Source organism: Flavobacterium sp. YO12, from assembly GCF_004119495.1.
GTDB lineage: Bacteria > Bacteroidota > Bacteroidia > Flavobacteriales > Flavobacteriaceae > Flavobacterium.
Window position 1 is genome coordinate 57,672 of record NZ_NRQU01000008.1, and the last position, 57,671, is coordinate 115,342.

General features: G+C 33.9%; 45 protein-coding genes and 2 riboswitches (2 of these 47 cut by a window edge). Of the genes, 37 read left to right on the forward strand and 8 right to left on the reverse strand.

All coding sequences use genetic code 11. The annotated features are described in order from the left end of the window. The 12 genes from BOW55_RS04130 to BOW55_RS04185 form a co-directional block, all read left to right on the forward strand. Positions 1–150, forward strand: partial view of a hypothetical protein gene (locus tag BOW55_RS04130; RefSeq protein ID WP_089057458.1) — the 3' portion only. The gene continues 33 nt to the left of window position 1, outside the view; only the last 150 of its 183 coding nucleotides appear in the window; the start codon falls outside the window, past its left edge; its stop codon occupies positions 148–150. Positions 151–216: 66 nt separating this feature from the next. Further along, positions 217–1,521 carry an O-acetylhomoserine aminocarboxypropyltransferase/cysteine synthase family protein gene (locus BOW55_RS04135; RefSeq protein WP_089052577.1) on the forward strand — a complete coding sequence of 435 codons (1,305 nt, stop codon included), beginning with the start codon at positions 217–219 and terminating at the stop codon, positions 1,519–1,521. Positions 1,522–1,625: 104 nt separating this feature from the next. Continuing rightward, on the forward strand, positions 1,626–2,714 hold the full coding sequence (locus BOW55_RS04140) for an aspartate kinase (protein WP_129023091.1): 1,089 nt from the start codon (positions 1,626–1,628) through the stop codon (positions 2,712–2,714). A gap of 589 nt (positions 2,715–3,303) precedes the next feature. Beyond that, positions 3,304–3,498, forward strand: a complete 195-nt coding sequence (locus tag BOW55_RS04145) for a hypothetical protein (RefSeq protein WP_129023092.1) — start codon at positions 3,304–3,306, stop codon at positions 3,496–3,498. A 187-nt stretch (positions 3,499–3,685) separates the two neighbouring features. Then, positions 3,686–3,794: riboswitch (SAM riboswitch) on the forward strand. A 77-nt stretch (positions 3,795–3,871) separates the two neighbouring features. Then, positions 3,872–4,855, forward strand: coding sequence for an alpha/beta fold hydrolase (locus BOW55_RS04150; protein ID WP_241686468.1), 984 nt, complete (start codon positions 3,872–3,874; stop codon positions 4,853–4,855). Between the two features lies 1 nt (position 4,856). Next, a complete protein-coding gene (gene thrA, locus BOW55_RS04155; protein ID WP_129023094.1) occupies positions 4,857–7,271 on the forward strand; it encodes a bifunctional aspartate kinase/homoserine dehydrogenase I in 2,415 nt (804 codons plus the stop codon). Positions 7,272–7,329: 58 nt separating this feature from the next. Continuing rightward, the gene (locus BOW55_RS04160) at positions 7,330–7,887 is read left to right on the forward strand and encodes a hypothetical protein (protein WP_129023095.1); all 558 of its coding nucleotides are present in this window, start codon (positions 7,330–7,332) and stop codon (positions 7,885–7,887) included. A 48-nt stretch (positions 7,888–7,935) separates the two neighbouring features. Beyond that, the gene (locus tag BOW55_RS04165) at positions 7,936–8,577 is read left to right on the forward strand and encodes a DUF3592 domain-containing protein (protein WP_256371688.1); all 642 of its coding nucleotides are present in this window, start codon (positions 7,936–7,938) and stop codon (positions 8,575–8,577) included. A gap of 15 nt (positions 8,578–8,592) precedes the next feature. Continuing rightward, the gene (locus tag BOW55_RS04170) at positions 8,593–9,018 is read left to right on the forward strand and encodes an OsmC family protein (RefSeq protein ID WP_129023097.1); all 426 of its coding nucleotides are present in this window, start codon (positions 8,593–8,595) and stop codon (positions 9,016–9,018) included. Positions 9,019–9,131: 113 nt separating this feature from the next. Further along, positions 9,132–10,304, forward strand: a complete 1,173-nt coding sequence (locus tag BOW55_RS04175) for a PLP-dependent aspartate aminotransferase family protein (protein WP_129023098.1) — start codon at positions 9,132–9,134, stop codon at positions 10,302–10,304. A gap of 160 nt (positions 10,305–10,464) precedes the next feature. Next, a complete protein-coding gene (locus BOW55_RS04180) occupies positions 10,465–10,971 on the forward strand; it encodes an RDD family protein (protein ID WP_129023099.1) in 507 nt (168 codons plus the stop codon). A gap of 144 nt (positions 10,972–11,115) precedes the next feature. Continuing rightward, positions 11,116–11,526 carry an Rrf2 family transcriptional regulator gene (locus tag BOW55_RS04185; protein ID WP_089052586.1) on the forward strand — a complete coding sequence of 137 codons (411 nt, stop codon included), beginning with the start codon at positions 11,116–11,118 and terminating at the stop codon, positions 11,524–11,526. A 75-nt stretch (positions 11,527–11,601) separates the two neighbouring features. Here BOW55_RS04185 and BOW55_RS04190 read toward each other — a convergent pair whose 3' ends face one another. After that, positions 11,602–12,384 carry a sulfite exporter TauE/SafE family protein gene (locus tag BOW55_RS04190; RefSeq protein ID WP_129023100.1) on the reverse strand — a complete coding sequence of 261 codons (783 nt, stop codon included), beginning with the start codon at positions 12,382–12,384 and terminating at the stop codon, positions 11,602–11,604. A 304-nt stretch (positions 12,385–12,688) separates the two neighbouring features. Here BOW55_RS04190 and BOW55_RS04195 point away from each other — a divergent pair, with 304 nt between their 5' ends. The 18 genes from BOW55_RS04195 to BOW55_RS04280 all read left to right on the forward strand — a co-directional run bounded on the left by BOW55_RS04195 (position 12,689) and on the right by BOW55_RS04280 (position 36,572). Next, a complete protein-coding gene (locus BOW55_RS04195; protein ID WP_129023101.1) occupies positions 12,689–13,591 on the forward strand; it encodes a sulfite exporter TauE/SafE family protein in 903 nt (300 codons plus the stop codon). A gap of 26 nt (positions 13,592–13,617) precedes the next feature. Continuing rightward, a complete protein-coding gene (locus BOW55_RS04200) occupies positions 13,618–14,328 on the forward strand; it encodes a phosphoadenylyl-sulfate reductase (protein ID WP_129023102.1) in 711 nt (236 codons plus the stop codon). A gap of 109 nt (positions 14,329–14,437) precedes the next feature. Further along, complete coding sequence (cysD, locus tag BOW55_RS04205) at positions 14,438–15,337, forward strand: sulfate adenylyltransferase subunit CysD (RefSeq protein ID WP_017497285.1); 900 nt, start codon at positions 14,438–14,440, stop codon at positions 15,335–15,337. Positions 15,338–15,486: 149 nt separating this feature from the next. Then, positions 15,487–16,731: a sulfate adenylyltransferase subunit 1 gene (locus tag BOW55_RS04210; RefSeq protein ID WP_129023103.1), complete on the forward strand. Its 1,245-nt coding sequence runs from the start codon at positions 15,487–15,489 to the stop codon at positions 16,729–16,731. An 84-nt stretch (positions 16,732–16,815) separates the two neighbouring features. Continuing rightward, the gene (locus BOW55_RS04215; protein WP_129023104.1) at positions 16,816–18,906 is read left to right on the forward strand and encodes a HEPN domain-containing protein; all 2,091 of its coding nucleotides are present in this window, start codon (positions 16,816–16,818) and stop codon (positions 18,904–18,906) included. Continuing rightward, a complete protein-coding gene (gene cobA, locus BOW55_RS04220; protein ID WP_129023105.1) occupies positions 18,899–19,672 on the forward strand; it encodes a uroporphyrinogen-III C-methyltransferase in 774 nt (257 codons plus the stop codon). The genes BOW55_RS04215 and cobA overlap by 8 nt, the downstream gene beginning before the upstream one ends. A 100-nt stretch (positions 19,673–19,772) precedes the next feature. Beyond that, positions 19,773–20,354 carry a bifunctional precorrin-2 dehydrogenase/sirohydrochlorin ferrochelatase gene (locus tag BOW55_RS04225; RefSeq protein WP_129023106.1) on the forward strand — a complete coding sequence of 194 codons (582 nt, stop codon included), beginning with the start codon at positions 19,773–19,775 and terminating at the stop codon, positions 20,352–20,354. Between the two features lie 98 nt (positions 20,355–20,452). Further along, positions 20,453–21,505, forward strand: a complete 1,053-nt coding sequence (locus BOW55_RS04230; protein ID WP_068845756.1) for an NAD(P)/FAD-dependent oxidoreductase — start codon at positions 20,453–20,455, stop codon at positions 21,503–21,505. Positions 21,506–21,704: 199 nt separating this feature from the next. Continuing rightward, positions 21,705–21,818, forward strand: a riboswitch (SAM riboswitch). Between the two features lie 331 nt (positions 21,819–22,149). Then, a complete protein-coding gene (locus BOW55_RS04235) occupies positions 22,150–23,154 on the forward strand; it encodes a homocysteine S-methyltransferase family protein (protein ID WP_129023107.1) in 1,005 nt (334 codons plus the stop codon). Positions 23,155–23,243: 89 nt separating this feature from the next. Further along, positions 23,244–23,804: a hypothetical protein gene (locus tag BOW55_RS04240; protein ID WP_129023108.1), complete on the forward strand. Its 561-nt coding sequence runs from the start codon at positions 23,244–23,246 to the stop codon at positions 23,802–23,804. 92 nt (positions 23,805–23,896) lie between these two features. Next, on the forward strand, positions 23,897–26,572 hold the full coding sequence (gene metH / locus BOW55_RS04245; RefSeq protein WP_129023109.1) for a methionine synthase: 2,676 nt from the start codon (positions 23,897–23,899) through the stop codon (positions 26,570–26,572). Between the two features lie 157 nt (positions 26,573–26,729). Then, positions 26,730–27,686 (forward strand): methylenetetrahydrofolate reductase [NAD(P)H], encoded by a 957-nt coding sequence (metF, locus tag BOW55_RS04250; RefSeq protein ID WP_129023110.1) that lies wholly within the window; start codon positions 26,730–26,732, stop codon positions 27,684–27,686. Positions 27,687–27,885: 199 nt separating this feature from the next. Continuing rightward, on the forward strand, positions 27,886–28,539 hold the full coding sequence (locus BOW55_RS04255) for a class I SAM-dependent methyltransferase (RefSeq protein WP_129023111.1): 654 nt from the start codon (positions 27,886–27,888) through the stop codon (positions 28,537–28,539). A gap of 151 nt (positions 28,540–28,690) precedes the next feature. Beyond that, positions 28,691–29,914: a dicarboxylate/amino acid:cation symporter gene (locus BOW55_RS04260; protein ID WP_129023112.1), complete on the forward strand. Its 1,224-nt coding sequence runs from the start codon at positions 28,691–28,693 to the stop codon at positions 29,912–29,914. Between the two features lie 89 nt (positions 29,915–30,003). Further along, on the forward strand, positions 30,004–31,413 hold the full coding sequence (locus BOW55_RS04265) for a pyridoxal-dependent decarboxylase (RefSeq protein ID WP_129023113.1): 1,410 nt from the start codon (positions 30,004–30,006) through the stop codon (positions 31,411–31,413). 292 nt (positions 31,414–31,705) lie between these two features. Then, positions 31,706–34,051: a TonB-dependent receptor gene (locus BOW55_RS04270; protein WP_129023114.1), complete on the forward strand. Its 2,346-nt coding sequence runs from the start codon at positions 31,706–31,708 to the stop codon at positions 34,049–34,051. Between the two features lie 35 nt (positions 34,052–34,086). After that, positions 34,087–35,331: a DUF4374 domain-containing protein gene (locus tag BOW55_RS04275; protein WP_129023115.1), complete on the forward strand. Its 1,245-nt coding sequence runs from the start codon at positions 34,087–34,089 to the stop codon at positions 35,329–35,331. A gap of 80 nt (positions 35,332–35,411) precedes the next feature. Then, positions 35,412–36,572: a PepSY domain-containing protein gene (locus BOW55_RS04280; protein WP_129023116.1), complete on the forward strand. Its 1,161-nt coding sequence runs from the start codon at positions 35,412–35,414 to the stop codon at positions 36,570–36,572. A gap of 331 nt (positions 36,573–36,903) precedes the next feature. On the opposite strand, the gene BOW55_RS04285 is transcribed toward BOW55_RS04280, so the two are convergent. Then, positions 36,904–39,027, reverse strand: a complete 2,124-nt coding sequence (locus tag BOW55_RS04285; protein WP_129023117.1) for a TonB-dependent receptor domain-containing protein — start codon at positions 39,025–39,027, stop codon at positions 36,904–36,906. 426 nt (positions 39,028–39,453) lie between these two features. Beyond that, positions 39,454–40,350, reverse strand: coding sequence for a gliding motility-associated ABC transporter ATP-binding subunit GldA (gene gldA, locus BOW55_RS04290; RefSeq protein WP_129023118.1), 897 nt, complete (start codon positions 40,348–40,350; stop codon positions 39,454–39,456). 146 nt (positions 40,351–40,496) lie between these two features. Here gldA and BOW55_RS04295 point away from each other — a divergent pair, with 146 nt between their 5' ends. Both BOW55_RS04295 and BOW55_RS04300 read left to right on the forward strand, forming a co-directional pair. Next, complete coding sequence (locus BOW55_RS04295) at positions 40,497–41,090, forward strand: outer membrane beta-barrel protein (protein WP_129023119.1); 594 nt, start codon at positions 40,497–40,499, stop codon at positions 41,088–41,090. Between the two features lie 195 nt (positions 41,091–41,285). Beyond that, on the forward strand, positions 41,286–41,873 hold the full coding sequence (locus tag BOW55_RS04300; RefSeq protein ID WP_129023120.1) for a porin family protein: 588 nt from the start codon (positions 41,286–41,288) through the stop codon (positions 41,871–41,873). Between the two features lie 54 nt (positions 41,874–41,927). Here the strand turns inward: BOW55_RS04300 and BOW55_RS04305 are convergent, their stop codons facing one another. Both BOW55_RS04305 and metE read right to left on the reverse strand, forming a co-directional pair. After that, positions 41,928–42,221, reverse strand: a complete 294-nt coding sequence (locus BOW55_RS04305) for a helix-turn-helix domain-containing protein (protein ID WP_129023121.1) — start codon at positions 42,219–42,221, stop codon at positions 41,928–41,930. A gap of 298 nt (positions 42,222–42,519) precedes the next feature. After that, positions 42,520–44,841, reverse strand: coding sequence for a 5-methyltetrahydropteroyltriglutamate--homocysteine S-methyltransferase (gene metE / locus BOW55_RS04310; RefSeq protein WP_129023122.1), 2,322 nt, complete (start codon positions 44,839–44,841; stop codon positions 42,520–42,522). Between the two features lie 157 nt (positions 44,842–44,998). Between metE and BOW55_RS04315 the strand changes: the two genes are divergently transcribed. Together BOW55_RS04315 and BOW55_RS04320 are read left to right on the forward strand one after the other, a co-directional pair. Further along, positions 44,999–45,460, forward strand: coding sequence for an Lrp/AsnC family transcriptional regulator (locus BOW55_RS04315; RefSeq protein WP_029271860.1), 462 nt, complete (start codon positions 44,999–45,001; stop codon positions 45,458–45,460). A gap of 221 nt (positions 45,461–45,681) precedes the next feature. Next, on the forward strand, positions 45,682–47,028 hold the full coding sequence (locus tag BOW55_RS04320) for a deoxyguanosinetriphosphate triphosphohydrolase (protein ID WP_129023123.1): 1,347 nt from the start codon (positions 45,682–45,684) through the stop codon (positions 47,026–47,028). Between the two features lie 96 nt (positions 47,029–47,124). Here the strand turns inward: BOW55_RS04320 and BOW55_RS04325 are convergent, their stop codons facing one another. Both BOW55_RS04325 and BOW55_RS04330 read right to left on the reverse strand, forming a co-directional pair. Continuing rightward, positions 47,125–48,126 (reverse strand): DUF3078 domain-containing protein, encoded by a 1,002-nt coding sequence (locus BOW55_RS04325; protein ID WP_129023124.1) that lies wholly within the window; start codon positions 48,124–48,126, stop codon positions 47,125–47,127. A 35-nt stretch (positions 48,127–48,161) separates the two neighbouring features. Next, on the reverse strand, positions 48,162–49,949 hold the full coding sequence (locus BOW55_RS04330; protein ID WP_129023125.1) for a 1-deoxy-D-xylulose-5-phosphate synthase: 1,788 nt from the start codon (positions 49,947–49,949) through the stop codon (positions 48,162–48,164). Positions 49,950–50,052: 103 nt separating this feature from the next. Between BOW55_RS04330 and BOW55_RS04335 the strand changes: the two genes are divergently transcribed. Continuing rightward, complete coding sequence (locus BOW55_RS04335; protein WP_129023126.1) at positions 50,053–50,496, forward strand: nucleoside deaminase; 444 nt, start codon at positions 50,053–50,055, stop codon at positions 50,494–50,496. On the opposite strand, the gene BOW55_RS04340 is transcribed toward BOW55_RS04335, so the two are convergent. Further along, positions 50,497–51,030 (reverse strand): hypothetical protein, encoded by a 534-nt coding sequence (locus BOW55_RS04340; RefSeq protein ID WP_129023127.1) that lies wholly within the window; start codon positions 51,028–51,030, stop codon positions 50,497–50,499. A 215-nt stretch (positions 51,031–51,245) separates the two neighbouring features. Here BOW55_RS04340 and BOW55_RS04345 point away from each other — a divergent pair, with 215 nt between their 5' ends. Together BOW55_RS04345 and pbpC are read left to right on the forward strand one after the other, a co-directional pair. Beyond that, on the forward strand, positions 51,246–56,933 hold the full coding sequence (locus BOW55_RS04345) for an alpha-2-macroglobulin (protein ID WP_129023128.1): 5,688 nt from the start codon (positions 51,246–51,248) through the stop codon (positions 56,931–56,933). Between the two features lie 220 nt (positions 56,934–57,153). Next, positions 57,154–57,671, forward strand: the start of a protein-coding gene (pbpC, locus tag BOW55_RS04350; protein ID WP_129023129.1) for a penicillin-binding protein 1C. 1,858 nt of this gene lie beyond the right edge of the window; only the first 518 of its 2,376 coding nucleotides appear in the window; its start codon is at positions 57,154–57,156; the stop codon falls past the right edge of the window.

Sequence of the window (57,671 nt, forward strand, 5' to 3'; positions counted from 1 at the left end):
TTGTTGAGAAACGATTCTCAAAATAACAATAGCATATCAGAAGAGATAACAAAAGAAGTTGTAAGAATAAATACAGAGCAGAATATAAAAAGTCAAAAATCACTGCTGTTTCAAATGTATGATCTAGAAGATGAAGATCTTTTTATTTAAATTACAATTTCAAAATCAAATAACAATATATAATAGTATTAACAATACCTAAAAAACTAAGAAATCATGAGTACACAAAAATTTGCAACAAACGCATTACACGCAGGACACGATGTTACTAAAAACGCAGGAACAAGAGCAGTGCCAATTTATCAAACATCATCATATGTATTTAATAATTCAGATCATGCCGCCAATTTATTTGGTCTTGCCGAAGCAGGATTTATCTATACAAGATTAAACAACCCAACAAACGATGTTTTAGAGCAGCGTTTAGCGACACTTGAAGGCGGAATTGGAGCTGTTGTAACAGCTTCGGGAGCATCGGCAATTTCTACAGCCTTGCTGACATTGCTAAAAGCCGGCGATCACATTGTAGCTTCAAATAGTTTGTATGGCGGAACTTATAATTTATTAAGTGTAACATTACCGCGTTTAGGAATTACAACAACTTTTGTAGATCCTTCAAAACCAGAAAACTTTACAAAAGCAGCTAAAGAAAATACCAGAGCATTTTTTGTAGAATCTCTTGGAAATCCAAAATTGGATGTTTTAGATTTAAAAGGAATTTCGGTCGAAGCCAAAAACTTCAAAGTTCCTTTTATTGTAGACAATACAGTTGCTACACCTTATTTGTTGAATCCAATTGCGCATGGAGCAAACATTGTGATTCATTCCCTGACAAAATATATTGCCGGAAACGGAACTTCATTAGGCGGTGCTATTATTGATGCCGGAACTTTTGATTGGTCTAACGGAAAATTCCCCGAATTTACAGAGCCTTCTGCTGGATACCACGGATTAGTGTACCACGAAGCCTTAGGAAATGCAGCTTTTATAGCAAAAGCAAGAATCGAAGGATTGCGTGATTTTGGAGCAGCATTGAGTCCGTTCAATGCCTTTCAAATTATTCAAGGATTAGAAACGCTGCCAATTCGAATAAAAAAACACAGCGAAAATGCTTTGGCTTTAGCCGAATGGTTAGAGAAACAAGATGAGGTTGTGTGGGTAAATTATCCAGGTTTAAAATCAAGTAAATATTATGATTTATCACAGCAGTATTTGCCGCAAGGACAAAGCGGTGTTGTTACTTTTGGATTAAAAGGAGGTTTTGAAGCGGCAAAAAAAGTAGTTGACGAAACGAAACTGTTCTCGCTTCTGGCAAATATTGGAGATACAAAATCATTGATTATTCATCCAGCAAGTACAACGCACCAGCAATTGTCTGAAGAAGATCAATTATCGACGGGAGTTTCAAAAGATTTAATCCGACTTTCTGTTGGAATAGAAGATATTGAGGATTTGATTGCCGATTTAAAATCGGTGTTTGAAAACGTAGCTAAAACGCAGTACAATATCAGTAAAAATTAGGTTTTTTTGTTTTTTGTTTGAAAAATTGCCTTTAGCAGCGTGAGTTCTGCTAGAGGTGATTTTTTATAATAAAATCTCTTTATAGTTTTAAAACACTAAAAATTATGTCAAAGCTTAAAATAAATATTATTCTATTTGGAATAGGAAATATAGGAAGCACTTTAATCAATCAGATTATAGAAAGTCAGGAATTTTTCCTTAAGAGTAAAAATATCGACTTTCATTTTCCAATTATTACCAATTCTACAGTTGCCTTTTTCGAGAAAGAAGGCGTTGGATATGCTTGGGAAACCAATTTTAGAGAATTGGCAGTTCCTTTTAGAGTTGAAGATATTGTCGAATTTGCAAAAGAAAATGAATTTGAGAATTTAATTGCCGTAGATGCTACAGCAAGCGATGAACTTATTGGTCATTATAATACATTGATCGAAAACGGATTTAATATTGTTGCCGTAAATAAAAAAGCAAATACGCTCTCAATAGATCTTTACAAACAAATTAGAGAAAATCTTAAAAAGTATGATAAAGAGTTTTTATACGAAACCTCAGTTGATACTGGTTTTCCGGTTTTACAGACATTAAGAGATCTTTATTATTCAGGAGAAAAAATCACGAAAATTCGAGGCGTATTTTCAGATAACCTTAGTTATGTGTTTAATAGATTTTCGACAGAAGATAATTCATTCTCTTCCATTTTAAAAGATGCAGGTTTGTTAGGATTAATGCGTTCTACCTTTAAAGAAAATTTGTCAGGAAATGATACGGCAGGAAAACTGTTGATTTTAACTAGGGAAATAGGAAAAGAATTTGAACTCTCAGATATAAAGATTGACCCGCTTATAAAAGAAGAACATCTAGAGAAAAATGGAGTTCTTAATAGAGAAGCAATCGACAAATCCTTTAGAATAGAAAAAATTGCTCAGGCAGAAAATCATGTTTTACGATATGTTGGTGAATATGATGTTGAAAAAAACATATTAGAAGTAAAATTAATTTCAGAACCCATAACATCTGCAATAGGACAGTTAAAAGGTTCTGATACCATTTTTGAAATTTATACAGAATCCTATTCAAATACCCCAATTGTAATACAAAGTGCAGCCCCATGCAGACAAGCAATTTCCAGAGGTATAATTACAGATATTTTGAAAGTATCAGAGAAAATTAAAAACAAAGAAGCCGTTTGGCTGTAGGTGAAGTTAATGTTAGGAGCTAGTTCTTTGATAGATTGAAACAGAAAAGTTAGTTAATTTTTTGTAAGATTAAACCTGTAAATAATGAAAACACAATTTTGTAGGGTGTTTTTTAACGATAAAAGGTTGTTTTTTAACGTTTTTTAAGATTTTTTTCTTTTGAAATACTTGCGATATTGAAAAAATATTCGCACATTTGTATGACCCTAAATACTATCAAATACAATAAGTTAGCAATCTAAATAATAGTTATGCACGTCGGTTAAAGCCGCTGAATAAATTTTAAAATCAATAGAAGTATTTTCAGCAGTTTCGAGAAGCTTATAAAAACAAACAAATGCAAGAATTTTTTAAAATAACAGTCAAATCGCAAATGAATAAGTCACTACAGATGAACAAGATGTTCAATGTCGCACGTATTTGTGTATGCGTCTGTTGATACTAAAAGTATATATAAGTTCTAATAAAACTTAAACCCTTTTGGTATTAAAAACCCAAAAGGGTTTTTTTATTCCATTTGGTTACCATAACAAAGAATTAAAGAAAAAGTAAAGATTATAAAACGCAAACTAACTTAAACTTAAATATCATGAGCACATTAAACTACTTAACAAGAACATTGAAAAGCATAAGAACAAAAAGAAACAATTTGCCGCCGCCGACAAATGAATTGGTACACCCAAGATTCGGTATAAACGAGGCAGATAAAAAAACGGAGAAAAAAGATCCGAACTCATTATTGTTTTTGATGTATTCAAAAGAAAATGAAACGCTTTTTATCTAAATCAAAAAGTGTTATAAAATAGGGTAAAACCTGCATAAACTTACTGGGCAGTTTGTTCGGTAATTTTTTGCGTACAATAGTTTTGTTGAATTATGTTTAAGAAATTGCAGAATCAATTTCGATAAAATTTGCTTGTTTAAGAAATTAGTAGTTAATTTGCACCTTTAAGTTCAAAAACGTATTGAAAATGTTATAAAGAAAGGACGAGGGATTAGACCCGATGAATCCTTAGCAACCCTTCGTTAAATCGAAGAAGGTGCTGCATTCTACCACGCCCAAACGTGGAAAGATAACAACAAGAATTTTTCTAGTTTCACTCTAGACTTTCTTTCTAATATTTCCACATACAAATCAAAAATAAAAAGATTTGAAATTGGAAAATAGACCCAATCCCATTATAATTCAAGATTTCATCACAGAAAGTGGTGCACTTTATTCATCCTTACCATTAAGCTTTACGCTTTCTGGCAGACCTTTGCATACCGCGCCTATAGTTTTGGTAAATCATGCCTTAACCGGAAATGCGCAGGTTACAGGAAAAAATGGATGGTGGAATGATTTAGTGGGTGAAGAAAAAACAATCGACACCAACAAGTACACCGTTTTGGCATTTAATGTTCCAGGAAACGGAAACGATTCGTTTATAATCGAAAACTATCAAGACTTTACCACTAGAGACATTGCACGAATTTTTATAAAAGGACTTGAAGCTTTAAATATTGAGCAGGTATTTACAATAATAGGCGGTTCTGTTGGAGGAGGAATTGCTTGGGAAATTTTGGCTCTGGAACCAAATATCACCGAACATTTAATTCCGATAGCAACTGATTGGAAATCGACAGACTGGATGATCGCAAATTGCTATCTGCAAGAGCAAATCCTGAACAATTCTTCAAAACCCATAGAAGATGCCAGAATCCATGCAATGTTGTGTTACCGCTCTCCAGAATCATTCAAAGAAAAATTTCAACGCACCATCAATCAAGATCTCTTGATTTTTAATATAGAAAGCTGGCTGGCGCATCATGGTAAAAAACTGCAGCAGAGATACCAATTGTCATCATATAAACTGATGAATCAGCTGCTTAAAACCATCGATATTGCAAGAAACAGGGAAGATTTTGAAACTTTAATGTCTAAAACAAAAGCAGCGATTCATATCGTGGCCATCAACTCAGATTTGTTTTTTACACCAAAAGAAAATCTGGAAACCTATAATGAATTAAAAAAGTTTAAAGAAAATGTCACCTACAGCGAAATAGATTCTGTTCACGGACATGACGCTTTTTTAATAGAGTACAAACAATTAGATCATTTACTTGCCGATATTTTTAAGGCAGAAACAATAGCAAAATAAAATGAAAGTATTAAAATTTGGAGGTAAATCATTATCAAACGGAGAAGGACTTAATAAAGTTGTTTCAATCATTTCTGATAAAGTAAGTCAAGGCGAAAATATTGCTGTAGTGGTATCAGCTCGTGGAAACGCAACAGACGAGTTAGAATTTATTTTAAGCATCGCTGCCAAAAACGGAAGCTATAAAGAACTATTAGAGAATTTTAAGAAATATCAAATATCAGATTATCCGCAAGTAGATTTATCTGAAGAATTTAATGTTTTGGATAAGCTTTTTGAAGGTGTAAGCTTAATTGGAGATTACAGCAAAAAAATTAAAGATCAAATTTTGTCTAAAGGAGAATTGCTTTCGGCTAAATTATTGACGGCTATTTTGCTTGAAAAAGGAATTCCTGCCAACTTCGTTGATACAAGAGATTTGCTTAAAACCGATTCGAAATTTGGAGATGCTCAGCCTTTAGAGCAGCTTTCAAAGAAAAATGTGATTAATTATTTCAAAGAACATAATGGTTCAACTGTTAATATTGTAACAGGTTTCATAGGTTCAAACAACAATAACGACACAACAACTCTAGGAAGAAACGGAAGCAATTACACCGCTTCGTTAATTGCAAACTATCTAAATGCCGAGGAACTTCAAAATTTCACGCACGTAGACGGTATTTACACTGCAAATCCAGATTTAGTTGCCGATGCTAAGAAAATAGAATATTTATCGTTTAACGAAGCAAATGAGCTGGCAAATTTTGGAGCCACTATTCTGCATGCCAAAACAATTATTCCATTATTAGAAAAAAATATTCCGCTTCGTATTTTAAATACATTCAACCACGAAAATCGCGGTACATTAATTACTTCGGATTCTGCCAAAGAAGGAATTAAAACACTTTCTGTTTTAGAAAACGTTTCGTTAGTAAATCTTGAAGGACGAGGATTGCTTGGAAAATCTGGAGTTGATGCCAGAATTTTTAAAGTAATGGGCGATCATAATATAAGCGTCAGTATTATTTCGCAAGGTTCTTCAGAAAGAGGAATTGGACTTGTTGTTGCTACTGATAAAGCGACAACAGCTGTAGTTGAATTAGAAAAAGAATTCGAAAACGACTTTTATTCAAAAGATGTAAATCAGATTACAGTAACAGATAATGTTTCGGTAATTTCGATTATTGGGCAGGACTTAAGTACTTTTCACAAACCTTACACTGCTTTAATAAAAAACAAAATAGTTCCAATATTATTCAACAATACCGTTACAGGTAAAAACGTAAGTTTGGTTGTCAAAAAATCAGAACTTAATAAAGCGTTGAACGTAATTCATGGTGAGATTTTTGGAGTTTCCAAAAAAATCAATATTGCTATTATCGGTCACGGTTTAGTAGGAGGAACTTTAATTAATCAGATTTTAGAATCAGCATCAGCAATCGAAAAACGCAAAGATGTTAAATTGAATGTTTTTGCAATTGCAAATTCTAAAAAAGTACTTTTAAATAAAAATGGCGTAAATTCAGACTGGAAAAATGAAATTCAGACAAAAGGAGAAAACTACACCATAAACGATATTATCACTTATGCAAATGAGCATCATTTGGAGAATCTAATTGCAATTGATAATACTGCAAGTGCAAGTTTTGTCGAAAACTATATTCCGCTTGTCGAAAACAGTTTCGATTTGATTTCGTCTAATAAAGTAGCTAATACATTGAGTTATGGTTTCTATAAAGAATTAAGAAAAGCTTTAGCCGAAAATCAAAAGAATTATTTGTATGAAACCAATGTTGGTGCAGGATTACCATTAATTGACACAATTAAATTATTGCACCTTTCTGGAGAAAACATCACAAAAATAAAAGGAGTTTTCTCAGGAACATTAAGTTATTTGTTTAATAATTTCTCTGCAAAAGATGTTCCGTTCAGCGAAATTCTGAAAGAAGCAATTGATAACGGATATACAGAGCCAGATCCGCGTGAAGATTTATGCGGAAATGACGTAGGAAGAAAATTATTGATCTTGGCAAGAGAATTAGATTTACAAAATGAGTTCGAAGAAATCGCAATTCAAAATTTAATTCCAGAACATTTACGCGAAGGAAATGTTGCTGATTTCTTAACGAAACTAAAAGAATTCGATCCGATTTACGACAAAATAAAAGCCGATCAGAAACCAAATCATGTATTAAGATACATTGGTGAATTGTCTGGAGATTTGCAAAACGATAAAGGAAATCTAGAAGTAAAATTAGTTTCAGTTCCTTCAGATACAGCTTTGGGCGGATTGAAAGGTTCAGATTCTTTCTTCGAAATTTATACAGAATCATACGGAGATCGTCCAATCGTTATTCAAGGAGCCGGTGCAGGTTCTGCTGTAACAGCAAGAGGAGTTTTTGGAGATATTTTGAGATTGTCTGATAAAGGATAATTTGATTTTAGAGTGCAGATTTAGATTTATTAAAAGCCAATTAATGTATATTTATTGAATGAAAAAATTACTGATTTTACTGCTTTTCTCAAATATTTTGACCGCTCAGATTTCTAATGTTATCAGAAATAAAGACAGTTATACACAAGAAATTTTTCCTTACAAAGGAGTTCGAGCAATTCAAATAGATGAAGTTAGTGTTGTAGGAAAGGAAGACAATGTCTTTATTTTTTCGAAAATTGAAAAAAATGCCAATCCTGACAAAATGTATTTTCAAAGATTTACAAAAGTCAATGATAAATGGATTGTAAAAGCTGTTCTTGAAGTTAACCACAACGGAATCATTTCAGCTTGGGGAAGCCGAAAAGCTTTTGGTGATTATAATAAAGATAAAAGTGTTGACGCTCTTTTTATTTATGGATTGTATGATGCCGCTTTCAAACAGCAGTCAGTTCATTTGATTTTTTCACAAAAAGATCAGTTCTATACCATTGAGTCAAGTATTTCTGATGATTTTAAGACAAATAAATTCTCGGATAATTTTAAATCATTAGAGGCAGATTCTAAAAAACAGGTATTAGAATATTGGAGTAAATTAGATAAAAGAGACAAGTGATTTAAGATCCGTATTTATTTTTAGACGTAAATATTAAATTTAACAAATATTAAAAAGTTTTTAAAAAATTGGGGTTGTGGATTAGTATTCATTATTCCCTTTTTATTGGTAGGATTGGGAACTTTATTGTTTAGTTCGTATAATATTTTTAAAGCTGTACAAGCTAAAGGATGGACTCCAGTTTCTGCTAATATTGAAAAAACAGATATTACTTCCCATTCAAATAAAGGTACAATATCGCATGAAGTTATTGTTAGGTATCTTTATGTTATTGAAGGGAAAAAGTATTCAGGAAAAAGAATTGCATTTGGTTATGGTATGAACAATATTGATGATCATGACGGATTGTATTCTAAATTAGAAAACAGTAAAAAAGTCTTGGTTTACGTGAATCCTTCAAATAACGAAGAAAGCGTGATCGTTCCAGGAATGAATGATTCAATTACTGGTTTATTAATTTTTACAATATTATGGAATTCATTTATTGTAGTTTTTGGCATACTTCCTTTTGTGATAAAAGGGGTTGACGAAAATAATGAACCTAGATTTACAGCAAAAGAAGCTACTTGGATTATTTTTATAATATGGATAGTAGGTTTTGCGATTTTATTTAGCAATTGTTTTCATATAGATATAGAAAGTAAAATCAATGTTTTAGAAGCAAGAAATATTGATTTTGATATAGAATAAAAAAAGAAAAATACCATGAAAGTAACGTTAAACAGAGTAAATGACGCGTTTCATTTTAAATTAAAAAATGAAAGAGGTCACATAGTTGATGTTGACAGCAGAGCCGAATTTGGCGGAAGCGATTTAGGAGCTAGTCCAATGGAATTAGTTTTAATGGGCGTCGCTGGATGCAGTGCGATTGATATGATTTCGATTTTAAAGAAACAACGTCAGGAAATTACATCTTTTAATGCTGAGGTTGAAGGTGAGCGTGTGCAAATTGGCGAAGCAAAACCTTTTAAAGAAATTGATGTCGTTTTTTATTTAGAAGGCGATATCAATCCCGAAAAAGCTAAAAAAGCAGCACAGCTTTCTTTTGAGAAATACTGTTCTGTAGCCAAAACGGTAGAACCAACAGCAACAATTAAGTATAAAGTTGTCTTGAACAACGAAGCTTTATAGAATTAGATAATTAGTCAATTGGAGAATTTGATAATTTCTCTAAACAGTTTGAATTTTGAGTTCAGTAATAACCTGAAACTTTAAACAAAACAACAAAACAACAAAACAACACAATGAATACAGAAGAATTTGGTTTTGAAACACAAGCCATAAGAACACAATTAGAAAGATCTCAGTATCTAGAGCATTCGGTGCCATTATACTTATCGTCAAGCTTTGTATTTGAAGATGCCGAAGATATGAGAGCTTCTTTTACAGAAGAAAAAGAAAGAAATATTTACAGCCGTTTCAGCAATCCGAATACTACAGAATTTGTAGAGAAAGTTTGTAAAATGGAAGGTGCTGAATCTGGTTATGCATTCGCAACCGGAATGGCAGCGGTATATTCTACATTTGCTGCATTATTAAATTCAGGCGATCATATCGTTTCTGCAAGCAGTGTTTTTGGATCTACTCACGCTTTGTTTATGACTTATTTTCCAAAATGGAATATCGAAACTTCTTATTTCGAAATCAATAAGCCGGAAACAATTGAAAGTTTCATTAAACCAAATACAAAAATATTATATGCTGAGTCACCAACAAATCCTGGAGTTGATGTAATCGATTTGCAATTGTTGGGTGATATTGCCAAAAAACACAATCTGATTTTAATTATCGACAACTGTTTTGCAACACCATATTTACAGCAGCCAATTAAATTTGGAGCACATTTGGTAATACATTCTGCTACAAAATTAATTGACGGACAAGGACGTGTTTTAGGTGGAATTACGGTTGGAAATGAAGATTTAATCAGGCAGATTTATTTGTTTTCAAGAAATACAGGACCGGCCTTATCACCGTTTAATGCGTGGGTTCTTTCAAAAAGTTTAGAAACATTGGCAGTTCGTGTAGACAGACACTGTGAAAATGCATTGAAAGTAGCTGAGTTTTTAGAAAGTCATCCAAATGTGAATAGCGTAAAATATCCGTTCTTGAAATCGCATCCGCAATACGAAATTGCCAAAAAGCAAATGAAAGCGGGCGGAAATATTATTGCTTTTGAAATTAAAGGTGGAATTGAAGCGGGAAGAAAATTCCTGAATTCAATAAAACTTTGTTCATTATCTGCTAATATTGGAGATACTAGATCAATTGTAACTCATCCAGCATCAACAACACACAGCAAATTATCTGAAGCAGATCAATTAGCAGTTGGAATTACGCAGGGTTTAGTGCGTGTTTCAGTTGGTTTAGAAACGGTAGAAGATGTAATTGCCGATTTAAAGCAAGCGCTTGACTAAAATCTTGATTTTAGAATACAAAAAGAAAGACGATTTTTAACTGTAAAATAATTACTGTTAAAAATCGTCTTTCTTTTTTTTGTGATGTCAGTAAAAAGTATACTTTTGTTAATTACAAAATCAAAAGTTATTAATAATCAACTACTAAACCACATTACACATGAGCAATTCTACTTACGTTTTAGATGATAAATTATTAGTGTCAGCTGGAGCACGTTTTTTACATTATGTTATTGATCTTTTAGCTTTTTTTGTCATTTTAATCCTTATTGGAGCAGTAATTGGTGTTCTTTCGGCCTTACTTGATGTTACTGCATTGTCAGACTGGATGAACGGTTTAGGTGATTTAGGATGGAATCTTATTGCTATTATTGTCTCTTTAATTTATTATATCGCTATGGAAGGATTATTAGGCAGAACAATAGGAAAATACATTACAGGAAGTATTGTCGTAGATGAAAATGGTCAGAAACCTGATTTTGGAACTATTGTAAAAAGAAGTTTTTGCCGTTTAATTCCTTTTGATGCACTTACTTTTTTAGGAGGCTCTAGAGGATGGCATGATTCAATTTCAGGAACCTATGTGGTAAGTAAAAAAGCACTAGATGAAGAGGTGAAATCATTTCATGAATTCAATTTAATAGGAGTTCAAGAAGTAAATCAATAAAACTATACTATTTTGGTAGAATATAGTTTTCTATTCTGTTAGTATTCTCGTTCAAAAAGTCTATTTTTGTTGCAGAAAAACTATTAAGATTGTTTATTTTAGTGAGAATCTAAAAAGGAGCGGTCTATAATCTAAAATATAAAAATGCTTTCAAAGAAAACAAAATACGGAATTAAAGCTTTAACTTATTTGGCCAGACGCGAGAACAACGAACCTGTACAAATCGCTGAAATTGCGAAAAGCGAACATATTTCGATTAAATTTCTAGAAAGTATTTTATTGCTTCTTAGAAATTCAGGTTTCTTGGGTGCTAAAAAAGGAAAGGGCGGAGGTTATTATTTAATCAAAGATCCAAAAGATATTAGTATGGCAAAAGTGTACCGTATTCTTGAAGGTCCAATTGCATTGCTGCCATGTGCGAGTCATAATTTTTATGAAAAATGCGACGATTGCGACGATGAAGATTCCTGTGCTGCACGTCGTTTAATGACAGAAGTGAGAGATAATACACTTAAAATATTAGAAAGTAATTCATTAGCCGATATTGCATTTTAATGATTTATTATAAAAATAAAAATGACCATTTCAGAAATATGAAATGGTCATTTTTTATTGTAACCCTTTGATCTACTAAAAAATAAGTTTATATCCTGCAAGGAAAAGCATTACTGCGATCGAATTTCTAAGAAATGCATCAGGAACTTTTCCACTTAGACTGCTTCCTATATATATTCCAGGAAGTGATCCCAATAATAACTGACCTAATAAAGCTAAATCTAAATTTCCCATCGAAGCATGACCAAGACCTGCAACAAGTGTTAAAGGTACAGCATGCGCAATTTCGGTTCCTACTAAACGAGGTGTAGGCAAGAGCGGATAAAGAAAAAACAAAGTTACAGTTCCTAATGCACCAGCTCCAATAGAAGTTAAAGTTACAGTAGCTCCTAATAATATTCCGATGCCGATTGTAAGCATGTTTTGAGTGGTGCTTTCGCTGTGAAACTTATCTCCCGCATGTTTTTGAGAGAAATTTAAAAGTTTCTTTTTGAATATAATAGCTATCGAGGTAAATAATAATGCCCAGCCTAAACTATACTTAATTACGCGATTGATAGTTTCAATATCTGTTTTAATGCTGTTTAATATCCATAAAGTGACTAAAGCAGCGGGAACACTTCCTAAAGTAAGCCAGCCAGTAATTTTCCAGTTGATATTGCCTTTTTTGTTGTGAACAAATATACCACCGGCTTTAGTAAAAGCAGCGTAGAGCAAATCGGTTCCAACAGCCTTAGTTGGCGGAATGCCAAAGTATAATAAAATTGGAGTCATTAAAGAGCCGCCTCCAACGCCAGTTAGTCCTACAATAAAGCCAACGACTAAACCTGCAATTACAAGGCCTATTTGAAAATCCATAACTAAAAAAAATTTGGCGCTAAAGTAACAACAATTTTATAATTATCCTATAGATATTGTAGAGATTAAAAAATGTATTTAAAAAACAAATGATTTTAAGAGAGATGTTGTTTAAATACGATGCGTTTTGATTTCATTTGTTAAATTAATTTATTGAAAGGGTACAGCAGTAATTCATAGGTAATTAGAGCTTTAAAAAAAATAAAATATTGTTTTGATTTTTAGAAATAAGTAGTACTTTTGCAAAGTAATCTATTAACCCGATAGGGTAATAGGTTTTGAAAACAAATCAAATAGTATTAATATGGAGAAAGAACTGAAAATAAATAGTATTGATGTGAAGTCTGAAGCTTCATTAAAAGAAAAGCTTTGGATTGTAATACCAGTAGTTTTATTAGTAGGTCTATTATCAACATTGATTTATAATCATTATGCTGATTTTTCTGTAGATGCTTTTATAGCAGGATTCAATCAAGAATTTTTAGTGTTTTTTGCTATTGGAGTTTTCGCTCAATTGGTTGATGGTACTTTAGGAATGGGATACGGAGCAACTTCAACGTCATTTTTATTGGCCTATGGAGTGCCGCCAGTTGTGAGCAGTACTGCAGTTCACGTATCTGAAATGTTTACAACGGGAGCTTCTGCCCTTTCACATCACAGATTTGGAAACATCAATAAAAAGTTAGTTAAACATTTATTGATTCCAGGGGTTTTAGGTTCAATAACAGGAGCTTATTTATTGTCAGATGTTATTAATGGGGATATTATTAAGCCATTTATTGCAGTATACATGATTGTTTTGGCAGTCATTATTATTAAAAAAGCCCTGAAGAAAAGTATTGTAAAAAAGAAAACCAAAAAACTTGGTTATTTAGCTGTTTTTGGAGGTTTTATGGATTCAGTTGGCGGCGGAGGCTGGGGGCCAATCGTGACTTCTACCTTATTAGGAAGAGGAAGAAATCCAAGATATACAATTGGTTCAGTAAATGCAGCTGAGTTTGCGATTTCATTTGCAAGTGGTATTACGTTCATGCTTTTTGGAGGAATCCACGGCTGGCAGGTAATTATCGGATTGATTTTAGGAGGAGTTATTTCAGCGCCATTAGCAGCATATTTGGTAAATAAAATCAAAAGAAAACCAATGATGGTTGCGGTTGGAGTTCTAATTATAGTTTTGAGTTTAAAAACATTATCTAAATTATTATAAAAATAATTTTAGAAAGGAAAGAGATTATGAGTGCGATTATTGTACAAGAATTATTAGATAAAACAAAAGATTTTTCGCTTGACGGAACCTTAGTTTTTTTAGCAAAAGAGTTTCCGGGAAAAGTAATTTTTTCGACTTCTTTTGGACAGGAAGATCAGGTAATTACAGATTTTATTGCAAAAAACAATACTGATATTACCGTTTTCACTTTAGACACTGGAAGATTGTTTCAGGAAACTTACGACGTTTTTCATAAAACATTAAAAAAGTATAAAAGACCTATTGAAGTTTATTTTCCAGAAGCAGCAGCGGTAGAAAATTTACTAAAAGAAAAAGGGCCAAACAGCTTTTACGATTCAGTTGAAAACAGAAAAGAATGTTGTTTTATTCGAAAAGTGGTTCCGTTAAGAAAAGCTTTGGCAGGAAACTCAGTTTGGATTACGGGATTAAGAGCCGAACAATCAGAAAACAGACAAGATCTGCATTTGTTTGAATACGACGGAAACTTCGAAATCATAAAATTCAATCCGTTGCTAAAATGGACTTTAGAAGAAGTTGAAACATATTTGTCAGATAATAATGTTCCTCAAAATGCTTTACACAAACAAGGTTTCGTAAGCATTGGTTGCGCGCCTTGTACAAGAGCAATTTTTCCAGGTGAAGATATTAGAGCCGGAAGATGGTATTGGGAATCGAGCCATAAAGAGTGTGGTTTGCATAGTGCTAAGAAAGAATAAAGAAGCAAGAGCAAAGAGAATAGAAAATAGAATAAATAGTGTAAAGTTTTAGAGTAACTCACAACTTAAAATCTAAAACTTGAAACTAAAAAATATCAAACAAAAAACAATGAGTTCAGTATTAAAAACAAACGCTTTAGAGAGTGAAGCGATATACATTTTCAGAGAAGTAATTTCACAGTTTGACAAACCGGTTTTACTTTTCTCAGGAGGAAAAGATTCTATCACATTAGTGCGTTTAGCGCAGAAAGCATTTTTCCCTGCTAAGATTCCGTTTCCTCTATTGCATGTTGATACAGGACACAATTTCCCTGAAACAATTGCTTTTAGAGATAAATTGGTAGAAGAATTAGGTTTAGAGTTGATCGTTCGTAATGTTCAGGATGCTATTGATGAAGGAAAAGTGGTGGAAGAAACAGGAAAATATTCTAGTAGAAACAGCCTGCAAACCACAACGCTTTTAGATGCAATTGAGGAGTTCAAATTTGATGCTTGTATTGGTGGTGCGCGTCGTGATGAAGAAAAAGCAAGAGCGAAAGAACGTATTTTCTCAGTTCGTGATGATTTCGGACAATGGGACGAAAAGAATCAGAGACCTGAGTTGTTTGATATTTTGAATGGAAAAATTGAAAATGGGCAAAACGTTCGTGTTTTTCCAATTTCAAACTGGACAGAATTAGATGTTTGGAGTTATATCGAAAAAGAACATATCGAGATTCCATCGATCTATTTTTCACATAAAAGAAAAGTTTTTTTGAGAGACGGTTTAATCTGGTCGCATTCTCCTTTTGTGTACCAAGAAGAAGACGAACAAATCGAAGAAAGAATTGTTCGCTTCAGAACCGTTGGAGATATGAGTTGTACAGCAGCAGTTGAATCTTACGCAGCAACAATCGAAGAAGTAGTTGGAGAAATTAGATCATCAACTATTTCAGAAAGAGGAGCCAGAATTGATGACAAACGTTCTGAAGCTGCAATGGAAAAGAGAAAACAACAAGGATACTTTTAATAATTATGAATTGTTAATTGTAAATGCAATTCGGAACGAAATTTAAAAGTAGAATCAAGAAAACAAAAACATACAGATTTAAATTTTAGACAAAGTTTTTCAACTTGAAACTTGAAACAAAAATTAAACCTGAAACAAAATATTACAGAATGGACGTTTTAAAAATAGCAACAGCAGGAAGTGTAGATGACGGAAAAAGTACTTTGATCGGGAGATTATTGTACGATACAAAATCATTGACGACTGACAAAATAGAAGCAATCGAAAAAAGCAGTAAACAAAAAGGATACGATTATCTTGATTTTTCTTTGGCAACAGATGGTTTAGTAGCAGAAAGAGAGCAAGGAATCACGATTGACGTTGCGCATATTTATTTTTCGACTGCAAAGAAAAGTTACATTATCGCCGATACTCCGGGGCACGTAGAATATACAAGAAACATGGTTACAGGAGCTTCGACTTCTCAGGTTTCTATTATTTTAATTGATGCCAGAAAAGGAGTAATCGAGCAAACATACCGTCACTTTTTTATCAATAATTTATTGAGAGTAAAAGAAGTAATCGTTGCGATTAATAAAATGGATTTAGTTGATTATTCAGAAGAAGTTTTCAATAAAATCAAAGCTGATTTTGAGGCTTTAAACGCAAAAAGTACTTTCAAAGAACAAAACGTAAGTTACATTCCGTTAAGTGCAATCAATGGTGGAAACGTTGTGGACAAATCGGAGAACATGCCTTGGTACAACGGACAAACTGTTTTAGAACATTTAGAAGGATTGCATTCTCATGATGTTTACGAAGCAGGAAAAGCACGTTTTCCAGTTCAGACAGTTATTCGTCCAAAAACTGAAGAATACCACGATTTTAGAGGTTACGCAGGAAAATTATACGGAAACTCTATTAAAGTTGGAGATGCCGTAACGGTTCTTCCTTCTTTAACCGAATCAAAAGTATCTAAAATTCACTTTTTCGATAAAACATTTGACGAAGCCGTTGCAGGTTCTTCAATTACAATCGAATTAGAAAATGACATCAATGTAACAAGAGGTGATATGATTGTAAAATCATCAGAACTTCCAAAAATTGAAAAAGATATTACCACAACAGTTTGCTGGATGGACAGTAAAAAACTGGTTGCAGGAACTAAATATTTGGTACAGCACAATACAAACAGAGTTTTAGCAAAAGTAGAAAGCATTAAAAATACAATTGCTACAGATTACTCTGGAACGACAGAAGCTTCACAATTAGCCATTAACGAAATTGGAGAAGTAACGATCAAATTAAGCAAACCGTTATATTTTGATTCATACAACGAAAACAAATCAAACGGAGCTTTTATCCTAATTGATACAGCAACAAACACAACAGCAGGAGTAGGTTTCATCAGATAGTTGATGGTTTTTGGTTGATAGTTGATGGTTTTTACAGCCAACAACCAACAACCAGCAACCGACAACCAAAAACTCAAAAGAGAAATGGAAAGTTTTAGAACAGAAATAGAAAATCCGGTAGTTCAGAAGGAGATTATCGAATTAGAAAAAAAGATTCACTTATTCCGTGGAGGAAAAATTGATGATGAACGTTTTCGTAGTCTTCGTTTAGCGCGTGGAATCTACGGTCAGCGTCAGGAAGGCGTTCAGATGATTCGTATCAAATTGCCATATGGAAAAGTTACCAGTGAGCAATTAGTGCGTATCACACAAGTTTCTGATGAATATTCTACAGGACGTTTGCACATTACAACGCGTCAGGATATCCAGATTCACTATGTGAGTTTAGACAGAACGCCAGAACTTTGGGCAGATTTGGCTAAAGACGATATCACACTTCGTGAAGCTTGTGGAAACACGGTTAGAAATATTACAGGAAGCGAATTGGCTGGAGTTGATGTAAACGAACCATTTGATGTTTCGCCTTATGCACACGGACTTTTCCAATATTTGTTGAGAAATCCAATTTGTCAGGAAATGGGACGTAAATTTAAAATTTCGTTCTCTTCTTCAGATGAAGATACTGCTTTGAGTTATTTGCACGATTTAGGATTTATTCCGAAAATTAAAGACGGACAAAAAGGTTTCAAAATCATGTTTGGAGGAGGTTTAGGATCTCAGCCAGCGCATGCGGAATTGCTTTCAGAATTCGTTCCAGTAAACGAAATCATTCCAACAGCAGAAGGAATCATCCGTATTTTCGACAGATACGGAGAACGTGCCAAAAGAATGAAAGCACGTATGAAATTCTTAATCAAAGAAATGGGAAGAGATGTATTCCTTGATTTGGTTGAAAAAGAGAAAAAAGCCATTGCTTTTGAAACATACGAAATCGACACAACCGCTTTTGACGGCCCAATTACTGAGCCAGTTTTAGAAGTTCCACAAGTTACAATCGAAGATACAGAAGCGTATGAAGCGTGGAAAAATTCGAATGTGATTGCACAAAAGCAAGCAGGATATTATGCTATTGGAATCAAAGTTTTATTAGGAGATTTTTACACTGATAAAGCACGATTGTTAGCCAATTTAATTAAGAATTACGGAGCAAATGAATTACGTTTTTCATTGCGTCAAAATATTGTAATACGTCACATAAAAGAAGAGAATTTACCATTCTTTTATCAAGAATTAGCGAAGTTGGATTTTGTTCAGCTAGGATATAATTCAGTTGGAGATATTACGGCATGTCCGGGTACTGATACTTGTAATTTGGGGATTGCAAGTAGTACCGGTATTGCAGAAGAATTAGAAAGAGTTTTAAGTGCCGAATATCCTCAGTATTTAAACAACCGCGAAATCGAAATTAAAATTTCAGGCTGTATGAACGCTTGTGGACAACATAATATGTCTGCAATTGGATTCCAAGGAATGTCTATCAACTCAGGAAAACTAGTGGCTCCGGCTTTACAAGTTTTATTGGGCGGAGGAAGATTAGGAAATGGAGCAGGACGTTTTGCTGATAAAGTAATTAAAGTACCTAGCCGTAGAGGCCCAGATGCATTGCGTACCATTTTAAATGATTTTGATGCTAACGGAAGCGGACAAAAATTCCTTGATTATTATGATACAAAAGGAGAAAAATATTTCTACGAAATCTTAAAACCTTATGCAGATGTTACCAATTTAACAGAAGCAGATTTTGTGGATTGGGGCAACGCAGACAATTACGTAAAAGCAGTTGGAGTTGGGGAATGTGCCGGAGTTGTGATCGATTTAGTAGCGACATTATTGTTTGAAGCTAAAGAGAAATTGATTTTGGCTCAGGAATCATTCGACGAGAAAAAATGGTCAGATGCAATTTACCATGCTTACGCTGGATTTGTAAATGGAGCAAAAGCATTGTTATTGTCAGAAAACCAAAAAACAAACCATCACGCAGGAATTGTAGACTTGTTTGATACTGTTTTCATTGACACAAATAAAATCGAATTAAACTCAACTTTTAAAGACTTGGTTTACCAAATCAATAAAAATGAACCATCTGAAGCTTTCGCTAAAGGTTACATTGCACAAGCAACTGTTTTCTTTGATAAAATCGAAACTTTCAGAGCTCAGGAATTAGAAAATGCTTAATATAAAACCCAAAATAACTTTAGTCGGTGCAGGTCCGGGCGATCCCGATTTACTTACGTTAAAAGCTGTAAAAGCATTGGCTGAAGCAAATGTGGTTTTATACGACGCTTTGGCCAACGAAGAAATTCTGGATTACGCACCAAAAAATGCCATTAGAATTTTTGTTGGAAAAAGAATTGGAAATCATGCTTACACGCAGGATCAAATCAATCAATTGATTGTGGATAATGCTTTGACTTACGGAAACGTAGTTCGATTAAAAGGCGGAGATCCATTTATTTTTGGAAGAGGAAGTGAAGAAGTGGAATTTGCAGAAAGTTTCGGAATTGAAACCATCGTAGTTCCCGGAATTTCATCAGTAGTTGCTGTTCCCGCAAGTCAGGGAATTTCAATTACAAAAAGGGGTGTTTCAGAAAGCTTTTGGGCCATTACAGGAACAACATCTGATAGAAAATTATCTTCAGATGTAGCTTTGGCAGCGCAATCATCTGCAACCGTTGTAATCTTGATGGGGATGCACAAACTGCCTCAAATCATTGATTTATTTCAAAAAGAGGATAAAGGAAATTTACCCGTTGCAATCATTCAAAATGGAACAACAGCAGAAGAAAAAGTAGGCGTAGGAACAGTCGATTCGATTTTGGAAGTTGTAAAACAAAAAGAATTAGGTTCTCCCGCGATTATTGTTCTAGGAGAAGTTGTGAGAGAAAGCAATAAATTAAAAGGATTCTACGAAGAATTTTTTACGAAAGAAATCGCAAGATAATAAAACATAACCCGAGGTTTCAACCTCGGGAACGCACGGATATTTAATTCAATACGGATCAAAAAATCATCTAATTTTGTTTAGATGAAATTAAATTAAAATGGAACAAAACGAATTATATCCCATATTCTTAAAACTTCATAATCTGAATGTTTTAATTGTGGGCGGAGGAAATGTAGGGTTGGAAAAGCTTTCTTTCTTATTAAAGTCAAGTCCAAATGCGAATGTTGAGATTGTAGCGCCAGATTTTCATTTAGAAATTAAAGTTTTAGCCGAAAATCATCCATCAATTAAATTGACGGAAGCGAAGTTCAAAAAGAAAATGCTCAAAAAGCGTCACATGGTAATTGCCTGTACAGACAATTTAAAAGTGAATAAAAGAGTATATGATTTAGCGAGAAAACGTTGTTTGATTTGCAATATCGCCGATACACCCGATTTATGCGATTATTATCTAGGCGGAATTGTAACAAAAGGGAATGTCAAAATTGCCATTTCAACAAATGGAAAATCGCCAACAACAGCAAAAAGGCTTCGGGAGTTTTTTGAAGAAGTAATTCCAGAGGATATTAATCAAATGGTTGAAAACCTCAATGAATACAGAAAAACGCTTAAAGGTAATTTTGAAGATAAAGTAAAGAAGATGAATGAAATAACGGCTTCTTTGAAAAATAGAGAATAAAAATTTCCAGAGAAATGAATAATGATAAAAATCATTGTCAGTAGAATAAATTATTCGTTTCTTTGTATTATTAAGAATGATTATAAACAACAACCATAATGATTAAAACAGATATACTTATAATTGGAGCAGGACCAACAGGTTTATTTGCCGTGTTCGAGGCAGGATTGTTAAAATTAAAATGCCACATTTTAGATGCACTACCACAAGCAGGAGGGCAGCTGTCAGAGTTATATCCAAAGAAACCAATTTATGATATTCCTGGATTTCCAGAAGTATTAGCAGGAGATTTAATTGATGGTTTGCAAGAGCAAATCAAACAATTTGAGCCGGGCTTTACTTTAGGTGAGCGTGCAGAAACTATCGAAAAACAAGAAGACGGAAGTTTTATTGTAACATCAAATAAAGGAACTAAATTTCACGCGCCTGTTATTGCAATCGCTGGAGGTTTAGGAAGTTTTGAGCCACGTAAACCGCTTATCGAAGATATCGAGTTTTATGAAGATAAAGGAGTAAAATACTTCATCAAAAATCCGGAGAAATTCAGAGACAAAAGAGTTGTAATTGCAGGAGGAGGAGATTCAGCATTAGACTGGAGTATCTTCTTAGCAAATGTAGCTTCAGAAGTAACTTTGATTCATAGAAGAAACGAATTTAGAGGTGCTTTAGACTCAGTAGAAAAAGTGCAAGAATTAAAAACTGCAGGAAAAATTAAATTAATTACACCAGCAGAAGTTATCGGAATCAATGGAGCAGAGCATGTTGAATCATTAGATATCGAAGAAAACGGAGCGCACCGTAAAATCGAATGTGACTATTTCATTCCACTTTTCGGATTAACACCAAAATTAGGTCCAATAGGAGACTGGGGATTAGAAATCGAGAAAAATGCCATCAAAGTAAACAATGCATTAGATTACCAAACGAATATTCCGGGAATCTTTGCCATTGGAGACGTAAACACATATCCAGGAAAGTTAAAGTTAATCCTTTGTGGTTTCCACGAAGCAACTTTAATGTGCCAAGCTGCTTACCAAATCATCAATCCAGGTAAAAAATATGTATTGAAATATACAACAGTTTCTGGTGTAGACGGTTTCGATGGAACTCGTAAAGAAGCTCCAAAAGCGGTTGTGAAAGCGATTGTTTAATTGAAGGTACTGAGGTTCTAAGGTACTAAGGTTTTTATATACAAAGCTCAAACTTTTAGTTTGGGCTTTTTTTGTGAGGCAAAACTTTAAACATATAGACTTAGAATCTTAGTGACTTAGAACCTCAGAACCTTAGAAAAAAAACATTTGCAAATCGAAACCCTATTTCATACCTTTGCACTGTTCTTAAAATTATTGTCAGTTATCACGAAAGGCGGAGGGATAGACCCGATGAAACCTTAGCAACCCTTTATCATAAAGAAGGTGCTAAATTCTACTTTATACTAATCATAGTATTTAAGATAGATAACACAAATACATACTCGTATTTCTCAAAACTTTTCTCGATAACATATAATATTTACTGAAACAGATTCTGTATCAGGAGCGAATCATTGGCGCATTTTTGCAGTCAGTAGTTCCCGCTTTACGTTGCAATCATTTTGCTTTTTAAAGAAAAAAGCAAAATAATTTCCACTTCAATCGGGGCTAAAAAGCCGGCAATAGTGAACTTTTGGAATTAATGTGAAAAATATCGAAGGCTAAACCCGACAGTTTTTTAAAACCTGTCGGGTTTAAATAGAGCCTTCAAAATTAAAAATAAAAAAAAGCTTGGCGCCTTAGCGTCTTAGTGGCAAAAAAATATGGCAATTACGATACAAGAAGCAATAAAAAAAAATATCCTAATCCTCGACGGAGCAATGGGAACAATGTTGCAACGCTATAATTTCTCCGAAGAAGATTTTAGAGGAGAGCGTTTCAAAGATTTTCCGCATCCGTTAAAAGGAAACAACGATTTACTATCCCTAACACAACCACAAGCGATCCGCGATGTGCACGCCGCTTATTATGAAGCTGGTGCTGATATTGTAGAAACGAATACCTTTTCAGGAACGACAATCGGTATGGCCGATTATCATATGGAAGATTTGGTTTACGAGTTAAACTACGAATCGGCAAAAATCGCCAGACAAGTAGCCGATGAGTTTACTGCAAAAAATCCGGATAAACCACGTTTCGTAGCCGGTTCAATTGGACCAACAAACAGAACCGCAAGTATGTCTCCAGACGTAAACGATCCAGGTTACAGAGCCGTAACGTTCGACGATTTACGAATCGCATACAAACAACAAGCAGAAGCTTTAATGGACGGTGGCTGTGATTTACTTTTAGTAGAAACAATTTTCGATACATTAAACGCAAAAGCTGCGCTTTTTGCAATCGAAGAAGTAAAAGAAGAACGCAATCTTGATATTCCAATCATGGTTTCAGGAACCATTACAGATGCTTCAGGAAGAACGCTTTCAGGACAAACTGTTGAAGCATTTTTGATTTCAGTTTCACATATTCCGTTATTAAGCGTAGGATTCAATTGCGCTCTTGGAGCCGATTTATTGAAACCATATTTAAAAACATTAGCTCACAATACAAGTTTTAATGTTTCGGCACATCCAAACGCAGGATTGCCAAATGCTTTCGGACAATACGATGAAACACCAGAACAAACTCAAGCCTTCATCGAAGAATATTTAGACGATAATTTAATCAATATCATTGGAGGTTGTTGCGGAACAACTCCAGATCATATTCGATTAATGGCTGAGGTTGCGAAAGATTATAAGCCGAGAGTAGCGCCAGTTATTTCGTAAGCATTTCCGTTTTCTATAAGGTTTTTAAAATCTTGCAGAAAAGAAAATAAAAAATACTTGTAAAATTTTGCAAATAGTCGTTAAAAGAGATGAAAAACAATAGAATTCATTACATCATAATACCTGTTTTGATGGTACTTTTTGCTGTATACTCTTTTAAGAGAATACATAAAGGTAAAGAAATATCGTCTAAAATGGATACTGAGATGTCTTATCCTTTAGTTCAAATTGGCAACTGTTATTCATACAGAGAAGAGGATAATTATTATGGAGTAATTATTGTTGAAGTTGCAAAAGATCACATAATATCAGTTGGAATTTTAGAAGAAGTTAAAAAACAAATATTTGCTATTAGAGATTTTGAAAGAGGTAAGCTAATATATGCTAAGAGTGAAATACTGAAAGGTTATCCAGTTATTGGATTGTGGAAAGGATTTTTTTCGGACGAGGATTTGAAAATTTTTAATGAAAATTTCCAATTTGTTGGAAAACTTGAATTGGATAAATCTAAACTTGAGGAAAATGGAGGTGGAACTTTAATTAGTGGTTCACAAATAAATTTAAGAAAATTACAGAATCCTAATTTTTTAAAAAGTTTCGTAATATATAGGGAACCTGTAGAAAATGTATTAAAAAATAATGTTGAATAATATCTAAGCAATTTACAAAGATTGACAGCTTAGATTCAAAATAAAAAAACTTAGAACCTTAGTATCTCAGGATCTTAGTAACTTAGAAAGAAATGACAGAAAAAAGAAGAGACCTTGTATTATCAGGATTAGAACCGTTGATTATTACGCCGGAAAGTGTTTTCGTGAATGTTGGCGAGCGTACGAATGTGACAGGTTCAAGAAAATTCCTAAGATTGATCAAGGAAGAGAAATATGACGAGGCGCTTGATATTGCAAGACAACAAGTAGAGGGTGGAGCACAAATCATCGATATTAATATGGATGAAGGAATGCTTGACGGAGTTACTGCGATGACTAAATTTCTAAACTTAATTGCTGCAGAACCAGACATTTCGAGAGTGCCAATTATGATCGACAGCTCGAAATGGGAAATCATTGAAGCGGGTCTTAAAGTAGTGCAAGGAAAAAGCGTTGTAAACTCGATTTCATTAAAAGAAGGAGAAGAAGCTTTTATTCATCATGCGCGACTAATAAAACGTTACGGAGCGGCGGCAATTATTATGGCATTTGACGAAGTTGGTCAGGCAGATAATTACGATCGTCGAGTGGAGATTTGTCAGCGTTCGTATGATATTTTGGTGAACAAAGTAGGGTTTCCTCCGCAGGATATTATTTTCGATTTAAATATTTTCCCGGTTGCAACGGGAATGGAAGAACATCGCTTAAACGCTTTGGACTTTTTTAGAGGTACAAAATGGGTTCGTGAGAATTTACCTCACGCACATATCAGTGGTGGAGTGAGTAACGTTTCGTTTTCTTTTAGAGGAAATGATACGGTTCGTGAAGCGATGCACTCGGTGTTTTTATACCACGCCATTAAAAACGGAATGACAATGGGAATCGTAAATCCAGAAATGCTTACGATTTATGATGATATTCCGAAAGATTTATTAGAACACGTTGAGGACGTAATTTTAGATAGACGCGACGATGCTACAGAACGACTTTTAGATTTTGCTGAAAACGTAAAAGGCGAAGTAAAAAGTGATGAAAAAGCGGTTCAGGAATGGCGTTTTGGAACGGTTCAGGAGCGTATTACGCATTCATTGGTAAAAGGAATTGACGCTTTTATTGAAGAAGATGTTGAAGAAGCACGTTTGGCAGCAACAAAACCAATCGAAGTTATCGAAATCAATTTGATGACGGGAATGAATGTGGTTGGAGATTTATTTGGAAGTGGAAAAATGTTCCTGCCTCAGGTGGTAAAATCGGCTCGTGTAATGAAAAAGGCTGTTGCCTATTTATTGCCATTTATTGAAGCAAGTAAACAAGCGGGAGACAAACAAGGAAATGGAAAAATCCTGATGGCAACTGTAAAAGGTGACGTTCACGATATTGGTAAAAACATCGTTTCGGTGGTTTTGGCTTGTAATAATTACGAGATTGTAGATCTTGGTGTTATGGTGCCTCCAGAAAAAATCATTGCGGCCGCTATCGAACATGAAGTTGACATTATTGGTTTAAGCGGATTGATCACGCCTTCGCTTGACGAAATGGTGTATTTGGCCAAAGAATTAGACAAACAAAATATTAAAATCCCGATTATGATTGGTGGGGCAACAACTTCGCGTGCGCATACCGCCGTGAAAATTGCACCACAATACAGAGAAACTGTAATTCACGTAAATGATGCTTCGAGAGCCGTTACTGTAGCTGGAAACTTGTTGGATCATAACCGAAAAATATATGCAAGCGATATTCGTGCAGAATACGATTCTTTTAGAGAAACATTCTTGAATCGTTCAAGAGATAAAAATTTCCTAACGATTGAAGATGCCCGTAAAAACAAATTACCATTGGATTGGTCGGAATACACGCCGACTAAACCAAAAGTAATTGGAGCACAGACCATCGAAATAGAACTGGATGTTTTGGTTCCGTATATCGACTGGACGCCATTTTTTCAAACTTGGGAATTGTACGGAAAATATCCGGCAATTTTAACAGATGAGGTTGTGGGCGAACAAGCAACATCTGTTTTTGCTGATGCTCAGGCAATGTTGAAAGTAATCTTGGAAGAGAAAAAACTAAAAGCAAAAGGTATTTACGGAATTTTTCCTGCGAATCAGGTTGATGACGACGATATCGAATTGCGTGACGAGAACGGAAAAGTTTTGGAGAAATTCTTAACACTTCGTCAGCAGTCACAAAAAACAAAAGGCGCTCCAAACATCGCTTTGGCCGATTTTATTTTGCCAAAAGAAAGCGGAATAGAAGATTATATGGGAGCTTTCTGCGTAACAACCGGTTTTGGTGTAGACGAATGGGCAGCCGAATATGAAAAGAATCTAGACGATTATAATTCGATCATGGTAAAAGCACTTGCGGATCGTTTTGCTGAGGCTTTCGCCGAATATCTTCACGAGAGAGTACGTAAAGATTTTTGGGGTTATGATTCAGAGGAATCTTTAACCAACGAAGAATTGATTAAGGAAAATTATAAAGGAATTCGTCCGGCACCAGGTTATCCGGCTTGTCCAGATCACTTGGAAAAACCAACGATTTGGAAACTTTTAAATGTGGCTGAAGAAATTGGAGTGACCTTGACAGAAAGTATGGCGATGTGGCCAGCTTCATCGGTTTCTGGATATTATTTCGGAAATCCGAAAAGCCGATATTTCGGACTCGGAAAAATAAAAGAAGATCAGGTAGTAGATTACGCCAAACGACGCAATGTCCCAACGGATTACGCAATGAAATGGTTAAATCCTAATATAGCAGATTAAAATATAGTCATAAAGTCAAAAGTCATAAAGTCTCAAAGAATGTGACTTTCGACTTTCGACATTCAGACTTTAAACTAAAAGATTGATTTACGTTTTTTGATTTCAGATTTTTTACACGAACGATTCAAAAACATAATCATAACTCATAACTTAAGAAATGAAAGTAACAGAGCATATAGAAAACGCCAAAGGAAAAACATTATTCTCATTTGAACTTATTCCGCCTCAAAAAGGAAAAAGTATTCAGGAATTATACGATAATATCGATCCGTTGATGGAGTTTCAACCGCCGTTTATTGATGTAACAACTTCTCGCGAAGAGTATATTTATATTGATAAAGGTAACGGGCTTTTAGATAAAAAATTGACTCGTATGCGTCCGGGAACGCTAGGAATTTGCGCTTCTATAAAACATAAATACAACGTAGACACCGTTCCACATTTACTTTGCGGCGGATTTACACAGGAAGAAACCGAATATATGCTGGTTGATTGTCAGTATTTGGGAATCAACAACGTAATGGCGCTTCGTGGTGACGCTATGAAAGACGAACAATCTTTTGTGCCAAAAGCCGGCGGAAATCATTTTGCAATTGATTTGGTTAAACAAATTAATGATTTGAATTGTGGAAAATATTTGCACGAATTGATGGATACAGATAACAAAGCTGATTTTTGTATTGGCGTTGCGGGTTATCCTGAGAAACATTTAGAATCACCATCATTACAATCTGATTTAAAAAGATTAAAAGAAAAAGTAGATGCCGGGGCAGATTATGTGGTAACACAAATGTTTTTTGATAATTCGAAATATTTTGCTTTCGTAGAAAAAGCGAGAGAAATAGGTATTACAATCCCAATTATTCCAGGAATTAAACCAATTGCAGTACAAAGGCATTTGCAAATTCTGCCTCAAATTTTCAGAATTGATTTACCTGAAGATTTAATCGATGCAGTTTATAAATGCAAAAACAACGCTGAAATCAAGCAAGTCGGAATCGAATGGGCGATTCAGCAGTCACTTGAATTAAAAGCTGCCGGAGTTCCTGTTTTACATTATTATTCAATGGGTAAATCCGAGAATATTCGTCAGATCGCGAGTCAGGTTTTTTAAAAGTTTTCGACTCAAACTTGTCATTTCGACGAAGGAGAAATCTCCGCAAGTAACTCCACAAAGAGAATCCAATCTTTATAGAGCTTCTAGTGCGATTCCTCGTTCCTCGGAATGACAAAAATGGCATAAAATTGGAATTCAGACGATAACGAATTCTCGAAGGATTTTGTTTAATTTAGAAGTTTAAAATTTTCGTGCAATGAAACAAGAAGAACTACAAGCCATAGCCTCTCAGTTAAAACTTCCAACAGGAGAAAAAGGAATCGAAATGGGAAATATGATGAACGAAACGAACATCAATATGACACGCCATTCGATTCAAAATCTGAATATATCAAACGAAAATAAAATTCTAGAACTGGGTCACGGAAATGCGGGACACGTAGAGTTTTTATTCGAGCAAGCTGAAAATCTGAAATATTACGGACTGGAAATGTCGGAATTGATGTTTCAGGAAGCGCGCCAAACTAATCGAAATTTTGTTTCTCAAAAACAAGCTTTCTTTTCGCTTTATGACGGAAATAAAATTCCGTTTGAAAATGATTTTTTTGATAAAATATTTACGGTAAATACGATTTATTTTTGGCAAAAGCCGGAAGAATTATTAGCAGAGATTTACAGAGTACTAAAGCCGAATGGGAATTTCTGTTTAACATTTGCGGAAGAAGATTTTATGAAGCAACTTCCATTTACACAATTTGAGTTTGAGCTTTACAGCACAGAAAAAGCGCAGGAATTGATTAAGAAAACGCCTTTTAAAATCGTCTATACAGAAACCCAAACCGAAAAAGTAAAAAGCAAAACAGGAGAATTAGTCGACAGAGCTTTTACTACGATTGTTCTGGAGAAATAGATTTTTTTGCCACAGATTAAAAAGATTAGAAAGGATTTTTTAATCTGTGTTAATCCTTTAATCTGTGGCAAAAAAAAAAATCTTCGCAGTTTTTTGAGTACTTTCATTACGTTATTATTTAATCTTTCTGAATTATAATCCTTAAAATTTTATGGAAGTTAAGAAAATCAATTTTTTACAGAGTTACAGCAGCATACTTTTGCTTCTTGGCGGTATTATTATAGGAAGTATTTTAGGATTGGTATTTGGAGAAAAAGTTTTGATCATAAAACCGATTGGCGATATATTTCTAAATTTACTTTTTACGGCAATTATCCCGCTTATCTTTTTTACGATTGGTTCTTCAATTGCCAATTTAGAAAAAACAGAGAAACTTGGAAAGCTGTTTATTATAATGATATTGGTTTTTCTCGCGACAATTCTTATTTCTGGCATTGTAATGATCTGTGCCGTTTATCTTTTTCCAATTCATCAAGATATTGCTATTACCAAAGTTCCGTTTGAAAACGTTCAATCCGGATCAGCTGGAGATCAAATCGCAAAGCTGCTTACGGCAAATGATTTCTTCGAATTATTGTCACGAAAAAGCATGCTGGCATTGATTATATTCTCATTTTTAATTGGCTTTGCCACATTACAATCTGGTGAAAAAGGAAATGCTTTCAAAAGTTTTCTGGATTCAGGAAACGAGGTAATGAAACAGCTTTTGAATATTATAATGAAATTTGCCCCAATTGGTTTAGGAGCTTATTTTGCTTATCAAGTTGGTATTTTTGGACCGCAGTTGTTTGGAGTTTATGCAAAACCTATGGCTGTTTATTATGCTGCCTGCATCTTTTATTTCTTTGTATTTTTTAGTTTGTATGCACTGGTTGCCGGTGGAAAAAGAGCTTTCAAAGTTTTTTGGAGCAATAATGTAACCGCTTCATTAACTGCCGTTGGAACTTGCAGCAGTATTGCAACAATTCCGGCAAATCTCGATGCTGCACAAAAAATGGGAATTCCTGCGCATGTTCGTAATTTGGTGATTCCGCTTGGAGCACCTTTGCATAAAGATGGATCGAGTATGTCATCTATTTTAAAAATAACTTTTTTGTTTGCCATGTTTGGAAAAGATTTTACAGATCCTATGACAATTCTTTTGGCTTTAGGAATTACAGTTGTAGTTTCAATTGTGGAAGGTGGAATTCCAAACGGAGGTTATATAGGAGAAGTTTTAGCCATCACCGTTTATGGATTTCCGATGGAACAGGCATTGCCAGTTGCCATGATTCTGGGAACTCTGGTTGATCCAATTGCTACTTTACTAAATGCAAACGGCGACGTAATTTGTTCTATGATGGTTTCCAGATTTTCAGAAAAGACCAAATGGTAGCTTTTTAAGTACGTTTTACATTTTCACATTAAATATTAATTAACCTGTTTTCTACTGAAAAATCAGTATGAAAATCAATACTATATAATATGAATTCAATACTGCAGCATGATCTAAAAAATTTCGAAGTTATCTTAGAAAAAGCAAAACAACAAGGAATTGATTTCTTGAATAATCTTGAGAATATTCCAACTTCAAGCAAAAATAAAGTAGATACAAACCGTGCTTTAAACGAATTAGGTTTGGGCTCTGAAGAAGCTTTAATAGAATTTAATGAAAGATTAGTCCCTTTATTAGTCTCTTCGCCAGGCCCGCGTTATTGGGGTTTTGTAACTGGAGGATCAACTCCCGCTTCAATTGTAGGCGATTGGCTGTCGTCGATTTACGATCAGAATACGCAGGCAGTTGTGGCACAGGGCGGAAATTCGGCATTAATAGAATTCGAAACCATTCATTTATTACTTCAATTACTAGAACTTCCAGATACATTCATGGGCGGATTTGTTACTGGAGCAACCATGTCAAATTTTACTTGTTTAGGAGTGGCGAGACAATGGTTTGGAAAACAATTGGGGAAAGATTTTGCTAAGAATGGAATTTCAGAAACGATCAATATATTGACAGCAATGCCGCATTCGTCTTCTTTAAAAACATTATCAATGTTAGGAATTGGAAGTCAGAATTATACAGTTGTAAAAACAATTGAAGGTAACCGTGAAGCAATTGATATTGTTGATTTAGAAACAAAAATAAAAGAATTAAATGGAAAACCTTTTATTTTAATTTCTAGTGCAGGAACCGTAAATACAGCAGATTTTGATGATTTTAAGGAGATTTCAGCTCTTAAATCGAAATATAATTTTTGGTGGCATATTGATGCAGCTTTTGGTGGTTTCGCTGCAGTTTCAGAGAAACATAAGCATTATGTAGAAGGCTGGCAAGGCGCAGACAGTATTGCTGTTGATTGCCATAAATGGCTAAATGTTCCTTATGAAAGTGCATTTTATTTGGTAAAAAAGGAACATATTAATCTGCAAATCGAAACGTTTCAAAATTCGAATGCTCCTTATTTAGGAAACCCGCTTGAAAATTTTAATTATTTAAACGTTCTTCCAGAAAACTCACGTCGTTTAAGAGCCTTGCCAGTTTGGTTTTCTTTAGTAGCTTACGGAAAAGAAGGATTTTGTGATATTATTGAAAAAAGTGCTTTACTTGCGCTGCATTTTGGAAATGAGCTTATTGAAGACAGCCGCTTTGAACTTCTTGCTCCAATTCGTTTAAATAATGTTTGTTTTACTTTAAAAGGAGATGAAAATCAAGATAAAGTTGCTCAATTCTTAACGCAGCTAAATGATACAGGAAAAGTATTTATGACGCCAACTGTTTATCAAAATAAAAAAGGCATTAGAGCTTCATTTGTAAATTGGAGAACTGCCGAAGAAGATATTAAAATTGTAATAGAAGAAATGAAAAATATAATTTCAGATTTGGATTTATAAAACCTAAAATAGAATTTTTGAAGCCCGTTTATGTATTAAGCGGGCTTTTTTTATGCGCTAAATTCTGTTTTTCCTTAAAAAAGTGTTCGGTAATTTAACTTTTATGATCGGTAATCTTAATTAAATATTAAGCTAAAGTTAATTATTGATTAAGAAAAGCTGTTTTTTTTATTGATTGTTGAGTTTAAAAGTTAATTATTATTCTTATTTAGAATAATTAAAAATAGTTTGGAAAAGCTGTTGAAAGAGGCTAAGTTTGTTGTCAATTTAATTTTCAAACCATATTTATCTGATGCAAATAAGTAGATTATTACTCTTGATCACGATTATTTTTACCTCACTTCAAGGGTACTCACAAAAAAACAAAGTAAACTTAACCGGAGTTGTTTTAACAAATCAAGGCAAGCCAGCTGAAGGCGTTTCAGTAGCACTAAAAGGAACCGCTTACGCAACACTAACCAATACTAAAGGAGAATATAAAATTAATGCCGAAAGTGGAGACTATATTTTATTGATTACTCATGTTGGTTTTAAAACTACAGAAGCGGCAGTTTCGCTTAAACAAGGCGGCAAACCAACTCAGAATATAACAATGGAGGAAGATATGGCAGCTCTAAACGAAGTTGCTGTAAAAGGAAAGTCTAAAGTACAGCGCGCCAGAGAGCAGGCATACAACATTACTTCTGTCGATCTTAAAAAAACATACAATACAACTGCCGATTTAAATCAGGTTTTGAACAAAACTACAGGAGTACGTATTCGTGAGTATGGAGGATTAGGATCTGCATTCAACTTTTCATTAAACGGTTTCTCAGGAAATCAAGTTAAGTTTTTTCTTGACGGAGTGCCTATGGATAGTTATGGTTCGTCGCTTACTTTAAATAATATTCCAGTAAATATGGCCGAAAGAATCGATGTTTACAAAGGTGTTGTTCCTGTAGAATTGGGCGCAGATGCTTTGGGAGGAGCTGTAAATATTATTACCAATAAAAATGTAAACCGCTATATCGATGCTTCTTACAGTTATGGTTCTTTTAATACGCATAGAGCGGCTGTAAACACTAGATTTTCGGGTAGAGATGGGTTTATTGCTAATATTAATGCTTTTGCAAATTATTCAGACAACGATTATAAAGTAGACGTAAGTGTTGTCGATAAAAATACTTCGAAGTTTTTGCCTGAACAAAAATACAAACACTTTCATGACGGTTACAAGTCGGGAACTATAATGGCCGAAGCAGGATTTAAGAACAAAAGCTTTGCCGATTATTTGCTTGTTGGTTTTGCTATGTCTGGCAATAAAAAGGAAATTCAGCAGGGAAGATCTATGCAAAAAGTGGTTGGACAGGCATTTACAGACAGTGAAAGTTTTATCACTTCTTTAAAATATAAAAAAGACAATCTTTTTACTAAAGGATTATCGTTAAATGTAAACAGCACATACGCTTTGGTAAACAACAGATCTGTAGATACATCGTCAAGAGTATATGACTGGACAGGGAATTATGTATACCGACAATTTGCAGGAAACAGTGATAAAGGAGAGCTGGGAAACAAGAGTATTTATGTTTATGATGAAGAAAATGCCCAGTTGACGACTAATTTAAAATACCAATTGAGCGAGCAGCATTCACTGGCTTTAAATTATTCGTATTTAGGTTATAAACGTAAAGAAACAGATGAGTATTTAACAGTAATTGAGCTTGGTAAACCAACCATTAATAAGAATATTTTAGGGTTGGGGTATAACTTCAGCGGTTTAGATAATCGATTGGCAATTTCTGCTTTTGGAAAAATGTTTGATTTAGAAACCAAAATGATTTCTGGCGGAATAACACAATCCACAACATCGACTAATTATGGTTATGGAGCTACTTCGGCATACCATTTATCAGATAAATTACAAATAAAAGGATCTTATGAACATGCTTATCGTTTGCCGGCAGCAATCGAAATGCTTGGAGATGGTTTAACTGTAAACAGCAATATTGGTTTAAAACCAGAGAGCAGTGACAACGCAAATTTAGGGCTTGCTTTTATTCTTCAAAAAGAAAAAAATTACTTTAATGCCGAAACTAGTTTAATATACAGAGAAGCAAAAGATTTTATTAGAGAAAGGCAAGATGGCGATAAAACGGTATTTGAAAACTTGCAAAATGTACAAGTTTCAGGTATTGATGGAGTTCTTCGATACGGTTACACCGATTTACTTACGTTCGAGGTAAATGCAACATACCAAAAGAGCCTTAACAAAAACAAATACAAAACAGGAACAACAAGTCCTGATGCTTTGTATGATGCGCAGTTACCAAACGTTCCAATTTTTTACGGAAATGCTGATTTGACTTTTAATTTTAAAAATGTCAAATATCAAGGAGATAAACTTTCCTTGAATGTAAGCGCAAATTATATCGATGCTTTTTATTTGACTTGGCCGGTTTTAGGTGAGTTAGAAACTAAAAAAGCTATTCCTGAACAGTTTACCCAGAATGCAATGGTTGCCTATTCTTTTTTGAAAGGAAAATACAATCTCGCATTCGAATGTAGAAATATTACTGATGTTAAGGTTTACGACTACTTTAAAGTTCAAAAGCCAGGACGTGCTTTTGCCGTTAAGTTCAGGTATTTTCTTCAGTAATTAAATTTTAATAATAACCCTTAATAATTATAATCATGTTAGTAAACAAATTCGCAAAATGCTTTGCATTGGGCTTTCTGTCATTATCTATTTTTTCATGCAGCAGCGATGATTCATCTTCAAAAGAAGAGTCAGCAGTAAATGGTGCAAAATACGTTGCATCATATTGGTTAGACGATTACACACAATATATATTAGATTTTAACTCTACAGATCAATTAATGACCGGCGAAATCAGCGCCAAAGGAGTTGGAATTGAGCAAGAAGGAAGCTGTTTTCCAGTACAAAATACTTTTTTTGCATTGAGTACAGGAGATGAAGGATCAGTTTCATTTCATCTTAACAGCGCAGGAAAACTAGTTCCAGGCGGAAAACTAGCTTTCGAATCGTCGTACGCAGTAGGTTATACTGATGATAAAAAAATGATCAATATTGGTGCTACTTGGGACGGAAGTTCGTCAGATTACGAACTTATGATTTACAATCCAGCAACGGTTTCAATCGATGGTCGTAAGTTTAATGACTTTAGCGTGACTCCTGGAAATAAAAACATTTTATATTGGCCAACTGGAGCTGCAGTTTCTGGCGACAAACTTTTTGTTCCTGTTTATACTAAAGATGTAAGCGAGAAGAAAAATGTAGTATTATCTTCAGATGCAGTTGTAAGAGTTTACAAATATCCTTCTTTAGAATATGTTACAACAATAAAAGATACAAGAACAACTGCAATTGGAATGTACTATACTAATACAGGAATTGTACAAACTGAATCTGGAGATATTTATACTTTTTCATCTAATGCACGTGCAGGAGGTTATCCAGTTACAGCTGCAGCTTCTGGAGTTTTACGTATTAAAAAAGGAGATGCTAAATTTGATCCAGGATATTTCTTTGATCTTGAAGCAAGTACTATTAAAGGAAAAGTTTTAGCAGCATATCCATTAGGCGGAGAGAAAGTTTTTATCTCTTATATTCCTGCTTCTGTTGATCCAGGAAAATCAGTTTATAGTTTCTTAAGCACACAAACCATATTCAAGTCAGCAATTCTTGACTTATCAGCAAAAACTGTTTTAGCGGTTACAGGATTACCTGATCATGGTGGTGATGAGTTTTTTGGAGTTGGAAGTTTGTTTGTTGAAAACGGAAAAGCTTACAAAAGTTTCGTAACTGGCGATGAAGCTCGTGTTTATCAAATTGATATTGCAACAGGTAATGCAAAAGCTGGAGCTCTTATTAAAGAAGGTCTTTACTTACCAACAATTGGTAAACTTACTTTCTAAATTCTAATCTATTATAGATGGCTTGAAGTATCTTAAAAGATGCTCAAGCCATTTTTTTCTTTTATTAAATTATAATTTCAATGACTGTTATTAAAAGCCGCACGGGTAAACCGCCAAATAAAGGAAAATCACGTTTTAGTAAAATTAATGCCTGGCTGCATTTATGGCTGGGTCTTGCTTCAGGAATAATTGTGTTCATAATGGCAATTACAGGTTGCATTTTAGTTTTTGAACAAGAAATAAAAGAGTTGACTTCACCATACTTAAATGTTGAAGCACAAAGCCCGGAAAAACTGCTGCCGCCTTCAAAAATTTACGCTGCCGTTCAAAAAGTACTGCCAAATAAAGAAATTCATGGAGTATGGTATAATGGTTTAGATAAATCGGTTAAAGTTGATATTGAATCAGATTCATTGATTTATGTAAATCCGTATAACGGCAAAATTACTGGAATGGTCGATCATGAAGATTTCTTTCATATTATCGATGAAGGACATCGAAATCTTTGGCTGGAGCGTGAAATAGGAGCGCAGATAACAGCTTGGGCAACTTTCATTTTTTTCTTTTTATTGATAAGCGGACTTATACTTTGGTTTCCAAAAAAATGGAATAAAACAACGGTTAACAACAGTTTTAAAATAAAATGGAGCGCCAAACTCAAACGTTTAAATTATGACTTGCATAACGTTATGGGATTTTATGTCATCATTTTGGCTTTGCTGATTTCTTTTACAGGATTATTAATGAGCTTTCATTGGCTTCGCGAAAGTACTTATTGGATAAGCGGCGGCTGGGCTGATGAAAAGGACAAAAAAGAACAGATTGTTTCGGTTAAAAATGATACAATTTCTAAACAGCAAATAGATAAGCTGGCCGGAGCTGATTTTATCTGGAAAAAGGTACGAACGGAAATTGCTAAGGAAAATAAAGAAGCGGTTATCATTCATTTTCCTGATGAACCCAAAGACGATTATTATGCTTGTACAGATATGTATAAAGGAATTTGGAGAGATTTATATTTTGATTCAAAAACATTAGAACTGCTTCCAAAATCTGAAAAATACATTAGTGATGAACGTTTCTCAGATTGGTTAATGAGATCAAATTACAGTCTTCATATTGGCGCAATAGGCGGATTGACTACAAAGATTATCTATTTTACAGCAAGTTTAATATGTGCAAGTCTTCCTATTACTGGTTTTTACATCTGGTGGGGAAGAAAGAAAAAGCAAAAAAAATAACATTGAATACTTTTTAAGTTTCTATTTGTTTGGTTAGTTGGTTGAAAGTCTTTTGCAAGAAATAATATTCTGCAAGAGACTTTTTTTTGTTTTAAAATAAAGAAAACAAACAATCATATTGTCAGGCTGAGCGAAGACGAAGCCCCGCAAAGTGATTTAGCATATGTGAGCTTCGACTTCGCTCAGCCTGACAACTCTGACTTCATTCGGCCATATAGAGGTGTGATTATTTACTGCTTTTGCATAATATCTTTAAAAACAAAAAGAGCCTGCTTTTAGCAGGCTCCTCTCATTCAAAAAAAAATAAAAACAAAAACAAATTCAAGGGATCTTAAATTCTATAAGTAAAAGACAGTGTCGCAATGCGATTATCTAGATCGTATCGTTTATTAATAGCAGTCTGTCCAACTGTTGAGTTAATATAAAAATTGTTAGTATTAAAAATATCAGTAACATTTAGTTTTATACTGCCTTTGTTTGCCAGAACTTGTTTTGAAACTCCGACGCTGAAATCAAAAAAGCCGTCACGTTGATAAACGCCAAGGTTCGATTTTGATTGATACTGAGCGTTAGCTTCAGCTTTAAGACTTTCTGTTATTGTAAATGAATTTTGTACGCTTAAGTTTAGCGTAACAATTGGATCAATAGTATCAGAGTTTACAATGTTGCCCATAAATTTATTTTCGAAAATATTGAAAAGAGTGTTTATAGACCAAAACTTGTAAAGTTCGGCTGTATGAGTAATGTTTGCCCCATAATTATAAGATTTTGATACATTTATCTGAGAAGTAACAGTTGTGTTAGTACTCGGATCATAAGTATAAACTTCCGTAAAAACATCTTTAGTGCTGTTGAAATACAACGAAGACATGAAATTGCTTTTCCAAGCATATCCAATTTCGGCAGCATGTGTAATTTCAGGAACTAAATTTGGATTTCCTTGAGAGTAATTGAATGAATCATCATAAAAACGAAACGGATTCAAATCAAATTGGCTCGGTCTGTTTATTCTTTTACTGTAAGAAGCATGAACAGAGTGATTGCTTGTAAGTTCGTATTTTAAAGAAAGACTCGGAAACCATTTTAAATAATCGTCTTTGTGTTCCTCATTTAAAGTTCTTTGCAAAATATTGATTGCCGTATATTCAGAACGTAAACCGCCTTGTATATTTAAATCTCCAATTTGATGTTTATAATTGGCATACGCCGCATAAATTTGTTCTTTGTACTCAAAATGATTGGTTGAATTAAGATCGATTATCCATTGGTTATTGTCGTTGTATTCATAAACCGATGGATTATCATTGTTTTTTAAGCTCGCTTTAAAACCCCATTCAATTGATTGTTTTTCTTTTAATGGATTGGTAAAATCTACTTTTCCTGTAAAAACTTTTAATTGTGACGGAATAAAACCTCTTCTATCATTAATATCATTTGGGTTTGTAGGATCTATATTTTGTGCACTCTGAAATTGATTTGATCTAAATTTTGAAGTTTCGTATTCAAAGTCAAAAGACATATTTTTTCCTTCCGTATTAAACTTATGAACTCCAGAGAATGCATACGTGTAATCGTTCCATTTTTCTTTACTGTCGTTGTATGTTGAAGCATCAAAAAGCAGTTGATTTTGGGCATTGCTTAAAGAGTTTCGGCCGTTGGCGATATTTTCATAACGCCCCAATTTAGCATCGACATAAAACTCTAAATTCGTTTTAGGAGAAACTTCATAAGTGGTTCCAATTTTAAAGTTGTTCGAAGTAAGCGGTTCGTCTGTAGTTGAGGTTTGATGATTTTTAGTGTCAATTTGCTGACGCGTTATATCTGTATATTGCGTTTGATTAAATTCTTTGCGTTCCTCTTCACCTCTAAAAGTGTAACTGTAATTACCATAAACACCAAATTTGTCTTTATTATAACTTAAGTTAACACCAGAATTAGTTCTGTTTTTTCGTCCACGGCCATAGCTCGCAAACGCAGTTCCTTTTATCCCTGAAGTACTTGGTTTTTTTAGAATAATATTTATGATTCCGGCTTTTCCCGCTGCATCATATTTAGAAGAAGGATTCGTTATAACTTCAATTTGTTTAATATTTGAAGAAGTGGTTGATTTCAAATAATTAGCCAATTCTTTTTGAGAAAGCTGTGTTAATTTACCATTAATCATAACAGCAACCCCCTGTTGTCCTCGAATAGACAAATCGCCGTCTTGCGAAACTACTACTCCAGGAGCACGAGATAAAACATCCAGCGCTGTACCGCCTTCAGATACAATACTGTTTTCGACATTAAAAACTAGGCGATCTGATTTTTGAGTATATAAAACTTTCTTTTTTGTAATTACAATTTCATCTAAAACATTAATAGATGTTTCAACCAGACTGTCTTTTTCTTTTTCTGTCTGTGAATAGGAGTATACTGAAAACGCGAGCATAATAGAGGTTAAAATGTTCTTCATGTCGTTTTGTGCTTTTATAAATGAGTTGTTTTTTTAATGTAAAACGATTTGTTCGATTTTATCTGAAAGTAACTTTTTGAAGCGTTCAACATAATTATAAAAGGAATAAAAAAGAGACATTATGAAGTGAAATAAATGTGGCATTTGTGCAGTATTATTGAGATTGATCCTGCAAATATAACACTATTTATATCAAGTCTAAATAAAAATAATTCAAATTTGATGCTTTTAGTTGTAAACCATTGATAACGAGAGAAGATGAATTAAGCTTCAACGTTGTTTTTGCGATTCAGGACGTGTAAATAATGATTTTAGAACTGTAAATTGTTTCTTTTGAAGATTTTATAAAACAGAAAACCAGTTTATTCTGTAAAAGAATAAACTGGTTTTGTTGGATAAGCTGAAACTGAAATCCGAGATCGAAAACTACTTAGTAATTTCTCTAAATACAGCTTCTAAGTTTTTATTTTTTTGATTCAATTGCAGTGTTTTTAAGCCATTTTCGTTGGCAAAATCAAAAATGGCAGGACGCATATCTTTTTCAGTAACAAAAGTAAGTTCCCATGTCATGTCATGCGTATTTTTATACGAAGCAATATTTTCAAGTCTTGCTAAAAGCTGCTCTTCAACCTGATAATCAAACTCAACCTCAATAACTTGCTCTTTATTTGCAGCAACCAAATGATCTAATTTGTTATCAGCAACAATATTTCCTTTGTCAATAATTATGACACGATCGCAAATAGCTTCAACCTCCTGCATGATATGAGTTGATAAAAAAACAGTTTTATCTTTACCCACATTTTTGATTACATTTCGTATTTCCATTAACTGGTTAGGATCTAGACCAGTAGTTGGTTCGTCTAAAATTAAAACATCAGGATTATGCAGTAAAGCGTTCGCAAGTCCCACACGCTGGCGGTACCCTTTTGATAATTGTCCTATTTTTTTATGGCTTTCGGTTGACAGTCCTGTCAGTTGAATTACTTCTTCGATTCTTGATTTTGCAACCTGATAAACATCGGCATTAAAAGCCAAATATTCACGAACATACAAATCTAAATACAACGGATTGTGTTCTGGTAAATATCCAATAGAACGCTGTACTGCTTTTGCATTCGTCATGACATCGTGACCGTTTACAAGGGCTGAGCCGTCGTCGGCAAGCAAATAAGTAGTCAAGATTTTCATTAAAGTAGATTTTCCCGCTCCGTTTGGACCAAGAAATCCCACAATTTCTCCTTTTTGAATAGAGAATGAAATTTCGTTTAGTGCTTTTTGAGTTCCGTAACTTTTTGATATGTTGTTAACTTCGATCGACATAGACTTTTTATTTGCTACAAAAGTAAACAGAAATAATCTTGATTGCTAAAATTTGTCTTTTAAAGAAACCATAAAATAAATAAAACCCAATAGGTTCGCGGCATTGTTGTTGCTAAAGGAATGCTAAATTAAAATAAACCCAAATCATGAAAAAATTTTTAGTGATAGCAGCTTTAGCTATCTGCACTTTTGCAAATGCACAAAAAAAAGGATCCATTTTAGTTATGGGAAGTATTGAGTATAATTCTCAAAACGTTTCAAATTCTGGATCAGAAGACAAAACTAATTCTTTTACTTTTTCGCCTAAAGTAGGTTACCAATTTCATCAAAACTGGACAGCGGGTATCGAAGCTGGAGTAGGTACTGCTAAAAGAGAGTTTAGTAATAATACAGAGAGCAAATTAAATAATTTCTCTTTAGGAGGTTTTTTACGTTACTCAAAACCAGTAAACCAAACTTTCTCTGCTTATGCTGATTTAGGAGTTGGGTATCAAAATAGAAAAACAACAAACACTGTTGGACCATTATCAACAATAAATGAAGGTGACGGTTTTTATATTGGAGTTACACCTGCAATTTTCATTAATGTTAATAAAGGATTTGGGTTAAACTTCAATATTGGAGGTTTAGGATACAATACTTTAAATTATGACGGAAATAATGGAAATGGAGACAATGTTAAAAACTTCAATTTCACTTTCGGAAAAGCATTTTCTGTGGGAATTTCAAAGAATTTCTAATCTGAAATATATATTCAATTTCGAGAAAAGCATCCGCCGCGGCGGATGCTTTTTTTATAACCTTTTCTTTTTGTTATTTTAATTTTTAACCTGTTTAAGATCAGTTGTTTTTAATTAATTGTTAAGAAAGTAATTGTTATTTCATATTGGTATTTTAATTGTTTTCTGTATATGAAATCTTAATAAATATCACAAATGAAAAAAATGCTACTTATTCTTGCATTAGCTATGGTTAGCTTTGCAAATGCCCAAAAGGGAACAATTTTAGTTGGAGGAAATATTGGTTACACATCAACTAATAGAGATTTTCAAACAGAAAAAGATAAAAACAACCAGTTTGATTTTTCTCCCAGAATTGGATATCAGTTCAATGACAACTGGACTGTAGGAGGTGAATTTGCTGTAGCTTCTTCAAAAACTGAATATGAAGGAATGACAGAAACAGAATCAAAACTAACTAATTTTAAAGCGGGTGCATTTTTACGTTATTCCGTTCCATTGAGTGAAACTTTTTCAGTATTTGCTGATTTAGGAGCTGGTTTTCAAAATGAAAAAAGTACTCTTGAGACGGCAACAGGTCGCAGTAAATCTAAAGGAGACGGCATGTATGTAGGTTTAACTCCGGCACTTTTTATCAATATGAAAAAAGGCTTTGGACTTAACTTCAGTATTGGCGGTTTAGGGTATGAAGCATTAAATTATGAAAATAATGGTCCTGATGTCAACAGGTTTTATTTCAATTTTGGTAAAACAGTAAATATTGGAATTTCTAAAAATTTTTAATGTTAGGCTTATAAATTCACTATCAGAAGCACTTCATTTTTTGGAGTGCTTTTTTTATAAAAAAGTCAATCCAACTCTTTTGTTTAATCCAATTTCAAAGATTCTAATGATGGTTGAAAGCTGTACATTTCCTTTTCCATTTTCAAGTTTCGAAATATAACTTTTTTTAGTGCCTGTTTTATCCGCTAACTGTTCTTGAGTTAAATTAGCCTCTTTACGAGCTTCTTTCAGCATTTCACTTATGATAAACATCTGTGATTTTTCTTGAAATTGGTTTCTGCTTTCGGTTCCCAATTTTCCATGCTCAACTTCAATGAGATCATCGAAAGATTTTATGTTTTTTTTCATTGGAAAAGTTATCTTAAAAGTGAATATTTTGCAAATATAAGACTTCTTGTTATTTAAAGTAAATTCTTATGAAAATAAGATTTTCTATTTAGCCCCGATAGAAGTGATATCCTTTTTCTTGCTCCTTTAGCAAGGAAAAGATATAACGGATAGCGGGACTGGAGGTAATTTTGAAAACGAAAATTTTCTGCTTCAGATAAAAAAATAATGCCAGCGAAAGTGAAACCGAAACGAATCATAACTAAATTCGGTCTCACTTGCTGGCATAAAAAACAAAAGTATATTCTAGGTAAAACTATTAAATAACAGGGTTTTCAACAGCCGCTCTCATTTCCTGAGCAGCCGCAACCATTTCAATTAGCGCTTTTTTAGTTTCATCCCAATGACGGGTTTTTAAACCGCAATCTGGATTTACCCAAAGCTGATCTACTGGAATTACAGCCGAAGCTTTCTCCAATAAACGAACCATTTCTGTACTTGAAGGTACACGAGGAGAATGAATATCATAAACCCCAGGTCCAATTTCGTTTGGATATTTAAAGTTGGCAAATGCGTCTAAAAGTTCCATTTGTGAGCGAGAACATTCGATTGTAATGACATCGGCATCCATATCAGCAATGTTTTTAATGATGTCGTTGAATTCACTATAACACATATGTGTGTGAATTTGCGTATCGTCGTTTACACCGCTTGCAGAAATTCTGAAAGCTTTTACTGCCCAATCTAAATAGTTTGCCCATTCTTCTTTTCTTAAAGGCAAACCTTCGCGAATTGCAGGTTCATCGATCTGGATGATTTTGATTCCAGCATTTTCTAAATCCACAACTTCGTCACGAATGGCTAAAGCGATTTGCGTGCAAGTTTCAGAACGAGGCTGATCGTTACGAACAAATGACCATTGCAGAATTGTTACAGGGCCTGTAAGCATTCCTTTTATCCATTTTGAAGTTAAAGACTGTGCATATTTAGACCATTTTACCGTCATAGGAGTTGGTCTTGAAACGTCTCCATAAATAACTGGAGGTTTCACGCAGCGGCTTCCGTAACTTTGAACCCAGCCATTTTTGGTAAACGTAAATCCAGCTAATTGTTCTCCAAAATATTCCACCATATCGTTGCGCTCGAATTCTCCGTGAACCAGAACATCAATTCCAGTTTCTTCCTGAAAACGAATTGTAGCTTCGGTTTCTTTTTCGATTAAATCGTTGTATTGTTCAGCGGTTAATTCTCCTTTTTTGAATTTTGCTCTCCAGCTTCTCACTTCAGCTGTTTGAGGAAAAGATCCAATTGTTGTGGTTGGGAATAATGGCAGATTTAATGCTTCAATCTGGCTTTTTCTTCTTGTTGCAAAAGTGCTTTTACGTTTATCATCTGAAGCTGTAATTCCTGCAACACGATTTTTAACCTCATTATTATGAATTAATTTTGAAGTTTTACGATTGTCGTTTGCAATTACATTTTGCTCAAAATCAAGTGAATTTTTAGTATCAACTTCGTTTGAAGCGAATTGTTTTAAAAGTTCAATCTCGTTGATTTTTTGTTTTGCAAAAGCCAGCCATTGTTTAATTTCTGGAGTAAGAGTCTGGTCGTTTGTTTCTAGATCCAGATCACAAGGACTGTGAATTAAAGAACAAGACGGCGCTACTAAAATTCTATTTTCGCCTAAAGCATCAGTAGCTTTTTTGATTAATTCTAATGATTTTTTGAAGTCGTTTTTCCAAATATTTCTTCCGTCAACAACTCCTAATGAAAGATTTACATTTGGATTTAATTTTCCAGATTCTAAAATATCATCTAATTGAAGCGGACAACGAACTAAATCTAAGTGGAAAGTATCAACTGGCAAAGCCAAAGCCGTTTCTAAATTTTCTCCAAAACAATCAAAATAATTCGCTAAAATGATTTTAAGTTTTGGAAAACGAGTATTGATTTCGTTATACACTTTCGTGAAAGCGCTTCTTTCTTTGTTAGTTAAATTTAAAGCTAAAAAAGGCTCATCAAGCTGAATATATGCTGCATTCTCTGCTTGAAGTTTTTCGAAAATTTCGAAATAAACAGGAAGTAAGTTATCAATAAGATCAATTCGGTGAAAACCTTCTTCTTTTTCTTTTCCTAAAAGTAAATACGAAATAGGCCCAATTAAAACCGGTTTTGTGGCAACTCCTAAAGCATTTGCTTCTTTAAATTCGTTGATTACTTTTTCTGAAAACAATTCGAATTTTTGGTTCTTTGTAAACTCAGGAACAATATAATGATAGTTCGTGTCAAACCATTTTGTCATTTCCATTGCAACAACATCCTGTCCGTCTTTTTGCGCCCCTCTTGCCATTGCAAAATACAAATCTAAAGAAGAATTTGTTTTGGCTAATTCATGATAACGTTCTGGAATTGCTCCAACTGTCAAGGTCAAATCTAAAACCTGATCGTAAAAAGAAAAATCATTAGACGGAATTAAATCAACTCCGGATTCAGCTTGTAAATGCCAGTTTTGAATTCGAATTTCTTTTCCCGCATCGATAAGTTCGTCTGCCGAAATTTTTCCTGCCCAATACAGTTCGCTGGCTTTTTTGAGCTCTCTGTTGCTCCCAATTCTTGGATAACCTAAATTATTTGTTTTCATTTTGATTTCAGTATTTTTTACTGAGCAAATTTATTGTATTAGATTTTATGACTTATATTTGATGATTATTTCAGTAAAATGCGTTTTAAAATTACATTTTTAAAGATTTTATTACTGTGAATATCTTTTAAACGAACTTTCAGCCGTAAAAAAAACTATGGAAAATCTAGACAAAACCGATTTGCTTATCTTAAAGCACCTTCAGGAGAACTCAAATATCAACACAAAAGACCTTGCGAGTAAATTATTTCTGACTGTTACGCCAGTTTATGAGCGTATAAAAAGACTGGAAAGAGACGGATTTATAACAAAATATGTAGCATTGCTTGACAGAAAAAAAATGAATCGCGGCATGACTGTTTTTTGTAATGTTCGACTAAAAGAACACGCAAAAAACGTGGGAAGCAATTTTGTAAAAGATATTGTTGCTCTTCCTGAAATTATAGAATGCTATAACATTGCCGGCGATTATGATTTTATGCTTAAAATTCTAGTTCAGGATATGGCTAGTTATCAGGATTTTGTAATGAATAAATTATCAACCATTGAAAACATTGGAAACACAAACAGTATTTTTGTAATGGGCGAAATCAAACACAGTACGGCTTTGGAGTTTTAGAGTTTTTCTGCCACGAATTTCGCGAATTAACACAAATCATTGAGCTTAAATTAATTCGTGGAAATTCGCGAAATTCGTGGCGAACAAAACATTTAAATCAAATTAATTTGCAACCTATTTTTATTCAATTTTATCCTAAAATAAAATGTATTTTTGAAATCTTAAATCATCAATTTAGATCCTCAATCTAAAATAAATAATCTACAATCTAAAATAGAAAAATGAACTGGGAACAACTTTTATCATTAAAACGTCAAGGCGATACAAGCAAAAGATTACGTGTAGAACAAGATGACACGCGATTGGGTTTTGAGGTCGATTATGACCGAATTATCTTTTCGGCTGCTTTTAGAAGTTTACAAGATAAAACACAAGTAATTCCGCTTTCTAAAACAGATTTCGTACATACAAGACTTACACATAGTTTAGAAGTTTCTGTTGTTGGGCGTTCTTTAGGACGTTTGGTTGGTAAAAAAATCATCGAAAAATATCCTTACTTAAAAGAAATTCATGGTTATCATATGAATGATTTTGGGGCAATTGTTGCCGCAGCATCATTGGCTCATGATATTGGAAATCCGCCTTTTGGACATTCGGGAGAAAAAGCAATTGGAGAGTATTTTTCGAGCGGAAAGGGATTAAGATACAAAGATAAATTAACAGCAAAACAATGGCAGGATTTAATTGATTTTGAAGGAAATGCTAACGGATTTTCAGTATTAACGGCAAGTCGTCCAGGAATTGAAGGCGGACTTAGAATTTCGTATGCTACTTTGGGCGCTTTTATGAAATATCCTAAAGAAAGTCTTCCGAAAAAGCCAACTAGTAATATTGCCGATAAAAAATACGGTTTCTTCCAAACAGATAAATCATTTTTTGAAGAAGTTGCCCATGACATGGGAATGATCGCAAATAAAGAAGAGGGTGATATTGGTTTTGAAAGACATCCTTTGGCGTATTTAGTTGAAGCTGCAGATGATATTTGTTACACTATCATTGATTTTGAAGACGGAATAAATCTTGGCTTAGTTTCAGAAGATTATGCTTTAGAGTATCTTATAAAATTGGTAAAAGATAATATTGGGGTTTCTAAATATAAATTGCTGGAAACAAAAGAAGACAGAATTAGTTATTTAAGAGCTTTAGCAATTGGAGCTTTAATTAATGATGCTGTAGATGTATTTGTCGAAAACGAAGAAGCTATTCTAGCTGGAAACTTCCCTTTTGCGTTAACAGACAAAAGTAAGTACAAAGCGCAAATGAATGATATTATCAAATTAAGTGTTGATAAAATTTACCAAAGCCGTGAAGTGATCGAGAAAGAAATCGTGGGTTATCAAATCATTCAAACTTTGCTGGATAAATTTATAACGGCTTTCAACAATAAATTTGAAGGAACAGCATCAAACTACGATAAATTGATCTTGAAAATGCTGCCAGAAAAACATCATTTAGATAAAGGTAATTTGTACGAGCGTCTGCTTCACATTTGTCATTACGTTTCATTACTAACAGATGGAAATGCCTTAGAGTTATATGAAACGATTCAAGGACGTAAAAAGAATTAAACAGAAGCATTTTGTGCTAATGTCTAAAATAAAACACCCCATAAATTATCTTTATGGGGTGTTTTGTTTTCTCATGATCGAGAATTAAGTTTTGTATTATTGAAAAGCATAAACTAGACCAACTCCTAAAACTTGGCGTAATTGCATTCTAGGTCCATCGTTTACCTGAGATTTTGCGCCTGTAGTAGGATCAATTACATCTTTTTTTGTTTTAATATCGTCATCATATACTAAATGAACACCAATATTTGCTTTAACATAAGCATTTACAACAAGATCTAAACGAGTATCATAATCAATATCGACATTCCCAAATCGGTTTAAATAATCAGTATATAAACTTAATCGGTTTTCGTAGAAGACGTTTTTATAGATTTCGTTTTTCATATAGGCTGTCATAAGAATACCAAATTCGGCTTTTACTTTCTGACCGCTTTCAATTAATATTTTATTATTTGGATCTAGAGGATCAGTAGCATAAACAGCTTTTTTAACACCAAAAGAACCTTGATCTGCAAGATATTGATCTAATACCAAAGTAGTTTTTAATGTAATAGGAGAGAAGTAAAAAGTTCTATTTTTCTTTTTATTCGAGTTTTCAGCTCCAGCTCCAAGAAATATGTAAGCAGGCGCAAAAGGTTTCGAGATGGCAATGTCACGATTAGGATAGTTATAACCGTCGGTAAACTGCGTATTAAAATTAAACTTGGCTGAGTAAAACCAATTTGAAACCGTGTCTTTTCTAAATCCGTAAGTTGAGTTTAGTTGAAAAGCATCGTCCGTTTTACGCAATTCAGTTCCGTCTTGCTTGTTTAATCCGTATTTCACAATAAGCTCATTTGCCCATTTGTGATTTCCTTTTTGGTAAATTCTTCCAAATTCTCCTTTAAATAAACCGGAAATAGAACTTGTTCCCCCCGCACTCCAATTCACAAATGCAATTTCTGAAATATCAAACCCTACTTGATTTTTTTTGGCCCAATTTGAAGGCAGTTTAGGTGCTTTATTGGGATCTATTGTTGTTTGTATAAGTTGGGCAGAGTTTTTAGTTGTACACAAAAACAAAAGAATAAAAAGAGTGGAACGTATTAATTTCATTAGGTTTATTTTAATATTTTGGTGCCGCAAAATAATTATTTTGGCTCATTAGAAAAAAGATTTATTAAATTTTTAACGTCAATTTTGCTCAATTGTTGTAACTGGTTTACTGTTCCGTGCTCAATAAACTCATCTGGAATCCCTAAAATAGTGATGTTATTTTTAAAATTATTTGCGGCTGCAAACTCTAAAATAGCGCTTCCAAAACCACCATTTTTTACCCCGTCTTCTATTGTAATTATGTTATCAAATGAAGATAATATCGAGTGTAAAGCCTCATTGTCTAAGGGTTTTATAAAGGGAAAATCGTAATGCGCAATAGTTTCTGAATTTGTACTTTGTTGTAGAGCTTCGATTACATTGTTTCCAATCGTTCCCGTTGATAAAACAGCCGTTTTAGTTCCCTGTTTTAAACAAATAGCTTTCCCGATTTTAATTTTTTCATAATGTCCGAAATTTTCTACTTCCCAATTTGGCAGCACGCCGCGACCTCTTGGATATCGAATTGCTATTGGGTGTTCTAGACCTAATTGAGCCGTATATAAAATGTTTTGCAAAGCAATCTCATTGATAGGTGCGTAAATAATCATGTTTGGAATAGAGCGCAGATATGCTATATCAAAAACACCATGATGCGTTGCGCCATCTTCGCCAACTAAACCTGCTCTGTCCAGACAAAAAATAACAGGTAAATTTTGTAAAGCCACATCATGAATAACTTGGTCATAGGCACGCTGTAAAAAAGTCGAATAAATATTGCAATATACAATCATGCCTTGAGTTGCCATTCCGGCTGCAAGCGTTACAGCATGCTGTTCGGCGATTCCAACATCAAAGGCACGTTCCGGCAATTCGTCCATCATAAATTTTAGTGAACTTCCAGATGGCATTGCAGGTGTGATTCCGATTATTTTTTCATTTTTTCTGGCTAAATCTAAAATGGTCAAGCCAAAAACGTCCTGAAATTTAGGCGGTAAATTTTCTTCAGATTTTAAAATGATTTCTCCTGTCGAAGCATCAAATTTTCCTGGTGCATGATATTTTACCTGATTTTCTTCGGCTTGCTGTAAACCCTTTCCTTTTGTGGTTACAATATGAAGAAATTTTGGACCCTTTATGTTTTTTAAGCGATTCAATTCTTTGATTAAATTCGGAAGATCATGACCGTCGATTGGCCCTGAATAATCAAAATTTAGAGATTTAATCATGTTATTCTTCTTAGGGTTTTTTCCTTCTTTTACTGCAGTAAGATAGTTTTTAAGAGCACCAACACTTGGATCAATTCCTATTGCATTATCGTTTAAAATAACCAATAAATTGGCATCAGTAACTCCAGCATGATTTAAACCTTCAAAAGCCATTCCGCTTGCAATAGAAGCATCGCCGATAATTGCAATATGCTGTTTGTCGAAATCACCTTTTAATTTTGAAGCAATCGCCATTCCGAGTGCTGCAGAAATTGAAGTTGAAGAATGTCCAACGCCAAAAGTATCGTAAACACTTTCCGTTCGTTTAGGAAAACCAGAAATTCCGTCGATTTGTCTATTAGTATGGAAAATCTCCCTTCTTTCAGTCAGGATTTTATGTCCGTAAGCCTGATGACCAACATCCCAAACTAACAAATCATCGGGTGTATTAAAAACATAATGAAGTGCAATCGTAAGTTCAATAACGCCCAAACTAGCTCCCAAATGACCTTCTTTTACAGAAACAACCTCAATTATAAATTGACGTAATTCTTGTGCAACTTGTAGAAGTTGCGTCTCAGAAAGTGCGCGTAAATCAGCTGGATTATATATGTTCGAAAGTAAATCGCTTTTCATTGTATGGAAAAAAGCAAATTTACGGTTTTAAATTTAAATTTTACTTTTTGAGATCTATATATAGAATGGGGAGTTTTAATGTAATCTTCTTATTTTTGCATCTATGATAAATCCTTTCACCGACGAATATTTCATGAAAAAAGCTTTACAGGAAGCTGAAATGGCTTTTGAAAAAGGCGAAATTCCTGTTGGAGCTGTAATTGTCGTTGCCGATAAAATAATAGCCAGAAGTCATAATTTAACAGAATTATTAAATGATGTTACGGCTCATGCCGAAATGCAGTCGATAACCGCTGCAGCCAATTTTCTTGGCGGTAAATACCTAAAAGATTGTATTTTATACGTTACGCTTGAGCCTTGCCAAATGTGTGCAGGAGCTTTGTATTGGAGTCAGATTTCGAAAATTGTTTTTGGAGCACGAGACGAACAAAGAGGTTTTATCAATATGGGGACAAAACTACATCCAAAAACTACAGTAGTTTCAGGTATAATGGCAAATGAAGCGGCTGATTTAATGAAACGTTTTTTCTTGGAAAGACGTAAGTAGTTAAAACAAATATCCTCCTGTGTAAACACAGATAAAGATCATAAAAGAATTAAAGCAGACAATATTGTGAAAAGTGTTTTCGGAAAAACCTTTTTTCGAAAGCAATATCTTTATACTTATTCCAATTGAAAAAAGCAGGATCAGGCAAGTATAGAATTGAATTCCATTACTGCTTAAACCGCTGGAAAGTAGATTCGTATAATTTCTTGTTTTGGATTTAACGGTTGTTACAGATTTAAACAATAAAGAAGTTTCAATTGTAATATTATTTTCATCAATAAATTCTTTTGCTGTAGAAAAAATAAATCCTTTTTGTGTAAAATAATGATAAGAAACTTTTTGTTTAGATTTTCCAGAAGTTCTTATAGTGTAATGCGTAATTACATCATTAGCTTTTGATGCAGGTAAAACATAATAATCTGCAAAAGCGATCAAAATAAAAAATGTTATTACACCCAGCAGATATATTATTGTGCTTTTGTTTTTTATAATAAAATCATTTTCAGAAGAATATTTGTTTGAGTTGTTGGGCATTCTTTTTTAAATTTAGAAACGTTAATTTAATAATTTAATGATTTCTTTTTGTGAAACTTCAGCAAAAGTTAAAAAAACAAATAAAGAATTTTCTTCTTAATAAAACCGAAAAATATTATACTTTTAGTGCTAATTTAATTTGTAATTTGCTGTTATCGCTTATAACGGTAAATCGTACTAATTTCTAATTTGCTAACCATTAACTCTAAATAAAAGTGAAAGTAAAAGGATTAAGTCTCGTATTTTTTGTGTTTTTTATTTTTCAGTCTTGCGGTAGAAAATCAGCTGCAGATTTCAATTCAGATTTTTCACTATTTAAAGATTATATAACCAGTTTTACGGGAGGAATCGTTTCTTCGGATTCTGATATTCGTGTGGTTTTGGCTTTCGATAAGAATGATTGGAAACCCAATCAGGAATTAGATGATGATTTGTTTGATATTTCACCAAGCGTTCATGGAAAAGTGGTTGCGCTTTCGACCAATACATTAGCGTTTATTCCAGAGAAAAAACTAAAACCTGGAACAGAATATCAGGTTACTTTAAACTTAGATAAGCTTACTGCAATTCCGAAAGAGAATGAGGCAGCGCTTTCTAAATTTAATTTTACTGTTAAAACAATCAAACAGGATTTTACCATAAATACTGGCGATATTCAGTCGTACAGCAAAGAGTATCAGTATTTAAACTGCGTTTTGAAAACAGCAGATAATATTGATCTTGAAACGGCTCAAAAATTGGTTGAAGCAAAACAAAAAGGCAATAATCTTAAAATTAAGTTTGAGAAAACAACGGGTCCTGCGAAAGAATTTCGTTTTATTATTGACAGTATTCAACGTCATTCTGAAGCTTCAAATTTAGAGATTATGTATGATGGAAATGATTTTGATATTGATCAAAAAGGACAAATCGATTTTCCTATTACGAGCATAAACGAATTTAAAGTTATAAAAGTTGAAGTTCCAGATGGAAATAATCAATCGGTGTTAATTAATTTTTCTGAGCCATTAGAAAAAGGTCAAGATTTTGCCGGATTGGTTTCAATTCAAAACACCAATAATCTTAAGTTTTCTACTCAAGGGAATTTATTAAAAGTATATTTTACGAATCAAAATGCACCTAAAAAAGAAGAACCGGTTGTAGTAGTTGCAGAAGAATCAGCGGCTGTTGCAGTAGATTCGGCTGCAGTGGTAGTTGATTCAGCAGAAGTTGCAGTTGATTCAGCGGTCGCAGTTGCAGATAATGCTGTTGAATATGTGCCGGATGAAGAACCTGAACAAGTTGTGACTGGTGAATTATTATTAGAAGTTTTTGAAGGAATCGAAAGTCAATACGGTAAAAAATTAGAATCAAATTATTCTGAAAAAATCTCTTTTGACCAGATAAAACCAAGTATTCGTTTTGTTAAAAACGGAACGATTCTGCCAAGTTCAAACAATTTAAAACTGAATTTTGAAGCTGTAAATTTAAGTGCTGTTGATGTAAAAGTATATAAGATTTACAAAAACAATATACTTCAGTTTCTTCAATATAATCAATTAAACGGCGGGCAAAACCTCAAAAAAGTCGCACAGCCAATTGCCAAAACCACTTTAAATTTAAGAGAAAGCACGCTTGTAAATTTGACAAAATGGAATACATATGCTTTAGATTTATCTAAAATAATAAAGCCAGAACCAGGAGCGATTTATAGAGTAGAGTTTGTATATAAAAAGAAATACTCTCTTTATAAGTGCGAATCATCCAATGGAGATGATGATGAAGCAGAAGAGGAGGAAGTAGATGAAAATGATGTGAATTATAGTGGTAATTCATATGATGATTATTATTACTATGATGATTATAACTGGAGAGAAAGTGAGGATCCTTGTTCTGGATCGTATTTTTATAATGCAAGAATTGCGACTAATATTTTAGCTTCAGATTTAGGAGTTATTGCCAAAAGAGGTGAAAACAAATCCTATTTATTTGCTGTAAATAATATTGTTACGACAGAGCCAGTCTCAAATGCAAGAGTTGATTTGTATAATTTTCAACAGCAAAAAATTGGTACACAGGCAACAAGTAGTGAAGGTATTGCATCTTTCCAATTAGACAAATTCGCATATTTCGCAATTGTTACCTTGGGCGATCAATCGACTTATGTAAAGCTTGACGATGGGCTTTCATTATCTGTAAGTAATTTTGATGTTGCCGGCGAGACTTTACAAAAAGGTTTAAAAGGATTTATTTATGGAGAAAGAGGTGTGTGGCGTCCGGGAGATAATTTGTATTTGTCTTTTATTTTAAATGATGCAGCAAATAAACTTCCGAAATCGCATCCAATAAAGTTCAGGCTAAATGATCCAAATGGTAAAACAGTTTATCAAACCGTTCAAAAAATAAATGATTTAAATCATTATGCCTTTATAGTGCCGACAAATCAAGATGCTCCAACAGGAAATTGGGAAGCAATGGTAAGTGTTGGAGGAGCTAAATTTTATAAAAGCATTAAAATTGAAACGATTAAGCCAAATCGTTTAAAAATCAAGAATACTTTTAGTCGAAAAACACTATCAGCATCTTATCCAAATACAGATAATATTGAGGTGACTTGGCTTCACGGCGCAATTGCGAAAAATCTGAATGTAGAAATGCAAGCTAAATTTTCGCAGCAAACCACCACGTTCAAAGGATATGAAAAATTTAGTTTTGATGATATCGTTCGTCAATTTAGTACGGAAGAAATTAATGTTTTCTCTGGAAAATTAAATGAGAGCGGAAAAGCTTCCGTAAATATCGAGCCAAGATTGCAAGGTCAGGCACCTGGAATGTTGCGTGCTTCGTTCATCACAAAAGTATATGAAGAAGGCGGTGATTTTAGTACAGATGTTATGTCAACAACTTATTCGCCATACAAAACTTATGTGGGAATAAAATCGCCTGAATTGAACAGATATAATATGCTTGAAACCAGAGCGAATAATCGTTTTGAAGTAGTTACAGTTGATGAAAACGGAAGACCAAGAGCAGTTAGAAATCTTGAAGTAAGAATTTATAAAGTCGACTGGAGATGGTGGTGGGATTCATCAAGCGATAATTTGTCTAATTATAATTCATCAAACTCAACAACAGCTTATAAATCTATTATAATTGATACGGATTCAAGTGGAAAAGGAAGTTTTCAATTTGCTTTAACCGATGAAGAATGGGGGCGTTATTTGATTCGTGTAGAAGATACAAATGGCGGGCATGCAACTGCCTTAACAGTAAATATCGATTGGCCAATATGGTCTGGAAAAACACGTAACAGAGATGCTTCGACGGCAAATATGTTAGTTTTTTCTACAGATAAAAAGAATTACGCAGTTGGAGAAAAAGCGCAAATTTCTTTCCCTTCAAGTGAAGGCGGGCGTGCTTTAATTTCAATTGAAAACGGATCTCGCGTGATTCAGACAATTTGGGCGAAAACACAAAAAGGGGAAACAAAAGTTGAGGTTCCTATTACGGGAGTAATGGCGCCAAATGTTTATTTTAATATCACTTTGTTACAGCCTCACGCAACAACCAAGAACGATTCGCCAATTCGTATGTACGGAATTGTTCCTGTCGAAGTTGTGGATAAAAACACGATTTTGGCACCAACCATTAATATGCCGGATGTTTTAAAACCAGAACAGCCATTTACAGTTAAAGTGGGCGAAAAGTCAGGTAAAGAAATGACGTATACCATTGCGGTTGTCGACGAAGGACTTTTAGATCTAACTCGTTTTAAAACACCAAATGCGTGGGATAGTTTCTATGTTCGTGAAGCCCTTGGAGTAAAAACATGGGACGTTTACGATGATGTAATTGGAGCGTATGGAGGAAAAATAAATCAGATTTTTAGTATTGGAGGAGATCAGGATTTAGGAGGTGGAAAAGCTAAAAAAGCAAATCGTTTTAAACCGGTAGTATTGTATTATGGTCCGTTTAAATTGGAAAAAGGACAAACAAAATCACACGAATTAAAACTGCCAAAATATATTGGTTCTGTTAGAACAATGGTTGTGGCAGGAGATGCAAATACAAGTGCTTACGGAAGCGTTGAAAAAGCAACTCAAGTTAAGAGCCCGTTGATGGTTTTAGCTTCGTTGCCTAGGAAGATTTCGCCATCAGAAAAAGTAACACTTCCAGTAACTGTTTTTGCAACTGAAAATAAAATAAAAAATGTTTCGATTCAGGTAAAAACAAGCAACGGATTGAAAGTAATGGGAAGTGCCATTCAAAAACTGAGTTTTGCACAGCCAGACGAAAAGATGGCATATTTCAATTTAGTTGTAGGTGCTGCAACTGGAATTGCAAAAGTTCAGGTTATTGCAACATCTGGAAGCGAGAAATCAGTTTACGATGTTGAAATTGATATGACGAATCCAAATCCTGTTACAAGTACTTTTACAGATGTTGTTTTGTCTCCAAATAGTACTAAAACAATTTCATGGAAAACATTTGGTGTTGCCGGAAGTAATAAAGCAAGATTAGAAGTTTCGTCTATGCCATCAATGAATTTGAATGGAAGAATGCAATTTTTAATTCAGTATCCACATGGTTGTGTAGAGCAGACTACTTCCTCGGTTTTCCCTCAATTGTATTTAAGTGATGTGGCTGATATTGACGCGAAACGTAAAGAGATTATTCAAAAAAATATTGCGGCGGGAATTGCTAGATTAGGAAATTTCCAATTATCAAATGGCGGATTACCTTATTGGCAAGGAAATGCAATTGCAGATGATTGGGGAACTTCTTACGCTGGTCATTTCTTGATTGAAGCGGAGAAAAAAGGATATATTCTGCCAATTAATTTCAAATCAAAATGGCTGTCTTATCAGCAAAAAGAAGCTAAACAATGGCGTTTTGAACCGAAATATGGAAATGATTTAGCGCAAGCATATCGCTTATATACATTAGCTTTAGCTGGAAATGCTGATTTATCAGCAATGAATAGACTTAGAGAAACAAAAGGCATTTCAAACGAAAGTAAACTTCGTTTGGCAGCAGCATATGTTTTAGCGGGACAAAAATCAGCTGGACAAAGTTTGTTCCTGAAAACAAGTATTGACGGAGATTTAGATGGATACAGTTACTATTATTACGGTTCAAGCGAAAGAAATAGAGCAATGGCTCTAGAAACAATGCTGCTTTTAGGACAAACACAAAAAGCATTTACTATGGCTTCAAAACTAGCCAAAGAAATGTCGGCCAATCAATGGATGAGTACGCAGACAACAGCTTATTGCTTGTATGCGATGTCGAAATTTGCAATTAGTAATGGTCCAAAAGGAATCAATATTCAGTTTAGTAAAAACGGAAAAGGAGAGACAATAAATACAAGTAAATCAATTGCAGATCGCAGTATTTCGGTTACTTCTGGAGCAAATAGTATTACGCTGAAAAATAATAAGGCAAATACAGTTTATGTTCGCGTATTGAATACAGGAATATTGCCAATCGGACAAGAGAATGCAGTTCAGAGTGATGTTACGGCTTCTATCGTTTTCAAAAACAGAAAAGGAAGTGTAATTAACGTTTCGAAAATTACTCAGGGAACTGAATTTGTTGCTGAGGTTACGATTAAAAATCAAAGAGGAGAAAGTATTCAAAATGTAGCGTTATCACAAATTCTGCCTTCAGGATTTGAAATTGTAAATACTCGTTTTACAGATTACGGAGACGCTGTAAACAACATTGCCGATTATATTGATATACGAGACGATAGAACTAATTTCTATTTTGGAATGAAAGCCAGAGAAACTAAAGTTTTTAGAATTCTATTAAATGCATCCTATTTAGGAAATTACTATTTACCTGGATTGCAATGCGAAGCCATGTATGATAATACTTTCTTAGCCAGAACAAAAGGATTCTGGGTTGAGGTTGTGAAGTAAAGTTTTTTTAGCCACGGATTACACAGATTAAAATGATTTTTTAGAATTTGTGCTAATCCATTTCATCTGGCTGAAAAAAGCTTTGTAAAAAGGTCTCCCGCAGATTTTGCAGATCAAGCAGAAAAAAAAATAAAATCTGCCAAATCTGCGGAATCTGCGAGAGAAAACTTTGAGAACTTTACATAAATCTTTGCGTCTTTGCGGTTAAATAAAATCAGTGTTGAAAAATAAACTTGTAGCGTTCCTCCAACGCATTATAAATTGGATAAAAAGAAACAAAATAAAATCAGCAATTGCATTTGTGCTCTTGCTGATTTACTATTTTTCGATACCTCGAACTTTATTCAAAGAACCCTATTCAACCGTTATTGAAAGCAAAGAGGGCGAATTATTAGGGGCTAAAATTGCTCGAGATGGACAATGGCGTTTTCCTGCGCAGGACAGTGTTCCAGATAAATTTAAGAAGTGTATTGTTTATTTTGAAGATGAGTATTTCTACAAGCATCCAGGATTTAATCCAGGTGCGATGGTAAATGCTTTTAAACAAAACCGAAAAGCGGGTAAAGTAGTTAGAGGCGGCAGCACCTTAACACAGCAAGTTATAAGATTATCTCGAAAAGGAAAGAACAGAACTTACTTTGAAAAAGTATTAGAAATTATTCTCGCAACAAGATTAGAATTAGGATATTCAAAAAATGAAATTCTCGAAATGTATGCCGCTCATGCGCCATTTGGAGG

Bases quoted from the DNA above. Each gene is read 5' to 3' on its own strand.
- BOW55_RS04305 (WP_129023121.1), bottom strand. From the start codon at position 42,221: ATGAAAAAAAACATAAAATCTTTCGATGATCTCATTGAAGTTGAGCAT.
- thrA (WP_129023094.1), top strand. From the start codon at position 4,857: ATGAAAGTATTAAAATTTGGAGGTAAATCATTATCAAACGGAGAAGGA.
- BOW55_RS04320 (WP_129023123.1), top strand. From the start codon at position 45,682: ATGAACTGGGAACAACTTTTATCATTAAAACGTCAAGGCGATACAAGC.
- BOW55_RS04255 (WP_129023111.1), top strand. From the start codon at position 27,886: ATGAAACAAGAAGAACTACAAGCCATAGCCTCTCAGTTAAAACTTCCA.
- BOW55_RS04190 (WP_129023100.1), bottom strand. From the start codon at position 12,384: ATGGATTTTCAAATAGGCCTTGTAATTGCAGGTTTAGTCGTTGGCTTT.
- BOW55_RS04325 (WP_129023124.1), bottom strand. From the start codon at position 48,126: ATGAAATTAATACGTTCCACTCTTTTTATTCTTTTGTTTTTGTGTACA.
- BOW55_RS04195 (WP_129023101.1), top strand. From the start codon at position 12,689: ATGGAGAAAGAACTGAAAATAAATAGTATTGATGTGAAGTCTGAAGCT.
- BOW55_RS04270 (WP_129023114.1), top strand. From the start codon at position 31,706: ATGCAAATAAGTAGATTATTACTCTTGATCACGATTATTTTTACCTCA.
- BOW55_RS04280 (WP_129023116.1), top strand. From the start codon at position 35,412: ATGACTGTTATTAAAAGCCGCACGGGTAAACCGCCAAATAAAGGAAAA.
- cobA (WP_129023105.1), top strand. From the start codon at position 18,899: ATGCTTAATATAAAACCCAAAATAACTTTAGTCGGTGCAGGTCCGGGC.
- BOW55_RS04210 (WP_129023103.1), top strand. From the start codon at position 15,487: ATGGACGTTTTAAAAATAGCAACAGCAGGAAGTGTAGATGACGGAAAA.
- BOW55_RS04235 (WP_129023107.1), top strand. From the start codon at position 22,150: ATGGCAATTACGATACAAGAAGCAATAAAAAAAAATATCCTAATCCTC.
- BOW55_RS04225 (WP_129023106.1), top strand. From the start codon at position 19,773: ATGGAACAAAACGAATTATATCCCATATTCTTAAAACTTCATAATCTG.
- BOW55_RS04145 (WP_129023092.1), top strand. From the start codon at position 3,304: ATGAGCACATTAAACTACTTAACAAGAACATTGAAAAGCATAAGAACA.
- BOW55_RS04315 (WP_029271860.1), top strand. From the start codon at position 44,999: ATGGAAAATCTAGACAAAACCGATTTGCTTATCTTAAAGCACCTTCAG.
- BOW55_RS04200 (WP_129023102.1), top strand. From the start codon at position 13,618: ATGAGTGCGATTATTGTACAAGAATTATTAGATAAAACAAAAGATTTT.
- BOW55_RS04170 (WP_129023097.1), top strand. From the start codon at position 8,593: ATGAAAGTAACGTTAAACAGAGTAAATGACGCGTTTCATTTTAAATTA.
- cysD (WP_017497285.1), top strand. From the start codon at position 14,438: ATGAGTTCAGTATTAAAAACAAACGCTTTAGAGAGTGAAGCGATATAC.
- BOW55_RS04260 (WP_129023112.1), top strand. From the start codon at position 28,691: ATGGAAGTTAAGAAAATCAATTTTTTACAGAGTTACAGCAGCATACTT.
- BOW55_RS04175 (WP_129023098.1), top strand. From the start codon at position 9,132: ATGAATACAGAAGAATTTGGTTTTGAAACACAAGCCATAAGAACACAA.
- BOW55_RS04265 (WP_129023113.1), top strand. From the start codon at position 30,004: ATGAATTCAATACTGCAGCATGATCTAAAAAATTTCGAAGTTATCTTA.
- BOW55_RS04160 (WP_129023095.1), top strand. From the start codon at position 7,330: ATGAAAAAATTACTGATTTTACTGCTTTTCTCAAATATTTTGACCGCT.
- BOW55_RS04215 (WP_129023104.1), top strand. From the start codon at position 16,816: ATGGAAAGTTTTAGAACAGAAATAGAAAATCCGGTAGTTCAGAAGGAG.
- gldA (WP_129023118.1), bottom strand. From the start codon at position 40,350: ATGTCGATCGAAGTTAACAACATATCAAAAAGTTACGGAACTCAAAAA.
- BOW55_RS04285 (WP_129023117.1), bottom strand. From the start codon at position 39,027: ATGAAGAACATTTTAACCTCTATTATGCTCGCGTTTTCAGTATACTCC.
- BOW55_RS04300 (WP_129023120.1), top strand. From the start codon at position 41,286: ATGAAAAAAATGCTACTTATTCTTGCATTAGCTATGGTTAGCTTTGCA.
- BOW55_RS04275 (WP_129023115.1), top strand. From the start codon at position 34,087: ATGTTAGTAAACAAATTCGCAAAATGCTTTGCATTGGGCTTTCTGTCA.
- BOW55_RS04230 (WP_068845756.1), top strand. From the start codon at position 20,453: ATGATTAAAACAGATATACTTATAATTGGAGCAGGACCAACAGGTTTA.
- BOW55_RS04180 (WP_129023099.1), top strand. From the start codon at position 10,465: ATGAGCAATTCTACTTACGTTTTAGATGATAAATTATTAGTGTCAGCT.
- BOW55_RS04240 (WP_129023108.1), top strand. From the start codon at position 23,244: ATGAAAAACAATAGAATTCATTACATCATAATACCTGTTTTGATGGTA.
- BOW55_RS04185 (WP_089052586.1), top strand. From the start codon at position 11,116: ATGCTTTCAAAGAAAACAAAATACGGAATTAAAGCTTTAACTTATTTG.
- BOW55_RS04140 (WP_129023091.1), top strand. From the start codon at position 1,626: ATGTCAAAGCTTAAAATAAATATTATTCTATTTGGAATAGGAAATATA.
- BOW55_RS04335 (WP_129023126.1), top strand. From the start codon at position 50,053: ATGATAAATCCTTTCACCGACGAATATTTCATGAAAAAAGCTTTACAG.
- BOW55_RS04340 (WP_129023127.1), bottom strand. From the start codon at position 51,030: ATGCCCAACAACTCAAACAAATATTCTTCTGAAAATGATTTTATTATA.
- metF (WP_129023110.1), top strand. From the start codon at position 26,730: ATGAAAGTAACAGAGCATATAGAAAACGCCAAAGGAAAAACATTATTC.
- BOW55_RS04135 (WP_089052577.1), top strand. From the start codon at position 217: ATGAGTACACAAAAATTTGCAACAAACGCATTACACGCAGGACACGAT.
- metE (WP_129023122.1), bottom strand. From the start codon at position 44,841: ATGAAAACAAATAATTTAGGTTATCCAAGAATTGGGAGCAACAGAGAG.
- metH (WP_129023109.1), top strand. From the start codon at position 23,897: ATGACAGAAAAAAGAAGAGACCTTGTATTATCAGGATTAGAACCGTTG.
- BOW55_RS04295 (WP_129023119.1), top strand. From the start codon at position 40,497: ATGAAAAAATTTTTAGTGATAGCAGCTTTAGCTATCTGCACTTTTGCA.
- BOW55_RS04330 (WP_129023125.1), bottom strand. From the start codon at position 49,949: ATGAAAAGCGATTTACTTTCGAACATATATAATCCAGCTGATTTACGC.